Genomic DNA, 56,381 nt, shown 5'->3' on the forward strand with positions numbered 1-56,381 from the left:
TCGACGACCGGCCGCTGTCGGAGACCGACCCGATCCGGGACTACACCCCCGACCACAAGAACTACGTGCGCTGGCTGGCCGACCTGGCCGGCGGCGACCCGGCGAGCACCGACCTCGACGCGATCCGGCTGGAGCTCGGGTTCACCGACGACACACCACCGGCGGCGTTGCTCTACCTGATGCTGCGGCACGCGGTCCTGCTCGGCTGGGACGACGCGGCCCGGGCCCTCGCGACTGCCGCCGGCGTACCCGGACTGTCCACAGCGGACTCGCCGTTCGTGCACGTCCGGATCCCGGCGGCCGGGGAACAGACGCTCAGCGAGAGCCGGTTCCGGCTGCTGTACTCCCCCGCGCCCGCCGTCACCGGCCACCCGGAGCAGCTGCTCGTCGACTTCATCCCGGGCGTTCTGCACCAGCCGGGGCCGACCGCCGCGCTGGCCGAGCAGGTCACCGCGCTCGGGCTGCTGGCCGGCCTGCCGACGGCCAAGCTGGAGCGGGTGCTCGCCGAGCACCTCGACCTGGCCGCCTACCGGCTCGACGCCTGGCGGCTGGGGCTGGCCACCGAACGGCTGGCCGAGCTGCGGTTCGGGCCCGGCGGCACCGGCACCGCGAAGCCGGGGCTGCACCTCGGCGCGTACGGCTGGCTGGAAGACGTCCGCCCGAGCACGGAACCGCTCACCCCGGTGACCCTCACCGGCCCGCTCGCCGCGGTGTTCGCCGGCGGGAAACCGTTGCTGCACGACGAAAAGAACGAAGGCTTCGTGCACACGCCGTCGCCGGGGCACGCCCGGACCGCGGCCGTGCTGCGCGCCGGCTACGTCGCCAACCGCACCCCCGAAAACCCCGGCACCTTCGCGGTGAACCTCGGTTCCGGACGCGTCCGGATCGCCCTGGGCATCCTCGCCGGGCTGCGGCAGGGCCAGTCGCTCGGCGCGCTGCTCGGCTACCGGTTCGAGCGCGGGCTGCACGACCGCCACGCCGAAGCCGAGGTCGACCGGTTCATCGCCGGGCTGCGGCTGAAGTTCCCGCTGCGCGCGGGGAAGATCACCGAGACCGCGGCCGAACCGGACAAGATCACGCAGGTCGAGGCCGGGAACGTCGTCGACGGTCTCGCGCTGGTTCGCCACCTGAACGGTGACGGGGTGTCGCAGACCTACCCCTTCGGCCTCGCCGGGCTGCCCGACGCGGACCCCGACCAGAAGAAGGCGATCAGCGACGAGGCGGCCCTGCTGCGCGACGCCAACGACGCCGTCGCCGACCTCGCCGTCGCCGAGTCCGCCCACCAGGCGCTCGCCGGCAACGTCGAGCGGGCCTCGGCGACGCTCGACGCCTACGCCAAGGACGGCCTGCCGCCCGAGCCCACGGTGATCGAGACACCGCGCAGCGGCACGACGCTCACCCATCGGTTCGGCCTGCGGCTGCGGACCGGCTTGAACCCGGGCGGCGGCGACTCGCCCCGTGCCAAAGCCGAACCCGCGGTCGACGACTGGCTGCCCAGCCTGCTGCCGCCGTCGCGATCCGTCGCGGCCCGGGTCACCTGGACCGACGAGGAGGGACACCCGCAGCACCACGACGTCACCCAAGACGAGCTGGACCTGTCGCCGATCGACCTCCTCTGGGCCGTGCGGCCGACCGGCGACCCGGCCATGGCCGAGCTCGACGACCGGATCATCGGGGTCGTCGTCGAGCACGACCACCCGCGCCCGGACGTCGAGCTGACCATCCGCTACACCGAGCGGATCGACGACAAGATCACCTTCTTCGAGCTGTCGCCGCTGATCACCGCACTGCGGACGCTGCTGACGACCGGACGGCCGCTGCGTCCGACCGACCTCGTCCCCGCGGCCGGTTCCGCCGCGGTGGACCGGAGTCTCGACGACGCCGTCACGGTCACGAGGAAGCGGCCGGAAGTGGTGCGGGACGCCCTCGACGACCTCGCCGACGACGTGGCCGACTACCTCGACGACGTGGCGAAGCTGTACCCGCCGTCACCCGCGCCGCCGAAGCACGCCGACGTGCTCGACCGCATCGACACGCTGCTGACGCGGTACGCCGAGCTCGTCGGCACCGCGGCACGCTTCGGCGTGGTCCGCAGCGGCTGGGGCGAGCTGACCGCGTGGCGGCGCGGGGTCTTCTCGGCCGTGCTGGCCGCGGTGGCCGCCGTCGCCGACCGGATGGCCGGCGCGCTCGCCGCCGCCAACACCCTTCTCACCGCGTACGACGTCCTGCCGAAGTCCACTCCGGACGTTGAGCGCATCCGGTTGCTGCGGCAGGCGGAACGGCTGGTCGTCACGACGCCGGCCCTCGACCCGAAGACCCCGAACGAGTTTCGCTCGGCGGTCCGCCACAAGCGCGACGACTTCGCCGACCGGCTCCATGACCTCCAGGGCGTCGCCGAGACCGACACCACGACGCTCAGTGACCTGCTGGACGACGTCGGCCGCCTGCCGGTCACCGCCTTCGACCCCACGGGCCTCGACCTGACCGCCACCCAGGACCAGGTGGTGGAGTTCGGCCGCGAACTGCTGACCCGGGCCCGGGCGCTGCAGACCGAGCTCGCCGGCAGGCTGGCGGCGGCGACCACCGCGCTCACGGGCTTCGACCAGGCCGTGACCCCGTCGGACCGCACCAAGGCCGCCATCGAGGCGCTGCAGGCGATGCTCGGCACCGACGTCCTCGTGGTGCCCGAGTACGCGCTCCCGAACCAGCTGGCCGAGGACCTGCACGACGCCCTCGACGACAGCGACGACCTGGTGAAACACCTGACGCAGGCGCCGGTCAACCGGGACTTCCCGGTGGACGACTGGCTGCACGGCATCGCCCGGGTCCGCGACATGCCCCGGCTCTGGGAACGCGTCATCCTGCTCAGCGACGCGGTGCGCGGCGACGGCGGCCTGCTCGGCTCCGACGCCGAGGACGACGACGACACTCGCCTGCAACCGATCCAGCTACCGCTGCGGTCCGGCGACCACTGGCTCGGCATGGAGTTCGCGGCCGGCGCCGACCTCACCGAAGACCGGTTGCTGTTCACCGCGCACTACGCGACCGAGCCGTCGTCCAACGCCGACAGCGAATGCGGCCTGCTCTTCGACGAGTGGACCGAGGTGATCCCCGCCGAGCGGGAGACCACGAGCATCGCCGTCCACGCGGACAGCCCGGACTCCGAGCCACCGCAGGCGATGCTGCTGGTGACCCCGCCGGTGAAGACCGGGACGTGGGCCGCCGACGACCTCGTCGCCGCCGTCAACGAAACCTTCGACCTGGCCAAGACGCGGCTCGTCGAACCGGTGCACCTGGACGACACCGGGTACGCGCAGCTCCTGCCGGCCACCGTGCTGTCGGCCACCCGGCAGCCGATCACGATCAGCACCGACCTGGCGATCGCCAACACCCGCTGGAAGGCAGACCATGAGTGAGCCCCGCATCGCCGACCTCGCCGGCGCGCTGACGCGCCGCGAAAACCCGACGGTCGGGGTCTGGAACCGGCTGGAGGGCCGGCCGCGCACGACCGACTTCGCCCGCGCGCTGCGGGCCGAGGTCCGGGACCCGCTGTGGCTGCTGGCCCGGCAGTGGCAGCTCGGCGAGTTCCGCGGCAGCGACGCCGGTTCGCCGGTGACGGCCACCTACTCGGTCACGGCGAGCGCGCCGGGCCGGTTCCGCTCCGACGTCGAGCCGGACGGCACCCCGGTTCCGCTGCCGCCGGACGGTCCACTCGAGACGGTCGCCGAGCGGCGGCCGCTGCCGTTCGCGTTCGGCGCCGAGCCGATCTCGTTCGACCTGCGCCTGGCGCTGGGCCGCCGGTGGCTGCGGCTGCTCGCCCGGGCGTCGGGGATGCGGGACGCCGCCGAGCAGTTCCCCGGGCTGTACCCGATCGCGCTGCCCGGCCCGGACGACGCCGCGCAGCTCGCCCACCCCGAGGTCTGGGCGGCAACGCAGGCGGTGGCCGGCCGCCGGCTCGACGGCTACCTGCTCTACCAGCACCTCAAGGGGGGCGGGCACGCCTCCGACGGCGTCCGGGACCTCTCGCGCCAGCGCCGGACCCAGCTGGACGCGCTGGGCCCCCGGCTGACCGGCTGGTTCGACGACCTCATCGACCAGCCCGGCGGGATCACCCCGGACCGGCCCTCGGGCGATTCGGCGTGGGACCCCCGGCGGCTGGAGCACCGCTTCTCGATCGGTGCCGGCAACCAGGTGCTGTCCGCGCCGGAGTACCCCGGCGGGGAGCTGGACTGGCACGCGTTCTCCACGGTGCCGGGGTCGCTGGGCACCACTCCGGCACCGGTCACGCTGAACCGGACGGTGTTCCCTTCGCCGGTCCGCTACTCCGGCATGCCGCTTCCCCGCTGGTGGGCGGTCGAGGACGGCAAGACGAACTTCGCCGCGGTCACCCCGGACAGCACCGACCTGGCCCGGCTGATCTTCCTCGAGTTCGCGCTGGTGTTCAGCAACGACTGGTACCAGCTGCCGTGCGACCTGCCGGCCGGCACCCTCGCGTCGGTCCAGGGCCTGTGCGTGACCGACGTGTTCGGCGAGCGGCGCTGGATCACCCCGGCCGGCGCCGCCGAGCACTGGTCGATGTACACCCTCGGCGACGCCCCCGGGATGCTGCTGCCACCCGGCACGCCGAAGGTGGCGACGGGCCCGGCGCTCGAGGACGTGGCCCTGGTCCGCGACGAGAGCGCCAACCTGGTGTGGGGCATCGAGCAGACCGTCCGCACGACGACCGGCGAAGGCCGGGCGGGCGACGAGATGGCGGCCGAATCGCTCGCGTTCCGCCGCCGGCAGCACCCGGCACCGCAACCGGACGACCCGCGCGCGCCGATCGCGTACGACGTGATGAGCTCGGTGCCGGAGAACTGGATCCCGTTCATCCCGGTCCACGTGCCGGGCGACAGCCGGGCGGTCCAGCTGCAGCGGGCGGCGATGCCGAGCGAGGTGGACGCGAGCCTGATCCGCCCGAGAACGGCGTTGCTGCGGGAGGGTTTCGACCGCGGCGACTCGTACTTCGTCAACGAGGAGGAGGTCCCGCGGTCGGGCACCCGCTTGACGGTTTCGTACAACCGGACCCGCACGAAGACCGGCCGAGTGGCTCTCTGGCTGAGTGTCCGCCGCGACGTCGGCCGCGGTGAACGCTCGAGCGGCCTGTCGTTCGACCTGGCGAGGAGCGTGACCGGGTAGCACGCTGCCCGGTCACCACCGCGTACCAGCGGAACCGATCCGCACCCGCGGCCGTGGCGAGGTGGGCGGCCGAGAGTCCCGCTGTCCGGCAGCATCCCGCACAGCCCCGCGCCGAGGGCCGTGGCGGACAGACGTGGTGGGCCAACCAGGGCCGAGGTCTCCGGTGGGCTCCGACCGAGGCGATCGGGGCCCACCGCTCCGGTGTATCAAGCGCTCGCCCGCTCGCTCTGGACGATATGCCCGGGGAAATCGTGCCGATCATCGGCGAGCAGCGCCGCTATCGCCGGCATGCGGCGGACCCTGGCCAGGCACCGGGCCCTCGACGGGCCGATCGAGCCGACCGGGATCCCCAGCGTCGCGCTGATCTCCCGGTAGGACTTGGGCGGGTCGCAGAACAGCAGCGCGAGCAGTTCGCGGTCCCGGCCGGGCAGCTGGGCGCACGCGTAACGGGCGGCGTCCCGGCGTTCGGCTCCGATCAGCGCCGAGTCGAACTGGGGGTCGGTGAGCTCGACGAGCATCGCGCTGTCGGTCGGGACCTGCCGCTGCTGGTGCCGCAGCACCCTCAGGCACTCGTGCCGGGTGGTGGTCCGCAGCCAGCCGGGCAGCGCCGCGGGTTCGCGGATGAAAGCCAGGTTCGTCAGCAGCCGGAGCCACACCGCACTGCTGATGTCCTGGGCGTCGGCAGTGCCGATCCGGTAGTGCGCGCACACCGACGAGACCAGCGAAGAATATCGGTCGACGATATCCCGCCAGGCCCATTCGGCACCCCCTGCGGCGTTTTCCAGCAATCGCGCCGGCGAATCCTGCATGGCCCCTCCTCGGACTCGGCTCTTCCCGGGTTCACGATTTCGCCACGCCCTGCTCGCCGACCTTGCAGAGACCTTGCGGGGCGAGCAGCATCGACTGGGCCGGTCGTGACGTGTCGATCACGGGGAGCCCGCCGCATGGAGTTCCTGCTGTTCGGGGAGGTGCAGCTCCGTGTCGAGGGAAAGCCGCTGGACGTCGGGACGCCGCGGCAGCAGGCCGTGCTCGCGGCACTCGCGGTCGACGCCGGGCGCCCGGTTCCGATCGAAACTCTCGTCGACCGGATCTGGGGCGAAGATCCGCCGGTCGAAGCGCGCAATGTGGTGTATTCGCACCTGAGCCGAATACGGCTGTTGCTCAAACGGGTTACCGAACTGACCGGCGAACCGGCCGGGCTCCCCCGGCGAACCGCGGGTTACGTGCTGGAAATCGATCCCGGCACGGTCGATCTGCACCGATTCGCTCACCTGGTCGAACGGGGAAACGACACTCTGCGCACCGACGCGGAGCGGGCCGCGGCGCTGCACGAAGCGCTGCTCGCCTGGCGGGGCCCGCCGCTGGCCGGCATCCACGGCGACTGGGCCGAGCAGGTCCGCGCGACCTGGCACCGGCGGCGGCTCGAGGCGGCCGTGCGCTGGGGCGAGCTTGAACTGGGACTCGGCCACCCCGGCCCGGTGATCGCCACGATGGCGGATCTGGCCGGGGAGTACCCGCTCGCGGAACCCCTCGAAGCGCTGCTCATGCGCGCCCTGCACACCGCGGACCGCGACGCCGAGGCGCTCGGCCGCTACGCCGTCGTCCGGCAGCGGCTCGCCGACGCGCTCGGCACCGACCCGGGCCCCGAGCTGCGCGCCCTGCACACCGCGATCCTGCGGGGCGAGCTGCCGGCCTCGACGGCGCCCCCGCCGTCCACTCCGTCCGCGCCGGCCCAGCTGCCGCCCGACACCCCGGGGTTCGCGGGCCGCGAGAGCGCACTGCGCCGGCTCGACGACGTGACCGGCGGGCCGTCCCCCGCCGCGCGAATCGTGATCCTCTCGGGCACCGCCGGGGTCGGCAAGACCACCCTCGCCGTCCACTGGGCGCACTCGGTCGCCCCTCAGTTCGCCGGCGGCCAGCTGTACGTGAACCTGCGGGGGTTCGACCCGACCGGCTCACCGATGCCGCCGGCGGGCGCGGTCCGCGGGTTCCTCGAAGCGCTCGAAGTGCCGGGTGAACGGATCCCCACCACGCTGGAGGCACAGGTCGGGCTGTACCGGACGCTGCTGGCGAACCGGCGCGTCCTGGTCGTGCTCGACAACGCCCGCGACGCCGAGCAGGTGCGACCGCTGCTGCCCGGCGCGCCCGGCAGCGTGGTGGTGGTGACCAGCCGCGACCAGCTCGCCGGCCTGGTGACGGCGGGCGCGTACCCGCTCGTCGTCGACCTGCTCGACGACGCCGAGGCGCACGCTGTGCTGCGCCGGCGGATCGGGGCCGAGCGGATGACGGCGGACCCCGCCGCGGCGGCGGAGATCATCGGCCTGTGCGCGCGTCTCCCGCTGGCGCTGGCCGTGGTGGCGGCGCGCGCGGCGACCTATCCCGCCTTCAGCCTCGCCGCACTGGCCGGCCAGCTGCGGGACTCGCGCGGCGGCCTGGACGAGTTCGCCGGCACCGACCCCGTGACCGACGCGCGCGCCGTGTTCTCCTGGTCGTACCTGCGGCTGGACCCCGCGGCCGCCCGGCTGTTCCGGCTCTTCGGGCTCCACCACGGGCCCGACCTCGGCGCCCGCGCGGCGGCGAGCCTCGCCGGCCTGCCCGCCGGCCGGACGCGGCCGCTGCTGTCCGAGCTGGCGAACGCGCACTTGATCGCCGAGCACGCTCCCGGCCGCTACACGGTGCACGACCTGCTGCGCGCGTACGCCACCGAACTGGCCCACGAGGAGGAGTCCGGCGCCGAGCGCGACGCCGCGGTCCACCGGGTGCTAGGCCACTACTCCCACACCGCCTACCACGCCGACGGGTTCATCGATCCCCGCCTCGAGGTACCGCCCGCGTTGACCCCGCTCCCGGCGGGCGCCGAGGCCGAACGGATCGTCGACCAAGGGCAGGCCCTGTCCTGGTTCGAGGCCGAGCACGGGGTGCTGCTGCAGGCCGTCCGCGAGGACCCCGGGTTCGACGCGCGGGTGTGGGAGCTGGCGTGGTCGATGCAGCGGTTCCTGGCGATGCGGGGGCACTGGCACGACGAGAGCGCGGTGCTCACGGCGGCGCTGGAGGCGGCGAGTCGGCTCGGGGACGAGCGCAAGCAGGCCTTCGCGCACCTGCACCTGGGCGTGACGCGAGTCCGGTTCGGCAGGCACGCCGAAGCCGCCGACGACTTCGGAGCCGCGTTGACCTTGTACAGCGCGAGCGACGACGTCGTCGGGCAGGCCTACGCGCACCGGCAGTTCGCGTGGCTGCTCGATCGGCAGGGAGCCGTCGCCGACGCGCTCACCCACGCCGAGCAGGCCCTGGAGCTGTTCCGCGCGGCCGGGCACCAGGCCGGGCAGGCGACGGCGCTCAACGCGGTCGGCTGGTTCCACACCCTGCTCGGCAAGCACGCGTCGGCCGTCGAGTACTGCCGGCAGGCCCTGAACCTGCAGACGCTGCTCGGCGACCAGATGGGCGCGTCCCAGAGCTGGCACAGCATCGGCTACGCCCACCAGCAGCTCGGCGAGCACGACGAGGCGGTCGCCTGTTACGAGAAGGCACTGGAACTGGTGCACCGCAACGGGAACCTGGTGATCGAGGCGCGGATGCTCATCGACCTCGCGAACCTCCGCCGCGACCTCGGCGACGTCGAGTCCGCCCGGGCCGGGTGGCAGCGGGCCCACGACATCCTCGCGCGCCTCGCCCACCCGGACGCCGACGAGGTGCGCACGAGACTGGCCAAAGTACACAGTGGATAGTCACCGAACAGGAGGAAATCCCATGTCCGAAGAGGAATCGGTAGATTTTGTCAAGTTTTGGCAGAAGGTGAGGGCGGTGACCGACCCAGGTCTGACGGATTCGGAGCGGGACCTGGTGCACGCCGGCCTCTTCCTCGCCTGGATCTTGACCACCCGCGCCAGCGAACTCGAAAAGGGCTTTGAGGGGTCCTTCACACCGGACCAAGTGGCGGTGCTCAAGGAGTACGGACCCGGCACCGACGCGTCCGTCCACTTCGTTCCCGGCCTCGTGGCCCAATTCTCCTCCATCCAGTCGGCTGGGGACTCCATCCGATCCCACACCTCCATCCAGCCGGCTGGCGACTCCATCCGATCGCACACCACGCCATGACCACGCCGTCGGTGGTTCTCGTGTCCATGCCGTTGCGCGAAGCCCACCGGCCGTCCATCCAGCTCGGGCTGCTCAAGGCGATCGCACGGCAGCACGGACTCCCCGTTCGCACCCTGCACGCGAACCTCGACTTCGCGGTGCGGATCGGCCTCGACCACTACCGGCGGCTCGCCGAGCACCGCGGCCGCCAGATCGGTGACTGGCTCTTCTCCGTCGCGGCGTTCGGCGAGGCGGCGCCGGACCCCGACGGGAAGCTGCTCGCCGAACTCGGCGACGAACTGTCCTACCTGGACGGGCCGGAGCGCCTGCTCGCCACGCGCGAGCAGGACGTTCCCGCGTACCTCGACGCGATCGCCGAGGAGCTGGCGGGCGTCCGGGTGGTCTGCTTCAGCTCCACCTTCCAGCAGAACACCGCGTCGTTCGCGCTCGCGCGCCTGCTGAAGGCCCGCGATCCGGACGTCGTCACCGTGTTCGGCGGGGCCAACTTCGAGGGCGAGATGGGCCGGGAGCTCGTGCGGTCCGTCGACTGCGTCGACTTCGCCGTGCTCGGCGAGGGTGACGTCGCCTTTCCGCGCCTGCTGGGCGCACTGGCCGAGGGTGCCGACCCGGGTGGGATCCCCGGTGTCGCGCGGCGGGTCGGCGGCGAGGTCGCCGTCACCCCCGCCGAGCCACCCCACGAACGGCTCGACGACCTGCCGGTGCCGGACTACGGCGAGTACTTCGAACGGGCGGCGCGGCTCGGCCTGCCGACCGACCACGTCGCGATCCCGTTCGAGTCGGCCCGGGGGTGCTGGTGGGGCGAAAAGCACCATTGCACGTTCTGCGGGCTCAACGGCACCACCCTGCGCTTCCGCGCCAAGTCGGCTGCCCGGGTGCTCGCCGAGCTGGACCAGCAGGCGCGCCGCCACCGCACCTTCCGGTTCGACGCCGTCGACAACATCATGGAGGCGGGCTACCTCAAGCACCTGCTGCCGGCGCTGGCCGAGACCGGCCGCGAGTACGAGATCTTCTACGAGGTGAAGGCGAACCTGACGCGGGCCCAGCTCAAGCTCCTCGCCGAAGCGGGCGTCACGCAGCTGCAGCCGGGCCTGGAGTCGCTCAGCTCCGCGGTGCTCCGGCTGATGGACAAGGGGGTCCGCGCCGCGCAGAACGTCAACCTCCTGCGCTGGGCCCGCTACTACGGCATCACCGTCGGCTGGAACATCCTGTGGGGGTTCCCGGGCGAGCCGGCCGGGGAGTACGCCGCGCAGGCGGCGGTCGTCCCGCACCTGGTCCACCTCCAGCCACCGTCCGGTGCGGAACGGCTGTGGCTGGAGCGGTTCAGCCCGTTGTTCACCCAGCCCGGCCGGTTCCCGCTGCGGGCGCGGGAGCCGGAGGCCAGCTACCGCCACGTCTACCCGGCGGAGGTGGACATCGACCGGGTCGCCTACTTCTTCGACTACGCACCGGAGGACGAGCTGCCCGCGGAGGTCTACGCCCCGCTGCAGACAGCGGTCGCGGCGTGGAAGGCGGCCTGGGAGGCGGGCTCGCCGCCGGTGCTGGTCTACCGGTGCGCCCCCGGCTTCCTGCAGATCTACGACAACCGGCACGCCGAGAGCCGCGGCACCCACACCTTCCACGACACCCTCGCCGATCTCTACCTCGCCTGCGTCGACCGGCCGCGCACCGCCAAGGCCGTGCACCACGAGCTCGGTCTCGCCGTGCCGGTCTCCGCCGTCGAGGGCGCGTTCCGGCGGTTCGCCGAGCGCGGGCTCATGTTCCTCGACGGCACCCTCGCCCTGTCACTCGCGCTGCCCGCGACGCCGGGCCGCTGACCCGGATGCGGAAAGGTGCGTGAGCATGGACCCGACGGTCATCCTGGCGACGGCGAGCGCCGCGGCGGAGCCGCTCACCGGCTGGACGCCGTGGGCCTACACCTGGGGACGGATCACGCAGGGGATCTGCACGATGGCCGAGGGCGCCCGGTGGACCCTGTCCCCCGACGGCACCGCCACCTTCGACGCCACGGTGTCGGGCGGCGAAGACGGGGCGGTGTTCGTCATCTGGCACGTCGACCTGTGCGACGCCACCGGGGCGATCCTCGGTTCGCTGACCACCGAGCACCCCGTCGAGGGCGACTGGCGCAAGTTCGTGCGGGCCCTGCCGAGCAGCGCGGAACGCTACCGGTTCCGCGCGTGGGCGAGCTTCGACGTGGCGCTGTGGGACGACATCGCGTGCTTGAAGATGCACTCGAGCTGTTGAGGGCGCCCAGCCGAACCGCTCACCCGGCGGCCCGTCGGTAGGGGCGGAAGAACTCCCTCAGCTCCCGCGCGTAGAGCTCCGGTTCCTCGAACGCCGCGAAGTGCCCACCGCGCGCCGGTTCGGTCACGCGGACCGTGTTCGCGGTCCGCTCGAGCCAGGCCCGCGGCGGCCGGACGATGTCGCCCGCGAAGAGCGCGAAGCCGGAAGGCACCTCCACCCGGCGGGCCAGCTGGGCCGGCGGGATCGCCGCGTTCGCGCGGTACATCCGCATCGACGAGCCGATGGTCTCGGTCAGCCAGTAGAGCGTGACGTTCGTGAGGATCTCATCCTCGGTGAAGCGGAAGCCGTCGCTCCAGGACTGCATCTTCTCGACGATCCACGCGGCCAGCCCGGCCGGGGAGTCGTTGAGGGCGGCGGCCGCGGTCTGGGGCTTCGTGCGGTGCATCGCCGCGTAGGCGCCCTCGGCCGCGCCCCAGTCCGCCACGGTCGCCATCCAGTCGCGCTCCGGCGCCGTCAGCTCCGCCGGGTCGCCGGTGAAGATCGGCAGGCCCGCGTCCGTGCGGTGGACCGCCACCACCCGGTCGGGGTGATCGAGCGCGAGGTAGCGGCTCACGTGGCTGCCGATGTCCCCGCCCGCCGCGCCGAACCGCGGGTAGCCGAGCCCGTCCATCAGCTCGGCCCACAGCCGGGCGACGGCGATCGAGTCGAGCGGGACCCGGGGCCGTGAGGAGTACCCGAAGCCGGGCACGTCCGGGACGATCACGTCGAAGGCGTCGGCCGGGTCGGCGCCGTGCGCGCCGGGGTCGGTCAGCAGCGGGATCACCTTGGTGTAGCGCCAGAACGAGTCCGGCCAGCCGTGGGTGAGCACCAGCGGGAGCACCGGCCCGGCCGGGTTCGCGGCCCGGACGTGGGCGTAGTGGATGTCGTGGCCGCCCACCGCGACCCGGAACCGCGGGATGGCGTTCAGCTCGGCTTCCCGCGCCGGCCAGTCGAACCCGTCCGCCCAGTAGGCGGCGAGCTCGCGCAGGTAGGCGACGTCGGTGCCGGCCGACCACCCGGCGTCCTCGGGCGCGTCCGGCCAGCGGGTCGCCCGCAGCCGCGTGCGGAGGTCTTCGAGGACGGCCGGTTCGGTCTGCGGCGCGAAGGGACGTGACGTCATGATCCGACTCTACGAGCGGAGCAAGCCGATTATCGCGGCCGACTTCGGCTCGTCGAGGAACCGCAGGCCCATGAAGTTGTCGCCGGGCGTGAAGCCGGGCAGCGCCCAGATCTCTTCGTACGGGATCCCGGCGCGCCGGTGGCGTCGCAGGCTGTAGACGTTGCTGAACAGGCACTTGCCCGGGTCCGGGTTCCACAGGCGCCGGGCGAAGGCGGGGTTGCGGAAGCCGTGGCCCACCTCGGCGGTGGCCTGGACGTGCTTGCGGCCGGTGAACAGGACGATGTCGCCGGTGGTGACGGTGTCCATCCGGCGGTCGTACTTGTCCTTGGCGCCCCAGAACCGTGCCCGGCCACTCGCGTGCAGCGCGTTCAGGCGGGCGAGGTCGGCCGGGTCGAGCAGGTCGGCGTGCGCGCGGAAGTCCACGGTCTTCTCGAGCGACTCCGCGCCGTACCGGCGCGCATCGGGGGTGCCGTAGGCGGGCTGGATGAAGACCTGGACCACCGCGCCACGCTAGCTCAGCCGCCGTGGGTGGTGTCGCTCTGGTAGTCGGTGTAGGTGTAGGGGTTGTCGAGGATCTTCGCCTCGGGGACGTCCGGGTTCATGCCCTTCAGCCACGCCTCCTCCCCCAGCTGCCCGCGCAGGTGCTCGACGGTCGACTCCACCTGGCGCCGGACCGCCGGGAGGTCCACGTCCACCAGGCGGCCGTCGCGCTTCACGACCCGGCCGTTGACCAGGACCGTGTGGACGTCGCCGCGCTGGGCCTGGAACGCCACGTGGCCGTACGGGTTGAGCAGCGGGAACGACACCGGGGAGTGCTCGTTCTTCAGCAGCACCACGTCCGCCTTCTTGCCGGCCTCGAGGCTGCCGATGTCCGAGCGTCCCAGTGCGGCCGCGCCGCCGCGGGTGGCCCACTCGACCACCTGCTCCGCCCGCAGCGCCGCGTGCGTCACCGTTTCGCCCTTCGCGTGCGCCTCCAGGTGCTCGCGCGAGCGGTCCGCGCCCAGCGTCGTGCGCATCGCCGAGAACAGGTCGCCGCTCCACCAGACCGACGTGTCCATCGACAGCGACACCGGGATGCCGTACTGGCGCAGCGCCCAGGTGGACGGGTAGCCCTGGCCCGCGCTCTGCTCGCTTTCCGTCGAGACCGACGCCGACCCGCCGGTGGCCGCGATCCGGTGGTAGGAGTCCGCCGCCAGGGACGCGCTGTGGACGTAGATCGTCTCCGGGGTCATGAACCCGTGGTCGTGCATCAGCTTGATGCCGTCGTCGCCGGTCGCGCCCCAGACGCCGGCGTGGGTGGTCACCGGCACGCCGAGCTCGCGCGCCACCTCGAAGGCCGGCTTCTCCGGGAACGCCGGTTCGCCCGTGACGTCGAACGCGAGCTGGAAGCCCAGGTCGCCGCCGGTGCGGCGGGAGACGAAGTCGCGGAATTCGGGGGTGGCGGTCCACGTCGCCGGGGCGTCCTGGATGTTGCCGTAGGCCAGGACGAACCGGCCGGGCACGGCTTCGAGCGCGTCGGCCGCCGCGTCGGCGTGCTGGGTGGTCCGCAGGCCGTGGGACCAGTCCACGGTGGTCGTGACGCCCGCTTCGAGCGCTTCCCACGCGCCGAGGAGGTTGCCCGCGTAGATGTCCTCGGGGCGGAACACCTTGCCCCATTCGAGGTAGTACCAGACGAAGTACTGGGTCAGCGTCCAGTCGGCGCCGTAACCGCGCATCGCGGTCTGCCACAGGTGCCGGTGCGTGTCGATCATCCCCGGCATGACGATGCCGCCGGAGGCGTCGATCTCGGTCGTGGCCGCCGGGACCTCGAGCGCGGGCCCGATCGCGGCGATCCGGTCGCCGGTGACCAGGACGTCTTCGCCGGGCAGTACCCGGTGGGCGTCGTCGAGGGTCAGCACCGTACCGCCGCGCAGGACGATCGATTCGGACATCGCTGCCTCCGATTGCGTACACTCGTCCGCTGTACGGACACTCGTGGGGTGCAGTCACCTTTGCCCAGTGCCGCGCCGGTGTCAATCCCCGTCCATCCCCGCCGCTACGCTGCGGGCAGGACTGCAGAGGGAGGTCGCGCATGCCACGCGAGGGAACGGGTCCCGACTTCATCGAAGCGCTGGCGCGCGGGCTCGAGGTCATCACGGTGTTCGGGCCGCACCGGCCGGAGATGACGCTGGCCGAGGTGGCCACGGCCGCCGGACTGGCCCGCCCGACCGCGCGCCGGATCCTGCTGACCCTGGAAGAGCTCGGGTACGTCCGCGCCGGCGGCCGCGGCTACGCCCTGACCCCGCGCGTGCTCGACCTCGGCGTCGCCTACGTGCGGTCGATGGGGCTGTGGGACATCGCCCGGCCGCACCTGGAACGCCTGGTCGAGCGCACGAACGAATCGTGTTCGATCGCCCAGCTCGACGGCTCCGACATCGTCTACGTCGCCCGGGTCGCGGTGCCGAAGATCGTCGGGCTGAGCGTGCAGATCGGCACGCGGTTCCCGGCGCTGCCGACGTCGCTGGGCAAGGTCCAGCTCGCCGCGCTGGCCCCGGCGGAGCTGGACGCGGTGCTGGCTCAGCCGACCCGCTCCGGGCTGGTCCCGCGCTGGCAGCCGGAGCGGGCCGAGCGCGACGCCGAGCTGCGCGAGGTCCGCGCCCGCGGCTGGGCGCTCACCGACGAGCAGCTCGCGCTGGGGATCCGCTCGGTGGCCGCGCCGCTGCGGGACGGCTCGGGCCGGGTGATCGCCGGGGTGAACGTCAACTGCCACGCCGCCGAGACGCCGGTGGAGCGGCTGCTGGAGCACCACCTGCCGCTGCTGCTGCAGACCGCCGGGGAGATCAGCGCCGACTTCGCGCGGTCGCACGACGTCCCGCACGTGACCGTGCCCGCGGTGTCTTGACCGCCACGGCGCTGGCGGGGAGACTGCGGACAATAGTCCGTCAGACGGACAGGAAGCGAGGATCCGGGTGGACCACAGCGCAGCCGGCCCGCTGTCCGGGCTGCTGGTCGCGGACTTCTCCCGGGTGCTCGCCGGGCCCTACGCCACCATGCTGCTCGCGGACATGGGCGCCGAGGTCGTCAAGGTCGAAGGACCCCAGGGCGACGAGACGCGCACGTGGATGCCGCCGGTGCGCGGGGACGTCTCGACCTACTACCTCGGCGTGAACCGCGGGAAGCGCTCGATCGCGCTCGACCTGCGCGCCGATGCCGACGCCGCGCTCGCCCGCGAGCTGGCGGCCCGCGCGGACGTGGTGATCGAGAACTTCAAGCCGGGCGGCCTCGCCAAGTACGGCCTGGACTACGACTCCGTCAAAACGGCCAACCCCGGCAGCGTCTACGCCTCCATCAGCGGCTTCGGCTCGGGCGAGGGCGCGCACGTGCCCGGCTACGACCTGATGGTGCAGGCGATCTCGGGGCTGATGAGCCTGACCGGCGCCCCGGACGGCCCGCCGTACCGGGCCGGGATCTCGGTGTTCGACGTCATGGCGGGCAACCACGCGGTGATCGGCATCCTCGCCGCGCTGCGGCACCGCGACGCGACCGGCGCGGGCCAGCACGTCGAGGTCAACCTGCTGTCTTCGGCACTGACGGGGCTGGTCAACCACAGCTCGGCCTACGCCGCGGGCGGGGTGGTGCCCTACCGGATGGGCAACGCGCACCCCAGCGTCTTCCCCTATGAGCCGCTGCCCACCGCCGACGCCGACCTGATCGTCGCCGCGGCCAACGACGGGCAGTTCCGCCGGCTGTGCGAGGTCCTGAACCTGCCGGACGTGCCGGACGATCCGCGGTTCGCCCGCAACGCCGACCGCACGAAGAACCGCGAGGAGCTGCGGCCGGTCCTGGTGGAACGGCTCAAGACCAAAACCGCGGTCGAGTGGTTCGACGCGCTGACGAAGGTCGGTGTCCCGTGTGGACCGATCAACACCATCGACGGCGGGTTCGCCATGGCCGAACGCTTCGGGCTCGACCCGATCGTCGAGGTCGGCGACGGCGATCGCGCCGTCCCCACGACCCGCCACCCGATCCGGTTCTCCGCGACCCCGGCCGCCTACCGGCTGCCTCCGCCGGAGCTCGACGAACACGGCGCCGAGCTGCGCGCCTGGCTCACGGAGGCGACGGATGACTGACCCCGCTTACACTGATCCCGTCTACAAAACAGCGCTCGGATCGTCCACAAAGGACAAGATCACCCTCCTCGGCCAGGATCTCGCCGAGGACGTCATGGGCACCGTCGGGTTCGGCGAGCTGGCCTTCTGGCTGGCGACGCAACGACGTCCGTCCCCAGGGGAGACCCGGGTCTTCGAGGCGGTGCTGGCGGCGCTGGCCGACCACGGCTTCACCCCGACCGCGATCGTCACCCGGCTGACGTACCTGTCCGCGCCCGACTCGGTCCAGGGCGCGCTCGCCGCGGGCCTGCTCGGCGGCGGGTCGCGCTTCCTCGGCGTCACCGAGGACTGCGGCCGGTTCCTGCACGATGTCCTCGCGGCCACCGAAAGCACACCGGCGGACGAGGCCGGCTGGGACGCGCTCGCGCTCGAGACCGTCGAAAACCGCCGTGCCGAAAAGAAGTTCGTCCCCGGACTCGGGCACCACGTGCACAAGGACGGCGACCCGCGGACCCGGCGGCTGTTCGAGATCGCCGCCGAAGAAGGCCTGCGCGGCCCGCACCTGGAGCTGTTCGCCGCCATCGGCCGCGTGCACCCGCAGGTGCTCGGCAAGACACTGCCGCTCAACGGCGCCGGCGTCTGCGGCGCCGCGCTGGCCGACCTCGGGCTGCCGCTGGAGCTGCTGCGCGGGTTCGCGCTGCTGGCCCGGACCGCCGGGCTCATCGGCCAGCTCGCCGAGGAGCTGCGCCACCCGGTCGCGAACGACATCTTCCTGTCGGTCGACCTGAACAACCAGCCGGTCCCGCCGGACCCGCAACGCTGAGAGGAACGCCGATGCAGCTCGTCACCGAGGACAACATCACCGAGCTCGCCGCGCAGCGCTGGGCGAGCGCGCACGACCCGCGCACGGCGGAGGTCATGGCCGCCCTCGTCCGGCACCTGCACGCCTTCGCCCGCGAGGTGCGCCTCAGCGAGACCGAGTGGATGGCCGCCATGCGGTGGCTGACCGAGACCGGGCAGATCAGCGACGCCAAGCGCGAGGAGTTCATCCTCGCCTCCGACGTGCTCGGCCTGAGCATGCTGGTCGTGCAGATGAACCACGCCTTCGACGCCAAGGCGACACCGGCGACCGTGCTCGGCCCGTTCCACATCGACGGGTCGCCGGAGCAGGAGTTCGGCGGCGACATGTCCGATGGCCTGCCCGGCACGCCGCTCTACATCACGGGCACCGTCACCGGCCTCGACGGCTCTGCCGTGGGCGGGGCGATCCTCGACGTCTGGCAGGCCGACGAAGAAGGCGCGTACGAGTCGCAGATCGCGGACATCGACGAGGCCCGGCTGCGCGCGAAGTACGCCACCCGCGCCGACGGGACCTACTGCCTGCGCACCATCGCGCCGAAGGGCTATTCGATCCCGATGGACGGCCCGGTCGGCGAGCTCATCGGCGCCACCGACATCAGCCACTTCCGCCCGGCCCACGTGCACTTCCTGATCAACGCGGCCGGCTACGAGCCGCTGATCACCCACCTGTTCCAGGAGGGCGCCGAGTACCTCGACAGCGACGTCGTGTTCGGCACCAAGCAGGAGCTGGTCGTCACCTTCGAGCCCCGGGACCCCGGGCCGACGCCCGACGGTGGCGAGTCGGCCGAGCCGTGGCTCGAGGCGCGCTACGACTTCGTGCTGCAGCCCGTCTGACGCCGGTGCGCGCGGCGGAGATCCGGGCGGCGGGCGGTTCCCCGGTGGTGGCCGACCGGCCGGTGCCCGAGCCCGGGGCGGATGAGGTCGCGGTGCGGGTGACGGCGGCGCCGATCACCCCGCTCGACCTGCTCTGCGCGTCCGGCACGTCCTACTTCGGCCGGCCCGAGACGCCGTACGTGCCGGGAGTCCAGGGGGTCGGGGTACTGACGCGGCCGACGCCGGCCGAGCCGGCCGGGACCGCGGTCTGGTTCGCCACGACCGCGGGTATGCGGCCCGGGGACGGCAGCATGGCCGAGTACGCCGTCGTCGCTCCCAATGATCTCGTGGTCCTGCCGTCCGGGGCGGACCACGCGCTGGTCGCGGCGCTCGGACTGTCGGCGGTGGCGGCGTGGATGTGCTTGACCTGGAAGGGAAGTCTCGTCCCGGGCGAGACCGTGCTGGTGCTCGGTGCCGGTGGTGTGGTCGGCCAGTCGGCGGTGCAGCTGGCCCGCGTGGCCGGGGCCGGGCACGTCGTCGCGTGCGCGCGGTCGGCGGCCGCGGTGGAGCGCGCCGGGCGGCTCGGCGCGGACACCGTCGTGCGGTTGGCGGAGGACGACGACGTCGACTCGCTGGCGCGGCGGCTGGGTGACGTCCCGGTGGACCTGGTGATCGACCCGGTGTCGGGGATCCCGGCCGCGGCGGCGCTGCGCACCCTGCGCCCGGGCGGGCGGCTGGTCAACCTCGGCAGCGCCGCCGGTGACGAGTGCCCGGTGTCCTCGGCCGTGCTGCGCAGCAGGTCACTGCACATCCACGGCTACACGAACAACGAACTCGACACCGGCCGCCGCCGCGAAGCGCTCCTCACGGTGGTGGAGCACGCGATCGCCGGGGCGCTCACCGTCGACCACGAGCGCGTCCCGCTGGCCGAAGCCGGCGCCGCGTGGCGCCGCCCCGGCCGGATCGTGCTGGTGCCCTAGCGGGCGTAGCCGTTCGCGGCCAGCTGCTTGCCGATCTGGTCGAAGACGGCCTGGTCGTCCGGCACGACGGTGGCCAGGCCGTCGACGTACCGGTTGAACAGGCAGAAGGACGCCGCGATCAGCACCGTGTCGTGCAGCTCGGTGTCGGTCGCGCCCTCGGCGCGGGCGGCGGCGACCAGCTCGTCGGTGACCGCGCGGCCCGTCTCGCGCACGGCGAGGGCGATCCGCAGCAGCGCCTTGAGCTTCGCCGACACAGGGGCGTCGTCGATTCCGCCGCACGCGGCGTCGACGACCGCGCGGCCGCCTTCGATGGTCTCGGCCGCCGCGGCGGCGTGGCTGCCGGTGCAGAACCGGCATTCGTTGCCGTTGGAGACGACGGTCGCGATCAGCTCGCGCTCGCCGACGGTCAGGGTGCTGGGGCCGCGCAGCAGGACCTGGGCCAGCTGCCCGAGCGGCGCCGCGGTTTCCGGCCGGTAGGCGAAGAGCGCGGAAATGCCCGGCAGCTGCGGGTCGAGCGGGATGTGCGGCATCGAAGTCCTCCTCGTGAGGGCGAAAGATCGTCCCTCGCGAGTGTTTCGGCTCGCGGCGGCCCGGCCAACCTCCGCACTGCGCAACCGGGCCACCGCCGAAAGGCTCAGCCGATGGTGACGTCGTCGGCGTAGAGGGCACTTTGGCCGTACCAGCCGTGGACGTACACCGTCACCGCGCCGGACGCGCCGGTCGTGAACGGCACCGACAGCTGCGTCCAGCCGCTGCTCGAGGTCCACGTGCTGGCGTTGGCGCCGCCCCGGACCCCCACGTAGGCGTAGCTGCCCTGCACCCACGCCTTGAGCGTGTAGGCGTGGTTCGGCGCGAGCGTGACGTTCTGCGCGGCCTCACCGGTGGCCGAGGAGGTCGGCACCACCTGCAGCGCGTGGGTCCCGGAATGGGCCGGGGTGGCCACGATCGCGTCACCCGCGGCGCTCCACGGGCTCAGCGCGCCGGACTCGAAGCCGCCGTTGACGACGCCACCCGCGGGTGGGGTGCCCTTCACGGTCAGCGTGAACGTGGCGCTGTGGCTCGCGGACGCCGCGGTGCCGGTGACGGTCAGCGCGTAGACGCCGGGGACCGCCGCCGACGTGGTGCTCACCGACAGCGTCGCGCTGCCGCCGGCGGTCACCGAGCCCGGGCTGACCGACGCCGTGACGCCGGCGGGCGCCCCGGTGACCGCCAGCGTCACCTGCTGGGCGGATCCGGACGTCACGGCGGTGCCGACGGTCGCGGTGGCCGAGCCGCCCGGGTCGAGGGCGGCCGAGGACGGGTTCGCGGCGAGGGAGAAGTCGTTGCCGGGCACGGTCGTGCCGCCGGTGAACGGCTCGAAGGCGTGGCTGAAGAACCACGTGTCCTGGGCGATGCCGGAGCAGCTGTCCGAGGCGCCGCTGCCGGGGCAGCTGCCGTTGTCGCGCTGCAGGGCCCAGAACGACAGCTCGTTGATGCCCTTGGAGACCGCCCAGTTGTAGACGGTGGCCGCGTCGGCGGTCGTGAACGTCTCGGCCGGACCGAAGTCGTCGACGCCGATCATCTCGGTGATCCCGACCATCCCCCACAGCTGCGCCTGCGTGGCGATGTCGGCGCCGAACGTGGAGTTCGCGATCGGCATCCCGGTGTCACCGTTCCAGTAGACGGTGCAGGAACCCTTGGTGGCGGCCTGGATGAAGGCCATCGTGAGGTGCTTGGCGCCCGACTGCTGGGCCAGCGCGGCGGGGCTCTCGCCGGTCCAGGCTTCGAAGTACGGCGCGAAGACGTGCGCGGGCAGCGGCGTCGCGGCTTGGGCGGTCCCCGCGGCGGCGACCAGGGATCCGGTCGAGATCGCTGTCAGGGCCAGTAAAACGGACATTCGGGAAAAAGGTCTGCGTCGACGCATCTGCGCTCCAGTGCCGGCGGGAGCCGTGCCGCGGCGTAACACGGCGAGAACGTCTTCAGGATTGGATCAGACCAATATCGACGTCAAGGTCTAGACCATTAAACCGGCCGGATGGCCGCACGCGTTGCTCGTTCCCGATTCGTGCGTCGATGACCGCGTGTGAGCAACAATCGGATACAAAAACGTGCCACCTCCTGCGATCTGCCGGTAGCGTGCGCGTCCATGCGGGTGAAATGGGGGAAGAATGGACAGCGCAGAGTGACCAAGCCGTGGCGCGCGGCCCCGAAGGCCGCCCTCTCCAGCCCGCTCACCCTGATCGTCGCGGCGGTGACCTCGCTGCTCGCCTGCTTCCTCGGTACCGCCGCGGTCCTGCAGGCCTCCGCGGCCGGCGGCGCGACGATCGCCTACCAGACCGGGATCACCTGCCCCGACAGCTACGGCCCGGTCTTCGGCAAGGGCAACATCCCCGTCCAGAACATCCCGGCACTGACCAGCGCGGTACAGCGCCACGCCGGCGCGCACGGCTTCGGCGCACCCGTCGTCGGCCAGTACACCACCGTCCTGTTCGGCACCCAGTTCAACGGCGACCCGAACTACAAGGTCCGCCTCGCCTACCGCGACCAAGCCGGTCTGGACAACCTGGCGCTGCAGCAGGGCAGCCGCGCGCCCGGGCTGTGGCTGGGCAACGTCGTCGCCGGCGCCGAGCACATCGGGGTCGGCACCAAGCCCAGCATCCAGGGCATCCCGCTGCCGCCGGTCACCGGCATCTACCGCGACCTGCTCGACCCGCCGCCGCGCTGGTGGTGCTCACAGCAGTCCGGCGCCGTCGTCGACCGGCTCGCCAACGACCCCATCGACTCGATCGTCTTCGCCACCGACCGCAAGACGTTCGACAACACGATCAAGGCGATCGGCCTGCCGAAGATGCAGTACTTCCACATCTCGTTCTACGAGCCCGCTCCGACCACCCTCAGCGCGGCCGAAGACCTGCTGCAACGCTCCCACGACCTGGTCGCCGACGTCCGCGCGGACCTCACCGCCCAAGGGCTCGGGAACCTGGTCGCCGCCGACGTCCCGACGTTCGACCGCTCGGTGCAGATCGGCCGCCAGGCCCAGGACAACGTGTTCGTCTCGATCCTGCCCCTCGCGCTGATCAGCGTCCTGGTCGGCTGCGCGGGCCTCGGCACGGTCGCCCTGCAGTGGTACCAGCGCCGCCACGCGCAGCTGCGGCTGCTCTCCGCGCGCGGCAGCGGCCCGGGCGCCCTCGGTGGTCTCGCCGTCGCCGAACTCGGCCTGCCGATCCTGCTCGGCGGCGCGCTCGGCGCGATCGCGGCCCGGCTGCTGCTCGGCGTGTACGGCCCACCCGGCGCGCCCGACCCCGACGCCGAGCTGCGCGCCGGCATCGTCGCGGCCGGCGTGCTGGTCGTGTCGCTCGCGCTGCTGGCCCTGGTCGTCGCCGTCCGGGCGCACCGGGAGTTCGAACTCGGCCGCCTCCGCCGGGAAGGCAACCGGATGCGGCTATTGGGGTACTTCCCGTGGGAGCTCGCGACGGCCGGCATGGCGTGGCTCGGCTGGACCCGCCTGGCCCACTACAGCACCGGCTCCCGCCTCGGAAATCCATTACCCCAAGTCGACCCGTTGGCCCTGACCTACCCGGTGTTCGTCGTGCTGACCGTCGGCCTGCTGACCGCGCGCCTGGCGTGGCTGGCCCTGCACGCCTCCCACCGGGCCCGGTTCTGGTCGCGCCCCGCGCTGCAGCTGGCGATCCGGCGGCTGGCCAGCGCCCGCGCCCCGGTCACCGGCGTCCTGGTCATCGGCACCCTCGCCATCGGCACGCTGGCCACCGGCATCGGTATCGCCGACGGCCAAGAGGCCGCGCTCGACACGAAGTCGGCGATCTTCGTCGGCGGCAACGCCCGCCTCGACACCGACAGCCCGATCGGCATGGGCACCGTCGCGATGCCCGCCGCGCTGGCGGGCACCAGCACCGTCGTCGGCGAGCTCACCGGCACCGGCAGCGTCGTGCTGGTCGTGGACCCCGCGACGTTCACCAAGGGCGCCGCCGTCGGCGACGTTCCCGCCGGCGACCTCGACGGACTGCTGAGGCAGATCTCCCAGCCGAACCCCCAGGGCACGCCCGTCATCCGCGTCGGCCACACCGCCAAGCAGAAGCCCCAGCTGCCCGACGGGCTGCGCGACGCCGTCACCGTCGCCGACCTGCCGGTGTTCCCGATGATCGGCACCTCACCCGGCTACGTCGTCTCCCGCACTGCCCTCGACCACGGTCAGCTGGACCGGATCCCGAAGTGGAGCGTCCTGACCGGCGCGCCGCTGGCCGACGCGACCGCCGCGTTGCGCGCCGCCGGCGTGTTCATCCCGAACCGGATCAGCCGCGAGACCGCACTGGACAGCCTGCCGTTCTTCGTCGTGTCGTGGACGTTCTCCTTCGTGGCGCTGCTCGGCGCGGTCCTCGGGGTCGTCGCGATCCTCGCGCTGCTGGTGGCGGTCGAGGTCCGGCGACGGCAGAACGCCCTCTCCGGGGCACTGGTGCTGCGGATGGGCATGCGGCCGCGGACGCTGCTGGCGAGCCACCTGATGGAACTGGGCGCGCTGAGCGGCGTGGCGATCGTCGTCGGGGTGGTGTGCGGGATCTCGGTCGCCGGCCTCTCGGTGCCGCGGTTCGACCCGGCGACCTTCCTCGCACCCCGCTCGGAACTGCCCGACCCGCTGCCGTTCGTGCTGACCGTCCTGGTCATCGGCGTGCTCGTGGTGGGCCTGGCCGGCTGGATCGCGGTGCGCTCGGTGCGCACCGCCCGGACCGCGGAGCTGATCCGTGCCTGACAAACCGATCTTCTCCCTGCGCGGCATCGGCGTCGACTACCCGACCCCGGCCGGGGTCGTCACCGGCGTCGACGACGTCAGCTTCGACGTCCCCGCGCGCGGCATGACCGTGTTCGCCGGGCCGTCGGGTTCCGGGAAGTCGACGCTGCTGCGCGTGCTGGGCCTGTTCGAACAGCCCGCGCGCGGCACGCTGACCTTCCAAGGCGCCGACGTCCGCAAGCTCAAGCACCGCGAACGGCGCGCCCTGCGGCGCCACCACCTGGGGCTGGTGTTCCAGAACCCGTCCGACAACCTGCTCGGCTACCTGTCGGTGGCAGAAAACCTGCGCGCCGCGGCCGAAGCCGCCGGAACCGACTGCAACGCCGAAGACATCCTGGCCCAGCTCGGCCTGCACGGCACCGGCGACTGGAAAATCTCCGCGCTCTCCGGCGGACAGCAGCAACGGCTCGCCTTCGGGTGCGTGCTCGCCGCCCGCTCGACGGTCATCCTCGCCGACGAACCGACCTCCCAGCTCGACGAAGCCTCGGCCGACCTCGTGCTGGAAACCCTGCAGTACCTCGTGGACCAGGACTTCGCCGTGCTGGTCGCCTCGCACGACGAACGCCTCATCGACCTCGGCGCACGCGTGGCCCGGCTGCACAAGGGCACCCTCGACGGCGTCGAAGAACGGAAGCCCCGCCCATGACCGCGGAAGCCGTGCCGTCCATGCTGGAAGCCGTCGGGCTGCGCCGCAGCTTCGCCCACCCCAGCGGCGACATCGAGGTGCTGCGCGGCCTCGAACTGCGCGTCGCCGCCGGCGAACTCGTCACGGTCTCGGGCCGCTCCGGCTCCGGCAAAAGCGCCCTGCTGGCCCTGCTGTGCGGGTTCGACTCCCCCGACTCCGGCTGCGTGCTGCTCGACGGCGTCCCCATCAGCGGCGCCCCGCCGTGGCACACCTGCGCCGTCCTGCCGCAGGCACTCGGGCTCGCCAACGAGCTGACGATCGCCGAAAACGTCGCTCTCCCGCTGCGGCTGCGCTCGGACATCCCCCGCCCGTCCCCCGCGGCGATCCGGCACCGGGTCACCGACCTGCTCGACGAGCTGGGCATCGGCGAGCTCGGCGACCGCTACCCCCTCGAAGTGTCCTTCGGGCAGCAGCAGCGCGTCGCCCTGGCCCGCGCGGTCGCCGGCCGCCCCCGGGTCCTGCTCACCGACGAGCCGACCGCCCACCTGGACGCGGGCAGCACACCCCGGGTCCTGCGGCTGCTGCGCCGCTGCGCCATCGAAGGCGCGGCGGTGATCGTCGCGACCCACGACGACGACGTGCACCGCATCGCCGACCGCCGCGTCCGCCTCCTCGACGGAGTGCTCACCGCACTGCTCGACTAGCGAACAGCAACCGATCAGGAATCGAGAAGCGCTGGTCAGCGGACCACGAATACCGTCGTCGTCGTACCGCACCACCGACTTCAGGAGCACCGATGAGCACCCAGGGGATCAAGACCGTCCTGCACCCCGTCGCCGACCTGGCCGCCGCCAAGGCCGTCTACACCGCCCTGCTCGGCATCGAACCCCAGGCCGACTCGCCCTACTACGTCGGCTACGACGCCGGCGGCCAGCACATCGGCCTGGTGCCGAACTCGGGCATGACCTCGCCGATCACCTACTGGGAGGTCGCCGACATCCAGGCCAAGCTGGCCGAGGTGACCGCGGCGGGAGCGAAGGTGAACGACGAGCCGAAGGACGTCGGCAACGGCCGCCTCGTGGCCACCTTCACCGACGCCGACGGCAACGTCCTCGGCCTCCTGCAGGACCCCGCCTAATCCAGCGCCGTCGACCGGCTGACGTCCTCCCACGCCGCCAGATCAGCGGCGAGGGACTCGTGCTGGGCCCGGATCGCCTCCACCGCGTCCGCGCCCAGCGCGAGGTGCAGTGGCGCGTCGTCGCTGCCGACCGCCCGCACGATCGCCGCGGCCGCCTTCACCGGGTCGCCCGGCTGGGTGCCGTCCATGGTCTCGACCGCGTCCCGCGTGCCCGAGGTCGACACGGCGTAGGCATCGATCGTGCGGGACCGGTGCATCCGGCCGCCACCGAACTCCGTCCGGAACGCGCCCGGCTCCACGATCAGCACCTTCACCCCGAACGGCTTCACCTCTTCGGCGAGGGCTTCGGACAGGCCCTCCAGCGCGTACTTCGTCGCGCAGTAGGCGCCGTAGCCGGGCATCGACAGCTGCCCGCCCATCGAACTGATCTGCACGACCGTGCCGCTGCCCTGCGCACGCAGGTGCGGCAACACCGCCTTCGTCACCGCCACCGCACCGAAGAACATCACGTCCATCAGCGCGCGCAGCTCCTCCAGCGTCAGCTCCTCGACCGCGCCGACCGAACCGTTGCCGGCGTTGTTGACCACGACGTCGATCCGGCCGAACTCCTCGAGCGCCGTCTTCACCGCGGCATCGACCTGCCCGGTGTCGGTGACGTCCAAGGCCGCGGTCCGGACCCGGTCACCGCCACGTTCCCGCAGCTCGGAGAGCGTCTCCGGCCGCCGTGCCGTCGCCAGCACCCGGTCGCCCGCGGCCAGCGCGGCCACCGCGATCTCCCGGCCGAACCCGGCCGAGCAGCCGGTGATCAACCAGACGCGGCCGTCGGTGTTCGTCATCTTCGTCTTCCTCCCAGTGGTGTCCTCCCCGCCATCCTGCGGACGATCACCACCGCGCCGCCAACACCGATCTCCTGCCGGGGCTACAGTCCGAGCCTGTGACCCCCGAGCTGCGACAGCTTCGCTACTTCGTCGCCGTCGCCGACGAAACCAGCTTTACCCGCGCCGCCACCGGCCTGCACATCGCGCAACAGTCGCTCTCGCAACAGATCACCGTCCTCGAGCGAAGCCTCGGCGCCCGGCTGTTCGACCGCGACGCCCGCGGCACCCGCCTCACCGCCGTCGGACAGCTCTTCCTCCCGGAAGCGCGTGCCGTCCTGGCCCGCGCCGACGAAGCCGTCGCGACGCTCGGCCGGGCCGTGCGCGGCGAGATCGGCACCGTACGGCTCGCGTTCCTCACCACGACGGCGAACTACCTGCTGCCCCCGATCGTCCGCGCCGTCCGCGAACGGTTCCCCGACCTCGAGGTGACGACGGCCGAAGCGGCCATCGCCGAACTCGTCGACGGCCTGCGCCAACGCCGGTTCGACCTCGCGTTCACCCGGCCCCCGCTGGTCACCGGCCTCGCCTCACGCACGTTGCTGACCGAGGAGGTGTGCGCCGTCCTCCCCACCGGCCACCCGCTCGCCGGGCGCGCGTCGCTGAAGCTGGCGGACCTGGCGGGGGAACCGTGGGTCCTGACGCCGCGCACCAGCTGGGAACCCTGGCACCACAGCTACGACGCCGACTTCGCCGCCGCCGGCTTCACCCCGCGAGTCGTCCAGCGGGCCGCCACCGTGCAAGGACTGCTGGGCCTCGTCGCCGCCGGGGTCGGCGTCACGCGGCTGACCCGCTCGTCACACAGCCTCCGACGCAGCGGGGTCGCCTTCGTGCCACTGCAAGACGACGTGGCCCGGACCGAACTGGTGTGGCTGCCCGGCCACGACAACCCGGCGATCCCGGTCATCGCGGACGTCGCCGCCGAACTGGCGGCCACCACCGACCTCACCGAAGCGGGATAGCGCGTCCGGAATCAGGCGGGTTGCCCGCTCTCGCCGGATTGACATCCAAAGTTGATCGACAAGCCCATTTCGTTGACGAATATCGTCACCTTTTCTTGTTGACGTCCAACCGGTAACGCCAATAGCCTGTTCAATGCCAACAAGTAATTCTCTTCTTTCCGACGAAATCGATTTCAGCAAAGGAGTCGCGGGATGAGCTCGCCCGAAGTCCGCCCACCGTCCCTGGAAGACGGCGGAGCCGCGCTGTTCGCGTGGGTCGACGAGATGCGCGAGAACCACCCGGTCATCGCCGATGACGACGACACCTGGCACGTATTCCGCCACGCCGACGTCCGCCGTATTTTCACCGACCACCAGACATTCTCCTCCGACCCCGGATTACTGCTCCCGGACACCGCCGAAGCCGTCCGCGGCAATATGGCGGCCGTCGACCCACCGGTTCACCACCGGCTGCGGAAACTCGTCAGCAAAGCCTTCACCCCCAAAGTCGTGGCCGACCTCGAACCACGGATCGTGACCGCCACCGGCACCCTCATCACCGAAATGGCCGAACGCGACGACCCCGACCTCATCCGCGACCTCGCCTACGCCCTACCCGTCGCCGTCATCGGCGACCTCATCGGCATCCCACCCGAAGACCGCACCCTCTACCGCGGCTGGGCCGACGCCCTGCTCGCCGGCGGCGGCCCCCAGGAAGACGGCACCTCCCTCACCGACGTCATGGACGCCTACCTGTCCGCCCTGCTCGCCCAGCGACGACGCAATCCCGAAGACGACCTCTTCAGCGCCCTCGCCCACGCCGAAGTCGACGGCGAACGCCTCGCCGACCACGAAGTCCTCAACTTCGCCTCGCTGCTGCTGGCCGCCGGGCACATCACCACCACCATGATGCTCGGCAACACCGTGCTGTCCCTGCACGAGTACCCCGACGCCGCCGCCGCGGTCCGCCGCGACCACGGCCTCATACCCAGCCTCCTCGACGAAGTCACCCGCCACCGGCCCCCGATCATGCGCCTGCTGCGGATCAGCACCACCGACGTCGAACTCGGCGGCGTCACCATCCCCGCCAAGTCGATGGTCACCCCCTGGGTCCTCGGCGCCAACCGCGACCCACGCCACCACACCCGCGCAGCCGAGTTCGACCCCCGCCCCCGCAAGGAAACCAACCTCGCCTTCGGCGGCGGCGTCCACTTCTGCCTCGGCGCACCCCTCGCGAGGCTCGAAGGCCGGGTCGTGTTCGAACAACTGCTGGACCGCTTCGCCGACATCCGCGTCCGCGACGGCGTCCAGATCGGCTACCCCTCACCGATGATCTTCGGCGTCCGGGAACTGCCCGTCGAACTGGTCCCCCGCCGGGCCATCGCCCGCTCGGCGTGACCGGTGACGCACCCCCACCCGATCACCGATCCGTAGACTCGACGACGATGCGACGTCTCAAGTGGTACTGGGGGGCCCTGGTCCTCGCCTGCGTGGCCCTGCTGGCCGGCTTCTTCGTCTTCTTCGGCTCCGAAAGCAAAAACGGGCAACCCCAGCCGCGACAGGGCCCACCCGGCACCGGACCGCTCACCGTCGTCGCGATGGGCGACAGCACCGTCTCCGGCGAAGGCGCCGGCCAGTACACCGCCACCACCAACGGCCAAGGCGGCAACTGGTGCCACCGCTCCCCCAACGCCTTCGTCGACAAGATCACCGCCCCCGGCATCACCGCCCACGTCAACCTCGGCTGCTCCGGCGCGCCCGCCGAACAGGTCGCACTCGGCGACGTCAAGCAGTGGACCGAACCTTCCCAGGCGCAGCAGCTGGCCGCGCTGGTCAAGGACCACCGCGTCGCCGCCGTCGTGATCGCGGTCGGCGCGAACGACGAGCCGAAGTTCTCCAACCAGGTCACCGACTGCTTCAAGGCGTGGTTCAACGTCGGCGGCCCGCCGTGCAGCACCGCGCTCAAGCAGACCTGGCAGTCCAAAGTGGACGCCATGGTGCCGAAGGTCACCACCGCCGTCTCGGACGTGAAGAAGGTGCTGGCTTCCGCCGGGTACGTCCCGGCCGACTACCAGCTGATCCTGCAGTCCTACGCCGCCCCGATCGGACCCGACCTCCCCGAAGACCTGCGCAGCCTCAACGGCTGCCCCTTCCGCGTCGAAGACCTGCAGTGGATCTCCCAGACCGGGATTGGGATGCTGTCGGCGGGTCTGAAGACGGCCGCCCAGCAGACCGGCGCGCGGTTCCTGGACCTGGCGAAGGCCGGCGCGAAACACGAAGCGTGCAGCGGCGGCGCCAACCCGGCGACGGAGTGGTTCACCCGCCTGACCCTGCAGCTGGCGGACCTCGGTCAAGCCGAGCGCGCGGGCCACGCGCTGCAGGAGTCGTTCCACCCCAACGCGGCCGGCCACGCGGCGATCGCGAACTGCCTCACGGAGTTCCTCACGGCCCGCGACGGCAACGCGTCCTGCCTGGCGGGCGCGGACGGAAAGCTGCACGCGGCCCCGGAGGTCGTGGCCCGCTGACCTCTCGTTTCCGAGCAGGTTTGAGTGGTCACGGGTGTACTTGCCGGATCATTGGTTCTTCAAATCTGCCGAGTGGTATAGGCCGTTATACACTCAAAGGTCGAGGGCGGCTCGCAGGGCGATGTCGATGCGTTCTTGGACGTCCAGGTCGATCTCGGCGATGCGCTCGTCGAACCACGGGCGGTAGAGCCGGGTCAGGTTGAGCGTCGACACCCAGTATCGGGCGTCGATCGCCACGCCGAGGATGTCCTGTGGGTCGCGTTCGAGCAGTTCGGTGCCGAGCAGCCAGGGGCGCTCGGACTCGTTCACCCCGTCCGAGGACAGCAGCACCACGGTGCGTTGCCGGGCCGGTTCGGTCGGGGGGTGGTACGTCCAGACTTCACCCCTGCGCACGCAGATCCTTCTCCGCCGCGGTGCGCTCGGCCTCGTCCGATTCCGCGAAGACCGGCTCCGGCTTCCGCGGGATGTAGCCCGTGCGAACCGCCTCGCGCCGGGCTGCCTTCGACAGCCAGGACGAGACCGAAATCCCGTGTGCTTTCGCGGCGCGTTCGGCGAATTCCAGGGCGCCGCTGTCCAGCGAAAGAGTGACCTTACGTGTTGCCATACCTTTTACCGTACCAGTGCCCCGGTCGCCGGGCGGGGCACTGGCGTCAGAACGTCGGCGAACGTCCCTCGAACGGCGTAGAGAGCACCACCGTGGTCCTCGTCGACACCTTCGCGGCCTCGCGGATCCGCCGCAGCAGGTCCTCCAGGGCCAGCGGCGACTGGACGCGCACCAGCAGGATGTAGGACTCGTCGCCGGCCACGGAGTAGCACGACTCGATCTCCTTGATGTGCTGGATCCGCTGCGGGTAGTCGTCCGGCGCCCCCGGGTCGTTGGGCGTCAGCGAGATCAGCGCCGTCAGGGGCAGGCCGATCTGCTCGCCGTCGAGCCGCGCGGTGTAGCCGAGGATGACCCCGCGCTGCTCGAGGCGGCGCACCCGCTGGTGCACCGCCGACACCGACAGCCCGACCCGCTCGGCGAGGTCGGTGAAGCTGCGCCGCCCGTCGGCCGCGAGCTCCTGGACGATCGACTGGTCCAGCGGCTCCAGGCCGCCGACGGTCATGCGTTCAGCACGACGAGCTCGTGCGGCTGGTTGTTGACCGATTCGACGCCATCTTCCGTGACGATCACGATGTCTTCGATGCGGGCGCCCCAGCGTCCCGGCTGGTAGATGCCCGGCTCGACGCTGAAGGCCATGCCCGGCTCCAGCGGCAGCGCGTTGCCGGCGATGATGTACGGCTCCTCGTGCACGTCCAGGCCGATGCCGTGGCCGGTGCGGTGGATGAAGTACTCGCCGAAACCGGCTTCGGCGATGACGTCGCGCGCGGCCGCGTCGACCGCCTCCGCCGTGACACCCGGCTTGACCGCGGCCACCGCGGCGGCCTGGGCGCGCTGCAGCACCGCGTACGTCTCGGCGACGTCGGCGTCGCGCGGCTCCCCCACCGCGTAGGTGCGGGTGGAGTCGGAGTTGTAGCCGGCCGGCAGCGGGCCGCCGATGTCGACGACCACGACGTCACCCCGCTCGATGACGCGGTCGGAGACGTCGTGGTGCGGGCTCGCGCCGTTCGGGCCGGACCCGACGATCACGAAGTCGGCCTGGACGTGGCCCTCCTCGACGATGGCCGCGGCGATGTCGGCGCCGACCTCCGCCTCGGTACGGCCGGGGCGCAGCCACTCGTGGACCCGGGCGTGCACGCGGTCGATGGCCGCGCCGGCGTCCCGCAGCGACGCGATTTCCGCGGCGTCCTTGCGCATCCGCAGCTCCCGCACCACCGGGCCGGCCAGCGTCTGCTCGGCCTCGCGCAGCGCGGCCCGCAGCGCCAGGACGTGCAGGGCCGGGGTGAAGTCGCTGACCGCGACGCGGCCGGGCTTGCCGAGCCGGTCCGCGACCAGCTTGTACGGGTCGTCGCCGTCCACCCAGGTGAGCAGCTCGACGCCGAGTTCGCCGGTCGGCACGTCGGCGTAGCCGGGCGCCTCCAGCTTCGGCACGACCAGCGCGGGCGTGCCGTCGGCCGGGACGACCAGCGTGGTGAGGCGCTCGAACGAGCCGCCGGCCTGGCCGATGAGGTAGCGCAGGTCGGAGCCGGGCGCGATCAGCAGGGCGTCGGTGTCCGCGGCGGCCGCGGCGGAACGGGCGCGGTCCAGGCGGGCGCGCAGCGCGGCGGCGTCGGGGGCGGGCGTGTGGAGGGAACGGCGCGACATGAGAGCGAGCCTAGTAGGGCGGGCGGGGTGGTCCGCCCGCCCGGGCCCACGACATGCCGGGCCGGGTGACCCGGCTCCCCCCGCGTCCACCGCCCGTCCGGGAAGCGCGTGGCTTGCCCCCGGGGACCCGCCGGGCGTGGCAGGCTGTGCGGGTGACCGGACCCCTTGCCCTGCTCGACTCCGCGAGCCTGTACTTCCGTTCGTTCTTCGCCCTGCCCGACTCGATGCGCGCCGCCGACGGGACGCAGGTCAACGCCGTGCGCGGGTTCGCCGACACGATCGCGCGGATCCTCACCGACCGGCACCCGGCCCGGCTGGTGTGCTGCCTCGACGCGGACTGGCGGCCGAAGTTCCGCACCGACCTGCTGCCGAGCTACAAGGCGCACCGGGTGGCCGAGGAGACCGGCGCCGCGAGCCCCGACGTCGAAGAGGTGCCCGACACGCTCACCCCGCAGGTCCCGATCATCCTGGACCTGCTGGAAGCGTTCGGGTTCGCCACGGCGGAGGCGGCCGGCTACGAAGCCGACGACGTCATCGGCGCACTGGCCACCCGCGAGAAGAAGGACCCGGTCGAGGTCATCACCGGCGACCGGGACCTGTTCCAGCTCGTGCGCACCGAACCGACCCCGGCGTCGGTGATCTACGTCGGCAAGGGCTGGGCCAAGGCCGAGGTGCTCGGCCCGGCCGAGATCGCCGAGCGCTACAGCCTCCCCCGCGAGACCGCCGGCCCGGCCTACGCGGACATGTCCATGATGCGCGGCGACCCGTCCGACGGGCTCCCCGGCGTCGCCGGCATCGGCGAGAAGACCGCGGCCAAGCTCATCACGCAGTTCGGCTCGCTCGACGCGCTCCTGAAGGCCTCGGCCGCGAGCGACCCCCGCGTCCCGCTCAAGACGCGCCTGCGGCTCGCCGACGCCGCCGGCTACCTGGCCGTCGCGCCGACCGTGGTCCGGGTCGCCGTCGACGCGCCGGTGGAGCAGTCCCGCCCCGACACCGTGCCGGCGACGCCCGCCGACCCGGACCGCGTCGCCGAGCTGGCCGAGCGGTGGAACCTCGGCAACTCGGTCGAGCGGCTGCTCAAGGCCCTGCCCGGCGCTTAGAAGTACGTGCCGCACCACGGTGCGGCGATCGTGGTGAACAGCTCGTCGGCGCTCGCGACGGCACCCGGGTTCCGGACCTCGATGCGACCGGCCTGCGCCAGCGCCGTCGCGCTCCACTGGCCGAGGTAGAGCATGCCGAGGGTGTCGGCGTCGAGGGCCAGGTCCGCGGCCGCGTCCGTCCGGCGGGCTCCGTCCGCGGTGACCTCGTAGTGCCCGGTGTTGGCCGGGAGCCGGCCGTCGGTCACCGCGAGCACGACCGGGTCGGCCGCCCGGTACGTGCGGGCGGCCAGCGCCGTGGCGACGTCGACGAGCCGCAGCCACAGGTCGTCCTCGACGTCGGTGGTGCGGGCGTCGCGGTGGTCGGCCAGCATCGCGGCCAGCGGCTCGTCGACCGGGCGGTAGCGGGAGCGCACCCCGGAGACGAGGTCGATCGACAGCAGGAACCGCCACAGCGCGGCGTGGGCCACCGGGTCCGCGGTCTGCAGCTCCCGGACCTTCAGCACGGCCCCTTCGTCGGGCGAGTCCAGCGTGCGGCGGTCCACGGTGTCGTACACGACGTACCCGTCGTCGCCGCCGGGTCCACTGTGGACGGCGACGACGTGGCTGCCGGCCGGTCCGGTGAGGCGGTCGTGCGCGATCGGCCACCACTCGGCGGGCCGGCCGATCATCCCGGCCCGGTGCAGCCCGATCCGGTGGTACAACCCCGGAATCTCCTTCACGGCCTCCTCGGGCGTGAGCATCCGGACGTCCCCGCCCACCGGCACGCGCTCGTGGAGCCGGGCCGCGGGCCTCGGCAGCCACACCGTCTTGCCCAGCGTCGCCGAGCCGTAGCCGAACCGGCCGTAGATGGTGGGTTCGCTGGCGTGCAGCGCGGCCAAGGGGATTCCGCGCGCGGCGAAGTCCGCCAGCTGGGTCGCCATCATCGCGGTGAGGACCCCGCGGCGGGTGCGGTCGGCGCGGACACCGACGCCGTCGACCGCCCCGAGCGGCAGGACAGCGCCGCCGGGTACCGCGATCTCGGTGTCGTAGGAGCTGGCGATCCCGATCGGGGTGTCGCCGTCGAACGCGCCGAACTTGTGCGCCGCGGGCCAGGAATCGCCGTACTGGGCCCAGGACTCGTCACTGATCCGGTTGGTGTGCAGCGAACGGCCCAGCAGGTCCATCGTGGCGCGGCGCTCGGCCTCGGCCACCGGGCGGACGTCGAAGTCGGTCATGCCGCCGATCCTGCCGTCCGGCCCCGGCCGCGGCATCTCCATTTCCCCGCCGGGTCACCCGGCGGCTCAGAAGTGCGTGCCGCTCCACGACGCCACCCGCGTCCCGAAGAGCACGTCGGCGTTCGCCGGGGCGGCCGGGTCACGGACCTCGATCCGGCCCGCACCGGCCAGCGCGGACGCCCGCCACGTCCCGAAGTAGAGCATCGCGAGAGTCGTGACGTCGAGCCGCAGCGCCGCCGGCTCACCGGTGCGCTCGGCACCGTCGGGGGTGATCCGGTACGCGCCCGAGTTTGCGGGCAGCAACGGGTCGGTGACCTCGACGACGACCGACGCGGCGGTCCCGTACTCGCGGGCGGCCAACGCCGCCGGGACATCGACGAGCCGGACCCAGTGCTCGTCGCCCACCCGCTCGACGGCGCTGAGGCGGTGGTCGTCGAGGATCAGCTCGATCGGCTCGTCGAGCGGACGGGCCTCCGCGACGATCCGGTCGACCAGGTCGATCCCCAGCAGGAACCGCCACAGCCCGGCGAACGCCGCCGGCGTGCCGGTGAACATGTCCACCAGCTCCAGGCTCTTCGTCCACGGGTGCACCTGCAGGCCACTGACGAAGTAGGTCGCGAAACCGTCCGGCCCGTCCGGGCCGTGGTGCACGGCGGCCTTGACCGGCTGGGGGTTGCGGCGCGCCTGGTTCTCGTAGAGCCGCCACAGCACCTCCGGGCGGGACATCATCCCGGACCGCCCCGCCAGGCGCTCGTAGACACCGGGACAGACCCGGATGGCCTCGTCCAGCTCGAGCAGCCGGATCTCCCCCGTCGCCGGCACGTCCGGACGCAGCCGCGCGCGGTGCCGCTCGACGCTGTACGTGCGGTACCGCAGGGCCAGCCCGTAGCCGAACCGGCCGTAGATCGGCGCCTCCGAGGCGAGCAGGCTCGCCAGCACGACCCCGCGCGCGGCGAAGTCCGCCAGCTGCGTGGTCATCAACGCCCGCAGCACGCCCCGCCGGGTCCGGTCCGCCCGGACCCCGACGCCGGTCACGCCGGCCATCGGCAGCCGCGCACCACCCGGGACCGTCATCTCCGCGTCGAACGAGCGCGCGGTGCCGATGAGCTCCGGCTCGAACGCCCCGATCGTCCCGCCGGGCTGGAACGCGCGGACCGCGCGCTCCCAGTCGGCGTCGTCGCTCGGCGGCACGTGCAGGCTCGCGCGGAACAGGTTGCTCGCCCCGCGGAGCTCGTCGTCGGTCAGCGTCCGGATCTCGAAGTCGCTCATCCCCGGATCATCTCCGGAAACGACGAAGTCCGGCCACCGCAATTCCGCGGCGGCCGGACCTCGTGCCCACAGCTACTTCGTGGCGGGCGGCGAAACCTCGTAGTTGCCGCCGTCACCCTTCACCGTGATCGGGATCTGCTGCGGCTTGCCCGCGATGGTCGCGGTGCACTCGAACTTCGCCCCGTCCTCGACCTTCTGCTCGGCCGGGCAGGTGACACCGGTGACGCCGTCGATCTTGTAGGTCTCGGTCAGCAGCTTCTGCACGTCGGTCTGCATCTGGGTGTTGTTGAAGACCTGCGTCTTGAAGAACCCGGGCGCCACGAACCCGAGGACGCCGACCACGGCCACCACCACGACCAGCACGATGATGCCGATCAGCAGGCCCTTCTTCGACTTCGCGGGCTGCTCCCCCTCCGGCGCGCCTTGGCCGGGGAACTGCTGCTGCCCGTAGTCGTACTGGCCGCCCTGCGGCGGCTGCTGCTGGCCGTACTGCGGCTGCTGCTGAGGCCCGCTCGGCGGGTAACCCCCGCCGGGCTGCTGCCCGTACCCCGGCTGGGCCTGCGGGCCGCTCTGCGGGTAACCCCCGCCCGGCTGCTGGCCGTAAGGCGGCGGCTGCTGCCCCCACTGCGGCTGCTGCGGCGGCGTGTACCCGCCGGGCTGCTGGCCGTAGGGCGGCTGCTGCTGGGGCGGTTGCTGCTGACCCCACTGCTGCTGGTTCGGGTCGTACGAAGGCGGCTGCTGGCCCCACTGCGGCTGCTCCTGCGGGCCGCTCGGCGGGTACGCGCCGCCCGGCTGCTGCCCGTACTGGGGCTGCTGTGGGTCGTTGCCGCCATACGGCGTGCTCATCTTCTGCCTCCGCCTGCTTCGCTCATCTAGCTGTCCACCCCGAAACCGCCGTAGTGTCGCGTACACACGGTCTTGCAGGCGATCCAACCACAGGTCGGAGCCGAGCACACGTGTCCACGCCTACCGGCGAGCAGGCCTAACACGGAGTTCACGCGGCACCCGCGGCGACGACGCCCCGCCGCAGCGCCTTCACCGCCTCGGCCGCCGCCGCGCCCACCGGATCGCCCTTGCCGAGCACATCGCGGATCTGGTCGAGCAGGTCGATGACCTGACGCGACCAGCGCACGAAGTCACCCGCCGACAGCTCCTGCCCGTTGGCCTCGGCCGCCGTGAGCACCTTCTCCAGCGACTCGCCACGCGCCCAGCGGTAGACCGGCCACGCGAACCCCGCGTCGGGCTCCCGGGTGCGGTCGAGCCGGTGCCGCCGCTCGTCCTCGGTGAGGTCCACCCACAGCTTCACCGTCTCTTCCCACGCCTCGGGCACCGCCCCACCGGGCAGCCGCGGCTCCCCCGCGGTGTCCCGGCGCGCCTCGAAGACCAGCGTCGAAACGACCGCGGCCAGCTCGGCCGGCCCGAGCTTGCGCCACACGCCGTGCCGGATGCACTCGGCGGCCAGCAGGTCGGACTCGCTGTAGAGCCGGGTCAGCCGCCGGCCGTGCTCGGTGACGCGGTCCTCGCCGTCACCCGCCGAAGCCGGCCCCAAATAGCCGCGCTCACCCAGGAGCGCCAGGATCCGGTCGAACGCCCGCGCCAGAGAGTGCGTCGTCGCGGCGACCTTCCGCTCCAGCTGCTGGGTTTCCGACGTCAGCCGCTCGTACCGCTCGACCCAGCGCAGGTTCGCCTCCCGCTCGGCCAGCCCGTGGCACGGATGCGCGCGCAGGGCCCGCTGCAGCGCCGCCAGCTCGCCGTCTTCGTTCGCGCCGGACCGCCGCCGTTGCCTGCCAGGCAACGAAATCCCGGCGTCGCGCAACGCCGAGGCGATGTCCCGGCGGCTCTTGGGCGAGCGCAGCTCGATGTGCTTGGGCAGCTTGATGTGCCCCAGCGCCTCCACCGGAGCCGGGAAGTCGGCCACCGACAACGGCCCCGACCACCGATCCTCGGTCACCACGACCGGGCGCGGCTCGCGGATCGGGTCCAGTCCCGGGTCGACGACCACGGCCAGCCCCGCCCGCCGGCCCGCCGGCACCGCGATCACGTCACCCTTCCGCAGCTTCTCCAGCGACTCGGCCGTCCCGGCGCGGCGCACCGCCGTGTTCTGCCGCGACAACGCCTTCTCCCGCGCCGAAAGCTTCGCGCGCAGCTCGACGTACTCGAGCATCTCGGCGAAGTCCCCGGTCACCGCGGCCGTGTAGCCCTTGAGCGCTTCCTTGTTCCGCTCGATCCGCCGCGCCGTGCCGACCACCGACCGGTCGGCCTGGAACTGGGCGAACGACTGCTCCAGCAGCTCACGGGCCTCGGCCGCGCCGACGCGGGCGACCAGGTTCACGGCCATGTTGTAGCCGGGCCGGAACGACGACCGCAGCGGGTAGGTCCGCGTCGAGGCGAGCCCCGCGACCTGCTTCGGATCGACTCCCGGCTGCCACGCCACGACGGCGTGGCCTTCGACGTCGATGCCCCGCCGCCCGGCCCGCCCGGTGAGCTGGGTGTACTCCCCCGGCGTCAGCTCGACGTGCGCCTCGCCGTTGTACTTGACCAGCCGTTCCAGCACCACGGTCCGGGCCGGCATGTTGATGCCCAGGGCCAGGGTCTCCGTGGCGAACACGGCCTTCACCAGGCCCCGGACGAACAGCTCCTCGACCGTTTCCTTGAACGCCGGCAGCAGCCCGGCGTGGTGACCGGCGATCCCGCGTTCGAGGGCCTCCCGCCACTCCCAGTACCCGAGCACCCCCAGGTCGCCCTCGGGCAGGCCCGACGTCCGCTCCTCGATGATCCGGCGGATCTCGTCCACCTCGTCCGGCCCGTTGAGCCGCAGCCCCGACCGGACGCACTGCGCGACCGCGGCGTCACAACCGGCGCGCGAGAAGATGAACACGATCGCCGGCAGCAGCCCGGCCCGATCCAGCTGCTCGACGACCTCGACCCGCGACGGCGGCCGGAACCGCGGCATCCGCGACTGGGGACCCCGGCGCCCGCGCGGCCCGCCGCGGAAGCCGGCGGGCGCGTACTGGCGGCCGATTTCCTCGGTGCGGCGCAGCAGGGTCGGGTTGATCCGCAGCTCCGCCCCCGGGGCGTGGACGTCCTCACCGGCGAACAGGTCGAGCAGCCGGTTCCCGACGAGCATGTGCTGCCAGAGCGGCACCGGCCGGTGCTCGTCGACGACGACGGTCGTGTCCCCGCGGACCTCGACCAGCCACTCGCCGAACTCCTCGGCGTTGCTGACCGTGGCCGACAGCCCGACCACGCGGACGTGCTCCGGCAGGTGCAGGATCACCTCTTCCCACACCGCCCCGCGGAAGCGGTCGGCCAGGTAGTGGACCTCGTCCATCACCACGTACCCGAGATCGGTGATCGTCGACGAACCGGCGTAGAGCATGTTGCGCAGCACCTCGGTGGTCATCACGACCACCTGCGCGTTGCCGTTGATCGAGGTGTCGCCGGTGAGCAGGCCGACCGCGTCCGCGCCGTACCGGGCGACGAGATCGCCGTACTTCTGGTTCGACAGCGCTTTGATGGGCGTCGTGTAGAAGCACTTGCGGCCCTCGGCCAGCGCGAGGTGCACGGCGAACTCGCCGACGACGGTCTTCCCCGCCCCGGTCGGCGCGCACACGAGCACGCCGTGACCGCCCTCGAGGGCCTCGCACCCGCGGATCTGGAACTGGTCGAACTCGAAGGACGCTTCCGCGGCGAAGCGCGTCAGCTGGGGGTACTTCCCTCGGCGCGAAGCGGCCGCATAGGCCTCGGCCGGGGACTGAGAAGGGCTACTGGCCACCTCGTCAGGGTTCCACATGCCTCCGACAGTTCGCACGCGGCGTGACGGTCCACGGTCGTTGCTTCTTTTTTGATAGGGCACCGCTGCGAGTAATCACCACGATCGGCCGCCGTATAGGTCGTTATACATTTGAGAGGCGGGGTGGAACCGGGGTGCGGGTGGCGGCGTCGGAGGCTGCATGAGTGAACCGTGTCCGAGCTGCGGACAGCTGGACCAGGTGCAGCATGTGCCGGCCGTCTACCACGGCGGGCACTCGTTCTTCCGTGGTCAGGGTTCGGTGGTCGCGGTGCCGGCCGGGGACGGTCTGCTTTATACGAACAGCCAGGTCAGCGGGGTTTCGGTGACCGCGGTGGCGCGGTCGCTGGATCCCTTCCCTCCCCCGCGCCGCGGTGGCGGCCTGGTGGCGGCGGTGGTCGCGCTGGCGTTGGTCGGGAGTTGTTTTCTGCTGTTGCCGTTGTCGGCGGTGGACGACCCGCCGCCGGGTGGCCCGGCTTCCCGGGTGCTGGGGGTCGCGCTGATCTCGTTGCCGTCGTTGTGCGTGTTCGTCGCGGCCGGTGTGCTGGGGTGGCTCTACGTCCGGCGGGTCCGGGTGCACCGGCGGCAGCGGCGCGGGGTGCCGGCGGCGACGCAGCTGTGGGAGCAGGGCTGGTTCTGCCACCGCTGCGGCGGGGTTTACTTCTCCGACGCCGGGCGGCTGCTGACGCCGGCGCACTTCCGGCAGCTGGTGGCGCGCGCGGGCGGCTACGAGCGTTAAGCCAGGACCGTCAGCGCGCCCGGGACGCAGGTGACCGTCACCGGCACGTTTCCCTGGGGCTCGCCGTCGGCGTAGGCCGGCCAGCTGTTGCCCGTCAGCGAGACCGACCGGGCGCGCAGGGTGCGGACCGCCGGGTGGGTGAGGTGCTTGCCGGTGCGCAGGCCCGGCAGCATGCGGATCAGGCCGCGGCGGGTCAAGTCCCCCACCACCGTCACGTCGAAGACGCCGTCCTCCGGGTCCGCGGTCGGGCAGATCGGGACGCCGCCGCCGTAGAAGCGGGTGTTTCCGACCGCCACGAGGGTCGCGTCGAGTTCCAGGCGTTCGGTGCCCGTGTCGACCACCACCGGGCGGGAGCGGAACGCCGCCAGCTCGGCGAGGATCGCGAGGTCGTAGCGGCGCGGCCCGGACGGCCAGCGCATCCGGTTGGCGCGTTCGTTCACGCTCGCGTCGAAACCCGCGCACAGGACCGTCGCGAACCACGTGTCGCCGGCGCGGCCGAGGTCGATGCGCCGCCGGGCCCCCGAGCGCAGGGCCGCCACCAGCGCGTCGACGGCGGGCAGCGGCTCGCCGGGCATGCCGAGGGCGCGGGCGAAGTCGTTGCCGGTGCCCGCCGGGACCAGGCCGAGCGCGACGTCGTGGTTCGCGCAGAACTGGACGCCTTGGTGGGCGGCGCCGTCGCCGCCGAGGACGATCAGGACGTCGAGGCCGGCGGCGTGGGAGGTCCGCGTCAGCTCGCGGGACTCTTCGACGGTGTTGGCGACCAGCACGTCGAGGCGGTCGACGGCCACGCGCAGCCGCTCGGCGACGGTGTCCGCGATGCGCGCGGCCGCGCCGTGCCCCGAGGCCGGGTGTACGGCGAGCGCGGCGTGGATCCCCACTAGGTGATGTCGTCGGTCGTCGAGCGGCCGCCGGACGCGGTCGGCGCGGACGGCTCGTCATCCACCTTGCTCGGCGTGTACTCGAACGGCGCGGCTTCGTCGTCGTCGAGCTGGTCCCAGCCCTCGTCGTGGCGTTCCCGGTCCTTCTTGCGGTCGTGGACGCGGGCGATCTGGATGGACAGCTCGAACAGCACGGTCAGCGCACCGGCCAGACCGAGCATCGAGAACGGGTCCGACCCGGGAGTGACGAAGGCGGCGAAGACGAACAGCCCGAACACGATGCCCCGGCGCCACTTCTTCAGCTGCCGGTACTTGACCACACCGACGCGGTTGAGCATCACCACGAGCAACGGAAGCTCGAAGCTGATCCCGAAGATGATCAGCAGCGACAGCATGAACGAGATGTACTTGTCCGCGGTCAGCGCGGTGATGAACTCTTCCTGCCCGAAGCCCATGAGCAGCTGCAGGGCGTGCGGGAACAGCAGGTACGCGAGCACCGCGCCGCCGGCGAACAGCACCGACGCGAACCCGACGAAGGTCAGCGCGTACTTGCGCTCCTTCGAGTAGAGGCCGGGTGCGATGAACGCCCACACCTGGTAGAGCCAGAGGGGCGAGAACAGCACGGCGCCGGCGGCGAGGCCGACCTTGAGCTGGATCATGAACGCTTCGAACGGCACGGTCTGCAGCAGTTGGCAGCCCTGGTAGCCGTTGAGACGGCGATCCGGCGGGATGGCGCAGTAGGGGTCCTTGACGATCTCGCCGAGCGACGGGATCGGGCCCACCTTGGTGCTGAACCAGAAGAAGCCGACGATCCCGCCGATGACGACCGCGAGCAGCGCGAAGCCCAGGCGGCGGCGGAACTCGTAGATGTGCTCGATGAGCGTCATCGTGCCGTCGGGGTTCTTGCGACGGCTGCGCTTGCGCCGCTTCGTCCGGCGGCTGGTGCCGTTTCCGGAGGCGGGTTCCGCCACGGGATGTTCCGTTCTCGTCGGAGTCCGCCGGAGCGCGCCGGACCGGCGCGCTCCGTGGACCAGGGACCGGGTGTGGCTTCAGGCGCTCAGCTGGCGTTCTTCTGCGGCTGGTCGGCCTGCTGCTTCTTCAGCTCGTCGAGCTGCCGCTGCAGGTCGGCGACCTGCTGGTCGGTCGCGGCGGGCGGCGTCACGGGGACGGGCGTGGCCGGGATCTGCTTCGTCTCGACCGGCTCGGCGTCCTCGTGCGAGGCGCTCTTGTCGCCCGCGAGGTCCTTGGTCTCGGCCTTGAAGATCTTCATGGACTTGCCGATCGACCGGGCCGCATCGGGAAGCCGCTTGGCCCCGAACAGCAGCACGACGAGCAGCACCAAGATGATCAAATGCCATCCTTGCAATCCGTTGGCGAACAAGATGGCCTCCTATCTGCGTCTGGTAGGGATGTTACTGGTTTTCCGGTTTCCGGCGGCGCTCCGCGAAGGCGACGCGCAGCGCGGCCGACCGGGCACGGATCAACCCCGCCCGGTCCTGGGTGTTCGTAGCCACCATGCTTGCGGTCCGCCGGAAACCACGCAAGACCTTGACGGTCCGCACCAGCAGGACGACGAGCAGCAGGCCGATCGCGGCGAGCACGACGGTGGGCAGGTACGGCACGTCGATCACCTTAGTGGTCGCAGGTTGACGGAAGGTGACGGGCTCGGGCCACCGCGTCGGCCGCGCGGCGTCCGACGTCGGACGCGAGGTCGGCCGGGCTCTCCACCAGCGCTTCTCCGCCCAACCCCAGCACGAGGCGCACCATCCAGGACTGGTCGGCGTAGCGCATCCGGATCCGCAGCCGGCCGCCGTCGAGCTCGTCGAGCTCCTCGCACGGGTAGTACTCGGCTACCCAGCGTGCGTCCGGGTCGAGGACCAGCACGGCCTCCCGCTGGTCGGGACGCTCCCGGAAGACGCCCTCGGAAATATCGGTCGGATGGGCGTGCGCGGGCGGCCGGGAGGGCTCGTCGAGGACCGTCAGCTCGTCGATCCGGTCGAGCCGGAACAGCCGGACGCCCTCGGCGCGGCGGCACCAGGCCTCCAGGTAGCCGACCGCCTGCACGATCAGCAGCCGCATCGGGTCGACCGTGCGCTCGGTGATCTGGTCCTTGGACGCGGTGTAGTAGCGGATCCGCAGGGCCCGCCCGTCCCGCAGCGCCCGGGCGACCTCCTCGCGGGTCCGCGCGGTCTTCTTGCCCTCGCGCACCCCGCCGCCGACGACCACGCCGGCGGGCTGGGCCTGCCCGGCCGCCGACTCGATCTTGGCGATGGCGCGGCGGACGGCGTCACCGTCGAGCACGCCGGGCGTCTCGGCCAGCGCCCGCAGCGCGACCAGCAGCGCCGTGGCCTCGCCGCCGGTCAGCCGCAGCGGGCGGTTCATCCCGGCGTCGTGGGTGACGACGATCGTGTCGCCCTCGAAGGACAGGTCGATGAGGTCGCCGGGGCCGTAGCCGGGCAGCCCGCACATCCACAGCAGCTCGAGGTCCTTGCGCAGCTGCTTCGGCGTGACGTCGAAGTCGTGCGCCGCCTCGTCGACGCGGATGCCCGGGCGCGCGAGCAGGTAGGGCACGAGCGCGAGCAGTCTCGGCATCCGGTCGGTCGACCCGCTCACCGGCCGCTCCCCTGCCGGGCCACGACGGCTTCGAGCCGGTCCTGGACGGTCTTGGCCAGCACGTCGGGTTCGAGCACGACGACGTCGGGGCCCTGCGCGGTGATCCAGTCGGCGGCCGACTCCGGGAAGTAGAGCCCGATCTCGACGAGGTCGCCCTCTTCGCCGTCGATCGCGCACCGGCCCAGGACGGTGCCGCGGCGGCGGACCCCGGCGGCGCGGCCGTCGGCGACCCAGAGCCGGGCGGTGGTGACCGGGGCGGGTTCGGACTCCCCCGTCACCGACACGAGTTTGAGCAGGTTGACACCCTCCGGACGCTGCACCGCGCCCGGCTTGCCGACCGGCTGGACCTGGCCGGTGACGCGGGAGAGGCGGAAGCAGCGGGTGGCGCCGCGGTCGCGGTCGTGCCCGACGACGTACCAGCGGGCCCGCCACGACACCACGCCCCAGGGCTCGAGGGTGCGCATGATGCGTTCCGGCGAGCCGCTGCGGCGGTACTCGAAGCGGACGGCCTGGCCGTTCTGCACCGCGGCCAGCAGCGGCCCGAACGCCGGTTCGGCGCGCACGCGCGGCTCGACGATCGTGGGGGCCTGGTCGTCGACCTCCAGGCCGGCGGCACGCAGCTTCACCAGCGCGCCCTGCGCCTGTCCGGTGAGCTCCGGGGAGTCCCACAGCCGGGACGCGAGCGCGACGGCGGCGGCTTCGTCGGGAGCGAGGTCGATCTCGCCGAGCTCGTAGTCGCGGCGGGCGATGCGGTAGCCCTCGATGGCGTCGAAGGCGGAGTTGCGGCCGGTCTCCAAGGGGATGCCGAGTTCGCGCAGCTCGGTCTTGTCCCGCTCGAACATCCGGAAGTAGGCGTCGTCGCTGGCCGCGTCGCCGTAGCCGGGCACGATGCCGCGGATCCGCTCGGCAGTGAGGTACTGCCGGGTGGACAGGAGGGCCAGTACCAGATTGACCAGCCGTTCGGCGCGTGCGGTGGACACCCGGTAGAGCCTAGCCCGCGCCGCCCGGCCCGATCGTGAGGTCCGGGGTGCGCGCGTCGTAATCGGTCCGGGCGGCGTCCACGGCTTCGAAGTTCGTCTCGGCCCAGTCCTTGAACCCGGCCATCAGCGCGCGGAGGCTTCCCCCCAGCGGCGTAAGGGAATAGTCGACGCGGACGGGCACCGCCGGGGTCACCTCGCGGCGCACCAGCCCGTCCCGCTCGAGCACCCGCAGGGTCTGGGTGAGCATCTTCTGGCTGACCCCGGCGATGCGCCGCGAAAGGTCGCTGTAGCGCCGCGGGCCGTCACCGAGCGCGACGAGGACCAGGCTGACCCACTTGCCGGCGATCTCGTCGAGCAGCTTCCGGGTCGGGCAGGCCGCGAGGTAGGCGTCGTAGGCGGCCTTTTCGGCCTGCCGCCGCTGTTCCGCCGTGCGCGTGGGCACCGGGCGAACCTCCTGGTACGTGGGGAACCTGCGGGTGCGTACTTCCCGATGGAGAGTAGCTCCCTTTACGTTCGCGGGGAAGGTTCGCTCGGGGTCAGGAGACGAAGATGCGTGCGGTGGTGGTCCGGAAGTTCGGTGGCCCGGAGGTCCTGGAGTCCGTGGCGGTCCCGGTGCCGGAGCCCGGCCCGGGTCAGGTGCGGATCCGGGTGACGGCGGCCGCGGTGAACCCGGTCGACGTCGCGACCCGCGCCGGGTGGCTCACCGAGGCCGGCGTGATCCCGCCGCGGGAGGTGCTCGGCCTGGGGTGGGACGTCGCCGGCGTGGTCGAAATCGGCTCCGGCTCCGGCTTCCGCGTCGGCGACGCAGTGATCGGCCTGCGCGACCGGATCGCGACCCCGCTGGGCGCGTACGCCGAGCAGATCGTGCTGGACGTCTCGGCCGTCGCCCCGGCTCCGGAAGGCTTTTCCCCCGCCGAAGCCGCGACCCTGCCGCTCAACGCGCTGACCGCCGCGCAGGCCCTCGACCTCGTCGAAACGGACGGAACCGTGCTGGTCACCGGGGCGGCGGGCGCGGTCGGCGGGTACGCGGTTGCGCTGGCGCACGCACGCGGGCTCCGGGTGGTGGCCGTGGCGTCCGGCGGCGACGAAGCGCTGGTGCGGGGGTTCGGGGCGGAGTTCGTCGCGCGCGGCCCGGCGCTCGGCGACCGGGTGCGCGCGCTGGTGCCCGGCGGGGTGGACGCCGTCCTCGACACCGCCCTGCTCGGCCTGGACGCGCTGGAGGCGGTCCGCGGCGGCGGCGAGTTCGTCGCCTTCGCCGCGGGCGCCGCACCGATCCCGCTGCGCGGGGTCCGCGTGCGCCACGTCTGGATCCGCGCCGACGGCGCACGCCTGGCCGAGCTGGCGAAGCTCACGGAGACGGGAGTGCTGCCGTTGCGCGTGGCCGGCGTGCTGCCGCTGTCGAAGGCCGCGGAGGCGCACGAACGGCTGGCGGCGGGCGGCCTGCGCGGGCGGATCGTGCTGACGCCGTGAATCTTCCCTAGCGTGGGGGCCATGGATGATCGCGTTCTTCTCATCACCGGTGCCTCGCGCGGCCTCGGCGCCGCGACCGCGCGGCTCGCCGCCGCCTCCGGGTTCAAGGTCGCCCTCGTGGCCCGCAAGGCCGGGTCCGTCACCGCGCTGGCCGCCGAGCTCGGCGAAGACCGGGCGATCGCGCTCGGCGCCGACGTCGGGGACTGGACGAGCGTCTCCGGCGCCGTCACGGCCGCCGTCGAACGCTTCGGACGGCTCGACGCCGCCTTCGCCAACGCCGGGATCGGCGTCGGGACGTCGTTCTTCGGCACCGACGACCCCGACCCGCGGGCCTGGGAGGAGATGGTCCGCACCAACATCCTCGGCGCGGCCTACACCGCCCGCGCGGCCCTGCCCGCGCTGCGGGAGTCGTCCGGGCACCTGCTGATCACCGGCTCGGTCGCCGGCCGCTACATCCGGAACGCGAGCCTGTACTCGGTGACGAAGTGGGCGGTGACCGGAATGGCCGGGGCGATCCGCGAGGAGGCCGTCGGCACCGGCGTGCGGGTCACGCTGATCAACCCCGGCATGACCGACACCGACATCCTCAGCGACGAGCAGCGGAAGAAGCCGAAGCTGGAGCCGGACGACATCGCCCGCGCCGTGCTCTACGCGCTGTCCCAGCCGCCGTCGGTCGACGTCAACGAGATCATGGTCCGCCCGACCGGTCAGGTCCTCTAGCGGCTCAGGCGGGCCACGCGACCCTGGACGCCACTGGCCCAGCAAGCCGCGCCGGCGCAGTCCACGCTGTCGAAGCTGCCGGTGTCGAACGACGTCCAGTGCCGGCCGCCGTCCGGGCTGTGGTCGCTGCCGCCCGGGCCGACGGCGAGCACGGCGCCGCCGCGCCAGGCCAGCCCGGAGCGGTACCCGGTGGGGTACTGCTCCGGGGTGCGCCAGGTGCGGCCGCGGTCCCTGGTCAGCGCGACGGCCGGGCCGGGCGCGGCAGGGTTCGCGTAGTCGCCGCCGATCGCCACGCCCTGGCCGGGGTTCCGGAAGGCGACGGCGAACACGCCGGCCGACGGGCTGCTCGGCAGCGGCGTGGCCGAGGCCGTCCAGTGGCGGCCGCCGTCGCCGGAGTGCAGGACGCGGGCGGTCGCGCCGCCGCCGGTCGCAAGCCACGCGTCGAACGGCCCGGCCGTGGTGATGCACTGGCCGCTGGCCGCGAACCCGGCCTCGCCGGGCAGTGCGGGCGGGAAGCCGCTGTCGGGGACCTGCCGCCAGCTGCGGCCGCCGTCGAAGGTGGCTTGCACGCGGAACCGGCCGTCGACCGGGTCGCTCATCGCGAGCCCGCGCCACGGGTCGAAGAACGCGAGGCAGTCGTAGAACGCCGCCGCGTCGGTGTTCCGGAAGGTCTGGCGCCAGTGCGCGCCGCCGTCGTCGGTCCGGTAGACGCGCGAGTCGGTGCCGGGGCCGATCGAGAGGGTCACGGCGTGGTCGGCGTCGAAGGCCTCGATGTCCCGGAGTTCGAGCGTCTCGGCGCCGGGCGGGCCGACGGACTTCCAGCTCGTCCCGCCGTCGGTGGTGCGCAGGACGGTGCCCTGCGTGCCGCTGACCCACGCGACGCGGGCGCTGACGGCGGACAGGCCGCGGAACTGGGCGGTGACGCCGGTGGGCTGCAGCTCCCACTTCGGCGGGCGCTCCCCCGCCGAAGCCGGTGCCGCGACGGAGACCAGCAGGGCGAGCACGAGCAGCACGACACGCATGCGCCGATCCTGTCGCAGTCCCGCCCCGACTTTCGTCGCGTCCCCGAAACGCCGTGAAGGCCACCTTGAGGAACTTGTAGTTCCTCAAGGTGGCCTTCACGGACCTGGCTAGAGGGAGCTGATCAGGCGTTCCACGCGCTCGTCGACCGAGCGGAACGGGTCCTTGCACAGGACCGTGCGCTGGGCCTGGTCGTTCAGCTTCAGGTGCACCCAGTCGACCGTGAAGTCGCGCCCGGCGGCCTGGGCGGCGGCGATGAAGTCGCCGCGCAGCTTCGCCCGGGTCGTCTGCGGCGGGGTGTCCTTGGCGGCCTCGATCTCGCCGTCGTCGGTGACCCGGCGGACCAGGCCCTTGCGCTGGAGCAGGTCGAAGATGCCCCGGCCGCGGCGGATGTCGTGGTAGGCCAGGTCGAGCTGCGCGATGCGCGGGCTGGAGAGGTCCAGGTCGTGCTTGTGCCGGTAGCGCTCGACCAGCCGGTGCTTGATCGCCCAGTCGATCTCGGTGTCGATCTTGCCGAAGTCCTGCTGCTCGACCGCGTCCAGGGACCGGCCCCACAGCTCGATGACGCGCTCGTTCGCCGGGGTCGTGCCGTTGTCCTTGAGGTGCTGCACGGCGCGGGCGTGGTACTCGCGCTGGATGTCCAGCGCCGACGCCTCGCGCCCGCCGGCCAGCCGCACCTGGCGGCGGCCGGTGAGGTCGTGGCTGATCTCGCGGATCGCCCGGATCGGGTTGTCGAGGGTGAAGTCGCGGAACTGGACACCGGCCTCGATCATCTCGAGCACCAGGTTCGCCGAGCCGACCTTGAGCATGGTCGTCGGCTCGGCCATGTTCGAGTCGCCCACGATGACGTGCAGCCGCCGGTAGCGCTCGGCGTCGGCGTGCGGCTCGTCGCGGGTGTTGATGATCGGCCGCGAGCGGGTGGTCGCGCTCGAGACGCCCTCCCAGATGTGTTCCGCACGCTGGGAGAGGCAGTAGACCGCGCCGCGCGGGGTCTGCAGCACCTTGCCGGCGCCGCAGATGAGCTGCCGGGTCACCAGGAACGGCAGCAGCACGTCGGCGATCCGGGAGAACTCACCCGCGCGGGTCACCAGGTAGTTCTCGTGGCAGCCGTAGGAGTTGCCCGCCGAGTCGGTGTTGTTCTTGAACAGGAAGATGTCGCCGCCGATGCCCTCGTCGGCGAGCCGTCGCTCGGCGTCGACCAGCAGGTCCTCGAGGATCCGCTCCCCGGCCTTGTCGTGCGTGACCAGCTGGACGAGGTCGTCGCACTCGGCCGTCGCGTACTCGGGGTGCGAGCCGACGTCGAGGTAGAGCCGGGAGCCGTTGGACAGGAAAACGTTCGAAGAACGGCCCCACGAGACGACCCGCCGGAAGAGGTAGCGCGCCACCTCGTCCGGGGAGAGCCTGCGCTGGCCGTGGAAGGTGCACGTGACCCCGAACTCGGTCTCGATGCCAAAGATCCGCCGCTGCATGCCACCAGAGTAGGCGCTGGACCCCCTTCGACGGTGCGCCGTTCGGGCGTCGACACGCCCTCGGTGTGCCACAGACGGTGAAAACTCCCCGATTCAGGCACGATTGGAGCACTGCTCTTGACTACTTGGGGAAGGCGACTCCTTGACGCACCAGCTCATCCAGGCCTTCCGGCGGGTCGGGCGCACCGATCGCGCCCTCATGCGGCGCAGCGCCGCCCTCCCGGCCACGAAAGCCGACGACGCGCTGATGGCGCTGTCCAGATCGGCGAACAAGTCCCGGCTCTGGTGGGTCGTCGCCGCGCTCCTGGCCGCGCAGAAGGGCTCCACGCGGCGGGGCGCGCTGCGCGGGGTCGTCGCGATCGCCGGCGCCAGCGCCGCGGCCAACCTGATCGGCAAGCCGCTGTTCCCCCGCCGCCGCCCGGCCGAGGAGGAGGTGCCCAGGCACCGCCGCCTGCGGAAACGCCCGACGTCGTCGTCGTTCCCCTCCGGCCACTCGGCGTCCGCGGCGGCCTTCGCGACGGCCGTGGCGATGGAGTCGCCGCGCGCCGGTCTCGCCGTGGCGCCCCTCGCGCTGGCCGTCGCCTACTCGCGCGTCCACACCGGCGTCCACTGGCCCTCCGACGTCGGCGTCGGCCTGAGCATCGGGGTCGGCGTGGGCCTGGCGACCCGGCACTGGTGGCCGCTGCACGACGACGTCCCGGGCCGCACCGCCCACCACGCGGACGCGCCCGAGATGGTCGACGGCGACGACATGCTCGTGCTGGTCAACCCCAAGTCCGGGATCGACGGCCAGGACCCGACCGAGGACGCCCGGCACGCCTGGCCCAAGGCCGAGATCCTCCACCCGGACCCCGACCAGGACCTGATCGCCCAGCTCGAAAGCGAGATCGACGCCCGGGGGACGGTCCGCGCGCTCGGCGTCGCGGGCGGTGACGGCACCGTGGCCGCGGTCGCCGCGGTCGCCGCCGAACGCGACCTCCCGCTCGCGCTGATCCCGGCGGGCACGCTCAACCACTTCGCCCGCGACGTCGGCGTCAGCTCCATGCCCGACGCGGACGCGGCGACCGAGCTCGGCAACGCCGTCGGCATCGACCTGGGCGAGGTCGAGATCGAGGAGGGCGGTGGGGACACCGCGCACCGCTGGTTCGTCAACACCGCGAGCCTCGGCGGCTACCCGGAGATGGTCCGGCTGCGCGAGAAGCTGCAGGAAAAGCACCCCAAGTGGCCCTCGGCCGTGATCGCGCTGACCCGGACGCTGCGGCACGCCAAACCGCTGACCGTGCGGCTCAACGGCAAGCTCACCCAGGTCTGGCTGCTGTTCGTCGGCAACGGCACGTACGCGCCGAAGGGTTTCGCGCCCAGCCGGCGCCCGGCGCTCGACACCGGCCTGCTCGACGTCCGCTACCTGCGCGCCGACCTGCCGTACTCCCGCGCCCGGTTCCTGCTGGCGATGGTCACCCGCACCCTCGCGGCCAGCCACGTCTACCAGGAGCTCGACGTCGCCGAGCTGGACGTGGAGCTCCTGGACGGCCACCGCCGCGTCGCCACCGACGGCGAGGTCGGCCCGCTCGGCAACCGGTTCCGCTTCCGGTCCTGCCCCAGCGCACTGACCATCTACCGCCTTTAAGGACGCATTACTTTCTCTCAACGAACCCACAGCGGCCCCTGGCTAGCGTCGTGCCCGAGATGCGGGCGATCCTGCCCGCGACCAGGGGACGAGCGGGGATCGAATGGGCGGGCACGGCCTGGCGGGCGGTATCCACCGGGCCGCCACCGACCCGGTGCTGCCCGGTGACATCACCGCGCGCGCCCGCGACCTCGGCCCGTTCGAGTCCCCGCTCATCTGGCTCGCCCTCGCCTCGGCCGCCGTCGCGGTCCTCGCCGCCGTCATCGCGTTGTGGCACCGGCGCCGGGCGCGTCGCTGGGGCTTCACCGCCTTCGGCGTCCTGCTGCTGCTCGCGGGGGTAACTGCCCTGAACAGCTACGTCGGGTACGTCCGCACCTCCGACGACCTCGCGCGCCTGCTGCAACGCGGCCCCGGCGTCGTCAACCTCGCCGGCCGCCTGCTCGACGACGGCGACGAGGCACCGTCCGCGCCGCACGCGGGCGCGGGCACCGCGGCCGCCGGCCAGCGGATCGACGTCGTGAGCCTGCCCGACCCCGCCCACGGCGTCCCGTCGGGCAGCAACTACGTCGTGCTGCCCCCGGGGTACGACGCGAACGCGGCCCGCCGCTACCCCGTCGTCTACCTGATCCACGGCTACCCGTTCGGCGGCCCGCGCGACTGGCTGACCTCCGGCGACGCCCCCGGAACGCTGCTCGCCCTGCAGCGCGCCGGCGTGATCGAGCCGATGATCGTGGTCAGCGTCGACCTGACCGCCGGCAACCCCGCCACGGACTGGGAATGCCTCGACGTCCCCGGCGGCCCGCAGCTGGAGACGTACCTGGCGCACACGGTGGTTCCGGCGATCGACCGGCGCTACCGCACCGCCGCCGACCGCGCCCACCGCGCGCTGGGCGGCATGTCCGGCGGCGGCTTCGGGGCGCTCAACATCGGCCTGCACCACGTCGACGAGTTCGCCACCCTGCTGATCGCCCTCCCCTACGACGACCTCAACGACTCCGTCGGCGTCCTCGACGGCAACCGGGCGGCCATCGCCGCCAACACCCCGCGCCGCTACCTGCCGGCGATGAACTTCCCCGCACCGGTCTCGGTGATGCTCGCGGTCGGCACCGGCGCACCCACCGACGTCACGACGGCCCACCGGATCGCCGACGCCCTGCACGCCCGCGGCCAGGAGGCGGTCGTCCACGCCGAACGCGGCTTCAACCACACCTGGCACACCGCCCGCGCGACGCTGCCGTATCTGCTGGCGTTCGCCGACCAGAACTTCCGGGTCTCCCCCGCGACCTCCTGAAATCCGGTTGCTCGCCGTCGCCCACCGGCCGGACTGACGAAATCGGGGGCGTGGCCCACCGGCCACGCCCCCGTTTCGCTCAGGAAGTCACTCGCCTTCCGGCTTGCCCTCCGGCTCCTCGCCCTGCGGGTCCGGGACCGGGAGCAGCGAGTCCAGCGCCGTGCCCGTCAGGCGGCGGAACGAGCGGCGCGGGCGGTCGCGGTCCAGCACCGCCACCTCCAGCTTGATCGGGTCGGCCTCGCCGTTGCCGTTCGGCGACGAGCTCGCCGCCGAAGACGAGGACGTGCCCGCCGACGAGGACGCCGTCGTCGTGGGCGCCGGCTGGGTCGGCGTGCGCAGGGCCGCCACCGCCACGCCCAAGGCCGCCTGCAGGTCCAAGCCCTCCTCGAACGTCTCCTTCAGCTTCGCCGCGATCTTTTCGTTCTGGCCGCCCATCACGGTGAACTGCGGCTCGTCGAAGATCGACCCGTCGTAGGTCAGCCGGTACAACTGGTCCTCCGCCGAGCTCGCCCCGACCTCCGCCACGCAGACCTCGACCTCGAACGGCTTCAGCTGCTCGGTGAAGATGCTGCCCAGCGTCGCCGCGTAGGCGTTCGCCAGCGCTCGCGCGCTCACGTCACGCCGGTCGTACTGGTAGCCCTTGAGGTCCGCGTGCCGGATCCCCGCCACGCGCAGGTTTTCGAACTCGCTGTAGCGCCCGACCGCGGCGAACCCGATCCGGTCGTAGATCTCGGACACCTTGTGCAGCGTGGCCGACGGGTTCTCCGCGACGAACAGCACGCCGCCCGCGTACTTCAGCACCACCACGCTCCGGCCGCGCGCGATGCCCTTGCGCGCCAGCTCGGAACGCTCCCGCATCAGCTGCTCGGGAGAGGCATACAACGGCATCGTCACGGTGTGCGCTCCAGGTTCTTCGGTGTTCCAACGTTCACTGGTTCAGCCCCGCGTCAGGAGAGCCGGCTCTGGTGGCGCTCGATCCGCCCCGCGACCACGGCTTCCGCGACCGCCGCCGTCGCCGACTCCGGCAGCTGGACGGCACCGCGCTCCGCGGTGATCGTCACGACACTCGGGAAGATCCGCCGGACCAGGTCCGGCCCGCCCGACGCCGTGTCGTCGTCCGCCGCGTCGTACAGCGCCTCGACCGCGACGCGCGTCGCGGCCTCGACGTCGGCGTCCGGATCGTGCAGCTTCTTCAGCGCGGATTTCGCGAACAGCGAACCCGAACCGATGCCCGCGTACCCGCCGTTTTCCTCGTAGCGGCCACCCGCGGCGTCGTACGACACGATCCGCCCGGCGTGCTTCGCATCCGCGGCCTCCAGGTCGTACCCGACGAACAACGGGATCGCCGCCAGCCCGGCCATCGCCATCTCGAGGTTGGCCTTGACCATCCCCGCCAGCTTGTTCGTCTTGCCGTCCAGCGACAGCCGAACGCCCTCGATCTTCTCGTAGTGCGCCAGCTCGACGGCGTACAACCGCACCATCTCCACGGCCAGCCCCGCCGTGCCCGCGATGCCGACCGCCGAATACTCGTCGGTGACGTGCACCTTCTCGATGTCCCGGCTCGCGATCATGTTCCCCGACGTCGCCCGCCGGTCACCCGCGATCAGCACACCGCTCGCGAAAGTCAGCGCGACGATCGTCGTCCCGTGCGGCACGCCCAGCTCGGCCACGCCACCGCTCACCCGCCGCTCCGGAAGCAACTCCGGTGCCTGCACCCGCAGGAAGTCCGAAAACGACGACGTCGCCGACGAGAAGTACGCGGCCGGCAGCGCGGGACCCGAGATGCCCCTGGTGTTGTCCATACGTGCTCAAAAATCCCATCTGTGCGGGCCACGCGGACCAGAGCCCCGCGCCCGGCACCCCCGGCCCGCACGGACCACGGTCACCACCACGCGGAACCCCGGCCGCCGGCTGAACGGTCGGCAAGGGCGCAACGCCCCCGGCGGCTACTCGCCGCCCTTCTGCACGTAGGCCCGGACGAAGTCCTCGGCGTTCTCCTCGAGCACGTCGTCGATCTCGTCCAGGATCGTGTCCACGTCCTCGCCGAGCTTCTCGCGCCGCTCCTGACCCGCCGCGCCGGTGTCGTCGAACTCCTCGTCGGAGTCACCACCGCCGTGCTTTTCGATCTTTTCCTGGGCCATCTCGCCTCCCGGTGTGGCTGATGTTTCCTAGCCTACCCAGCGGCCCCGACATTCGGGGTCACGCCGCGATCGCTGGTGCGTCCCGCCTAGTCCGAACCGGTGAGCGCCTCCACCAGGTCCTCCGCCGTCGCCGACTCGTCCAGCAACTTGCCGACGTGCGCCTTCGTGCCGCGCAGGGGCTCCAGGGTCGGGATCCGCACCAGCGACTCCTTGCCCACGTCGAAGATGACCGAATCCCAGGACGCCGCCGCGATCGACGTCGCGTACTTCTCCAGCGCCCGGCCCCGGAAGTAGGCCCGAGTGTCCGACGGCGGCGTCGTCACCGCGGTCAGCACCTCTTCCTCGGTCACCAGCCGCTTCATCGACCCGCGCGTCACCAGCCGGTTGTACAGGCCCTTCGCCAGCCGCACGTCCGAGTACTGCAGGTCGACCAGCCGCAGCCGCGGCGCGCCCCAGGCCAGGTTGTCCCGCTGCCGGTAACCCTCCAGCAGGCGCAGCTTCGCCGGCCAGTCCAGCCGGTCCGCGCACTCCTGCGGGTCGCGCGCCAGCGCGTCCAGGACCTCGCCCCAGACCCGCAGGACCTCCTTCGACGCCTGGTCCGCGCCCGTGCGCTCCAGGTTCTGCGAGGCGATCTCGTGGTAGGCGAACTGCAGGTCCAGCCCGGTGTACTTCTTCCCGTTCGCCAGCGCCACCTGCGCCTTCAGCGTCGGGTCGTGGCTGATCTGGTGCACCGCGCGCACCGGCTCGTCCAGCTTCAGGTCGTCGAACCGGATCCCCGACTCGATCAGGTCGAGGATCAGCGCCGTCGTCCCGACCTTCAGGTACGTCGAGTACTCGGACATGTTCGCGTCGCCGATGATGACGTGCAGCCGCCGGTACTTGTCCGCGTCCGCGTGCGGCTCGTCCCGGGTGTTGATGATCCCGCGCTTCAGCGTGGTCTCCAGGCCGACCTCGACCTCGATGTAGTCCGCACGCTGGGAGAGCTGGAACCCGGCCTCCTCGCTCTGCTGGCCGATGCCGACCCGGCCCGAGCCGGTCACCACCTGCCGCGACACGAAGAACGGCGTCAGCCCGGCGATGATCGCGGTGAACGGCGTCGACCGCGCGCACAGGTAGTTCTCGTGCGTGCCGTAGCTCGCGCCCTTGCCGTCGACGTTGTTCTTGTACAGCTGCAGCTGTGGCTGTCCGGGCACGGACGCCGCCTTCAGCGCGGCCTCCTCCATCACCCGCTCGCCGGCCTTGTCCCAGATGACGGCGTCGCGCGCGTTCGTCACCTCGGGTGCCGAGTACTCCGGGTGCGCGTGGTCGACGTACAGCCGCGCCCCGTTGGTCAGGATGACGTTCGCCGCGCCGAGGTCCTCGACGTCCGGGTCGTGCCCCGGCCCGCCGGGCCCGGTCAGGTCGAACCCGCGCGCGTCCCGCAGCGGGCTCTCCACCTCGTAGTCCCACCGCGCCCGCCGGGCGCGCGGGATCTCGGCCGCCGCCGCGTAGGCCAGCACGACCTGGGTCGAGG

General features: G+C 72.3%; 52 protein-coding genes (2 of these 52 only partly in view). 24 read left to right on the forward strand and 28 right to left on the reverse strand.

Going from position 1 to position 56,381, the window contains the following annotated elements:
* Both AB0N03_RS06085 and AB0N03_RS06090 read left to right on the forward strand, forming a co-directional pair.
* Nucleotides 1-3,416, forward strand: the 3' portion of a protein-coding gene (locus AB0N03_RS06085; RefSeq protein ID WP_364366135.1) for a hypothetical protein. Its footprint begins 1,813 nt before the window's first position; 3,416 of the gene's 5,229 nt are visible here — the last part of the coding sequence; the start codon falls outside the window, past its left edge; its stop codon occupies nt 3,414-3,416.
* Entirely contained in the window at nt 3,409-5,178 is a 1,770-nt protein-coding gene (locus AB0N03_RS06090; RefSeq protein ID WP_364366138.1) for a hypothetical protein, read from the forward strand. The genes AB0N03_RS06085 and AB0N03_RS06090 overlap by 8 nt, the downstream gene beginning before the upstream one ends.
* 206 nt (nt 5,179-5,384) lie before the next feature.
* Here the strand turns inward: AB0N03_RS06090 and AB0N03_RS06095 are convergent, their stop codons facing one another.
* Nucleotides 5,385-5,987, reverse strand: a complete 603-nt coding sequence (locus AB0N03_RS06095) for a sigma-70 family RNA polymerase sigma factor (protein ID WP_364366141.1) — start codon at nt 5,985-5,987, stop codon at nt 5,385-5,387.
* Nucleotides 5,988-6,122: 135 nt separating this feature from the next.
* Here AB0N03_RS06095 and AB0N03_RS06100 point away from each other — a divergent pair, with 135 nt between their 5' ends.
* Genes AB0N03_RS06100 through AB0N03_RS06115 form a run of 4 tightly spaced genes read left to right on the forward strand, consistent with a single transcriptional unit; the run spans nt 6,123 to nt 11,514 of the window.
* The gene (locus tag AB0N03_RS06100; RefSeq protein WP_364366143.1) at nt 6,123-8,903 is read left to right on the forward strand and encodes a BTAD domain-containing putative transcriptional regulator; all 2,781 of its coding nucleotides are present in this window, start codon (nt 6,123-6,125) and stop codon (nt 8,901-8,903) included.
* A gap of 22 nt (nt 8,904-8,925) precedes the next feature.
* Nucleotides 8,926-9,273, forward strand: a complete 348-nt coding sequence (locus AB0N03_RS06105; protein ID WP_364366146.1) for a hypothetical protein — start codon at nt 8,926-8,928, stop codon at nt 9,271-9,273.
* Nucleotides 9,270-11,087: a RiPP maturation radical SAM C-methyltransferase gene (locus AB0N03_RS06110; RefSeq protein ID WP_364366149.1), complete on the forward strand. Its 1,818-nt coding sequence runs from the start codon at nt 9,270-9,272 to the stop codon at nt 11,085-11,087. Before AB0N03_RS06105 ends, AB0N03_RS06110 begins: the two co-directional genes overlap by 4 nt.
* 25 nt (nt 11,088-11,112) lie before the next feature.
* On the forward strand, nt 11,113-11,514 hold the full coding sequence (locus tag AB0N03_RS06115; RefSeq protein WP_364366152.1) for a DUF6294 family protein: 402 nt from the start codon (nt 11,113-11,115) through the stop codon (nt 11,512-11,514).
* A 19-nt stretch (nt 11,515-11,533) separates the two neighbouring features.
* Here AB0N03_RS06115 and AB0N03_RS06120 read toward each other — a convergent pair whose 3' ends face one another.
* Genes AB0N03_RS06120 through AB0N03_RS06130 form a run of 3 tightly spaced genes read right to left on the reverse strand, consistent with a single transcriptional unit; the run spans nt 11,534 to nt 14,604 of the window.
* Entirely contained in the window at nt 11,534-12,673 is a 1,140-nt protein-coding gene (locus tag AB0N03_RS06120) for an epoxide hydrolase (protein ID WP_364366155.1), read from the reverse strand.
* Between the two features lie 9 nt (nt 12,674-12,682).
* Entirely contained in the window at nt 12,683-13,174 is a 492-nt protein-coding gene (locus AB0N03_RS06125; RefSeq protein WP_364366158.1) for a hypothetical protein, read from the reverse strand.
* Nucleotides 13,175-13,188: 14 nt separating this feature from the next.
* Nucleotides 13,189-14,604, reverse strand: a complete 1,416-nt coding sequence (locus tag AB0N03_RS06130) for an amidohydrolase family protein (RefSeq protein ID WP_364366161.1) — start codon at nt 14,602-14,604, stop codon at nt 13,189-13,191.
* Nucleotides 14,605-14,744: 140 nt separating this feature from the next.
* On the opposite strand from AB0N03_RS06130, the gene AB0N03_RS06135 reads away from it, so the two are divergent.
* From AB0N03_RS06135 to AB0N03_RS06155, 5 genes are all read left to right on the forward strand, one after another.
* Entirely contained in the window at nt 14,745-15,554 is an 810-nt protein-coding gene (locus AB0N03_RS06135) for an IclR family transcriptional regulator C-terminal domain-containing protein (protein WP_364366163.1), read from the forward strand.
* A 67-nt stretch (nt 15,555-15,621) separates the two neighbouring features.
* Nucleotides 15,622-16,782: a CaiB/BaiF CoA-transferase family protein gene (locus tag AB0N03_RS06140; RefSeq protein WP_364366165.1), complete on the forward strand. Its 1,161-nt coding sequence runs from the start codon at nt 15,622-15,624 to the stop codon at nt 16,780-16,782.
* The gene (locus tag AB0N03_RS06145) at nt 16,775-17,584 is read left to right on the forward strand and encodes a citryl-CoA lyase (protein ID WP_364366168.1); all 810 of its coding nucleotides are present in this window, start codon (nt 16,775-16,777) and stop codon (nt 17,582-17,584) included. The genes AB0N03_RS06140 and AB0N03_RS06145 overlap by 8 nt, the downstream gene beginning before the upstream one ends.
* Nucleotides 17,585-17,595: 11 nt before the next feature.
* Nucleotides 17,596-18,456 (forward strand): dioxygenase, encoded by an 861-nt coding sequence (locus tag AB0N03_RS06150; protein WP_364366171.1) that lies wholly within the window; start codon nt 17,596-17,598, stop codon nt 18,454-18,456.
* Between the two features lie 5 nt (nt 18,457-18,461).
* Nucleotides 18,462-19,415 carry a zinc-binding alcohol dehydrogenase family protein gene (locus AB0N03_RS06155; protein WP_364366174.1) on the forward strand — a complete coding sequence of 318 codons (954 nt, stop codon included), beginning with the start codon at nt 18,462-18,464 and terminating at the stop codon, nt 19,413-19,415.
* Here the strand turns inward: AB0N03_RS06155 and AB0N03_RS06160 are convergent.
* Nucleotides 19,412-19,945 (reverse strand): carboxymuconolactone decarboxylase family protein, encoded by a 534-nt coding sequence (locus AB0N03_RS06160; protein ID WP_364366177.1) that lies wholly within the window; start codon nt 19,943-19,945, stop codon nt 19,412-19,414. The genes AB0N03_RS06155 and AB0N03_RS06160 overlap by 4 nt on opposite strands.
* Nucleotides 19,946-20,049: 104 nt before the next feature.
* Nucleotides 20,050-21,291 (reverse strand): carbohydrate binding domain-containing protein, encoded by a 1,242-nt coding sequence (locus tag AB0N03_RS06165; RefSeq protein WP_364366180.1) that lies wholly within the window; start codon nt 21,289-21,291, stop codon nt 20,050-20,052.
* A gap of 285 nt (nt 21,292-21,576) precedes the next feature.
* Between AB0N03_RS06165 and AB0N03_RS06170 the strand changes: the two genes are divergently transcribed.
* From AB0N03_RS06170 to AB0N03_RS06185, 4 genes are all read left to right on the forward strand, one after another.
* Nucleotides 21,577-24,159, forward strand: coding sequence for an FtsX-like permease family protein (locus AB0N03_RS06170; RefSeq protein WP_364366183.1), 2,583 nt, complete (start codon nt 21,577-21,579; stop codon nt 24,157-24,159).
* Nucleotides 24,152-24,844: an ATP-binding cassette domain-containing protein gene (locus AB0N03_RS06175; protein WP_364366186.1), complete on the forward strand. Its 693-nt coding sequence runs from the start codon at nt 24,152-24,154 to the stop codon at nt 24,842-24,844. The genes AB0N03_RS06170 and AB0N03_RS06175 overlap by 8 nt, the downstream gene beginning before the upstream one ends.
* On the forward strand, nt 24,841-25,527 hold the full coding sequence (locus AB0N03_RS06180; protein ID WP_364366188.1) for an ATP-binding cassette domain-containing protein: 687 nt from the start codon (nt 24,841-24,843) through the stop codon (nt 25,525-25,527). The genes AB0N03_RS06175 and AB0N03_RS06180 overlap by 4 nt, the downstream gene beginning before the upstream one ends.
* 92 nt (nt 25,528-25,619) lie before the next feature.
* Nucleotides 25,620-25,961, forward strand: a complete 342-nt coding sequence (locus tag AB0N03_RS06185) for a VOC family protein (RefSeq protein WP_364366191.1) — start codon at nt 25,620-25,622, stop codon at nt 25,959-25,961.
* On the opposite strand, the gene AB0N03_RS06190 is transcribed toward AB0N03_RS06185, so the two are convergent.
* Nucleotides 25,958-26,797, reverse strand: a complete 840-nt coding sequence (locus tag AB0N03_RS06190) for an oxidoreductase (protein WP_364366193.1) — start codon at nt 26,795-26,797, stop codon at nt 25,958-25,960. The genes AB0N03_RS06185 and AB0N03_RS06190 overlap by 4 nt on opposite strands.
* A gap of 98 nt (nt 26,798-26,895) precedes the next feature.
* Between AB0N03_RS06190 and AB0N03_RS06195 the strand changes: the two genes are divergently transcribed.
* The 3 genes from AB0N03_RS06195 (at nt 26,896) to AB0N03_RS06205 (ending at nt 30,302) form a co-directional block, all read left to right on the forward strand.
* Nucleotides 26,896-27,798, forward strand: coding sequence for a LysR family transcriptional regulator (locus AB0N03_RS06195; protein ID WP_364366195.1), 903 nt, complete (start codon nt 26,896-26,898; stop codon nt 27,796-27,798).
* A gap of 192 nt (nt 27,799-27,990) precedes the next feature.
* Nucleotides 27,991-29,175 carry a cytochrome P450 gene (locus AB0N03_RS06200; RefSeq protein WP_364366197.1) on the forward strand — a complete coding sequence of 395 codons (1,185 nt, stop codon included), beginning with the start codon at nt 27,991-27,993 and terminating at the stop codon, nt 29,173-29,175.
* A 47-nt stretch (nt 29,176-29,222) separates the two neighbouring features.
* Nucleotides 29,223-30,302 carry a GDSL-type esterase/lipase family protein gene (locus AB0N03_RS06205; protein ID WP_364366199.1) on the forward strand — a complete coding sequence of 360 codons (1,080 nt, stop codon included), beginning with the start codon at nt 29,223-29,225 and terminating at the stop codon, nt 30,300-30,302.
* A 93-nt stretch (nt 30,303-30,395) separates the two neighbouring features.
* Here AB0N03_RS06205 and AB0N03_RS06210 read toward each other — a convergent pair whose 3' ends face one another.
* Genes AB0N03_RS06210 through AB0N03_RS06225 form a run of 4 tightly spaced genes read right to left on the reverse strand, consistent with a single transcriptional unit; the run spans nt 30,396 to nt 32,547 of the window.
* Nucleotides 30,396-30,695: a hypothetical protein gene (locus tag AB0N03_RS06210; protein ID WP_247023286.1), complete on the reverse strand. Its 300-nt coding sequence runs from the start codon at nt 30,693-30,695 to the stop codon at nt 30,396-30,398.
* Nucleotides 30,682-30,906, reverse strand: a complete 225-nt coding sequence (locus tag AB0N03_RS06215; protein ID WP_364366201.1) for a hypothetical protein — start codon at nt 30,904-30,906, stop codon at nt 30,682-30,684. Before AB0N03_RS06215 ends, AB0N03_RS06210 begins: the two co-directional genes overlap by 14 nt.
* A gap of 46 nt (nt 30,907-30,952) precedes the next feature.
* Nucleotides 30,953-31,408: an Lrp/AsnC family transcriptional regulator gene (locus AB0N03_RS06220; RefSeq protein ID WP_247023285.1), complete on the reverse strand. Its 456-nt coding sequence runs from the start codon at nt 31,406-31,408 to the stop codon at nt 30,953-30,955.
* Nucleotides 31,405-32,547, reverse strand: a complete 1,143-nt coding sequence (locus AB0N03_RS06225) for a Xaa-Pro peptidase family protein (RefSeq protein ID WP_364366203.1) — start codon at nt 32,545-32,547, stop codon at nt 31,405-31,407. Before AB0N03_RS06225 ends, AB0N03_RS06220 begins: the two co-directional genes overlap by 4 nt.
* Nucleotides 32,548-32,699: 152 nt before the next feature.
* Here AB0N03_RS06225 and AB0N03_RS06230 point away from each other — a divergent pair, with 152 nt between their 5' ends.
* Entirely contained in the window at nt 32,700-33,647 is a 948-nt protein-coding gene (locus AB0N03_RS06230; protein WP_364366204.1) for a 5'-3' exonuclease, read from the forward strand.
* On the opposite strand, the gene AB0N03_RS06235 is transcribed toward AB0N03_RS06230, so the two are convergent.
* From AB0N03_RS06235 to AB0N03_RS06250, 4 genes are all read right to left on the reverse strand, one after another.
* On the reverse strand, nt 33,644-34,861 hold the full coding sequence (locus AB0N03_RS06235; protein ID WP_364366206.1) for a GNAT family N-acetyltransferase: 1,218 nt from the start codon (nt 34,859-34,861) through the stop codon (nt 33,644-33,646). The two genes, AB0N03_RS06230 and AB0N03_RS06235, sit on opposite strands and share 4 nt — an antisense overlap.
* A gap of 66 nt (nt 34,862-34,927) precedes the next feature.
* Nucleotides 34,928-36,130, reverse strand: coding sequence for a GNAT family N-acetyltransferase (locus AB0N03_RS06240; protein ID WP_364366207.1), 1,203 nt, complete (start codon nt 36,128-36,130; stop codon nt 34,928-34,930).
* 72 nt (nt 36,131-36,202) lie between these two features.
* A complete protein-coding gene (locus AB0N03_RS06245) occupies nt 36,203-36,976 on the reverse strand; it encodes a DUF4333 domain-containing protein (RefSeq protein WP_364366208.1) in 774 nt (257 codons plus the stop codon).
* 148 nt (nt 36,977-37,124) lie between these two features.
* Entirely contained in the window at nt 37,125-39,905 is a 2,781-nt protein-coding gene (locus AB0N03_RS06250; RefSeq protein ID WP_364366295.1) for a DEAD/DEAH box helicase, read from the reverse strand.
* Nucleotides 39,906-40,083: 178 nt separating this feature from the next.
* On the opposite strand from AB0N03_RS06250, the gene AB0N03_RS06255 reads away from it, so the two are divergent.
* Nucleotides 40,084-40,659 carry a hypothetical protein gene (locus AB0N03_RS06255; protein ID WP_364366210.1) on the forward strand — a complete coding sequence of 192 codons (576 nt, stop codon included), beginning with the start codon at nt 40,084-40,086 and terminating at the stop codon, nt 40,657-40,659.
* On the opposite strand, the gene AB0N03_RS06260 is transcribed toward AB0N03_RS06255, so the two are convergent.
* The 7 genes from AB0N03_RS06260 to AB0N03_RS06290 form a co-directional block, all read right to left on the reverse strand.
* Nucleotides 40,656-41,537 (reverse strand): diacylglycerol kinase family protein, encoded by an 882-nt coding sequence (locus tag AB0N03_RS06260; RefSeq protein WP_364366212.1) that lies wholly within the window; start codon nt 41,535-41,537, stop codon nt 40,656-40,658. The two genes, AB0N03_RS06255 and AB0N03_RS06260, sit on opposite strands and share 4 nt — an antisense overlap.
* Nucleotides 41,537-42,508 (reverse strand): twin-arginine translocase subunit TatC, encoded by a 972-nt coding sequence (gene tatC, locus AB0N03_RS06265; RefSeq protein WP_364366214.1) that lies wholly within the window; start codon nt 42,506-42,508, stop codon nt 41,537-41,539. The genes AB0N03_RS06260 and tatC overlap by 1 nt, the downstream gene beginning before the upstream one ends.
* A gap of 86 nt (nt 42,509-42,594) precedes the next feature.
* The gene (tatA, locus tag AB0N03_RS06270; RefSeq protein ID WP_364366216.1) at nt 42,595-42,918 is read right to left on the reverse strand and encodes a Sec-independent protein translocase subunit TatA; all 324 of its coding nucleotides are present in this window, start codon (nt 42,916-42,918) and stop codon (nt 42,595-42,597) included.
* Nucleotides 42,919-42,949: 31 nt separating this feature from the next.
* Nucleotides 42,950-43,159: a bacteriophage holin gene (locus tag AB0N03_RS06275; RefSeq protein ID WP_364366217.1), complete on the reverse strand. Its 210-nt coding sequence runs from the start codon at nt 43,157-43,159 to the stop codon at nt 42,950-42,952.
* A gap of 10 nt (nt 43,160-43,169) precedes the next feature.
* Entirely contained in the window at nt 43,170-44,150 is a 981-nt protein-coding gene (locus tag AB0N03_RS06280; protein WP_364366219.1) for a WYL domain-containing protein, read from the reverse strand.
* Complete coding sequence (locus tag AB0N03_RS06285) at nt 44,147-45,130, reverse strand: WYL domain-containing protein (protein WP_364366221.1); 984 nt, start codon at nt 45,128-45,130, stop codon at nt 44,147-44,149. The genes AB0N03_RS06280 and AB0N03_RS06285 overlap by 4 nt, the downstream gene beginning before the upstream one ends.
* A gap of 10 nt (nt 45,131-45,140) precedes the next feature.
* Complete coding sequence (locus AB0N03_RS06290; RefSeq protein ID WP_364366223.1) at nt 45,141-45,572, reverse strand: helix-turn-helix domain-containing protein; 432 nt, start codon at nt 45,570-45,572, stop codon at nt 45,141-45,143.
* 107 nt (nt 45,573-45,679) lie between these two features.
* On the opposite strand from AB0N03_RS06290, the gene AB0N03_RS06295 reads away from it, so the two are divergent.
* On the forward strand, nt 45,680-46,600 hold the full coding sequence (locus tag AB0N03_RS06295) for an NADP-dependent oxidoreductase (protein WP_364366225.1): 921 nt from the start codon (nt 45,680-45,682) through the stop codon (nt 46,598-46,600).
* A 21-nt stretch (nt 46,601-46,621) separates the two neighbouring features.
* The gene (locus tag AB0N03_RS06300; RefSeq protein WP_364366227.1) at nt 46,622-47,320 is read left to right on the forward strand and encodes an SDR family oxidoreductase; all 699 of its coding nucleotides are present in this window, start codon (nt 46,622-46,624) and stop codon (nt 47,318-47,320) included.
* Here the strand turns inward: AB0N03_RS06300 and AB0N03_RS06305 are convergent.
* Together AB0N03_RS06305 and pafA are read right to left on the reverse strand one after the other, a co-directional pair.
* Nucleotides 47,317-48,342, reverse strand: a complete 1,026-nt coding sequence (locus AB0N03_RS06305) for an oxidoreductase (protein WP_364366229.1) — start codon at nt 48,340-48,342, stop codon at nt 47,317-47,319. The two genes, AB0N03_RS06300 and AB0N03_RS06305, sit on opposite strands and share 4 nt — an antisense overlap.
* A 108-nt stretch (nt 48,343-48,450) precedes the next feature.
* On the reverse strand, nt 48,451-49,809 hold the full coding sequence (gene pafA / locus AB0N03_RS06310; RefSeq protein WP_364366231.1) for a Pup--protein ligase: 1,359 nt from the start codon (nt 49,807-49,809) through the stop codon (nt 48,451-48,453).
* 142 nt (nt 49,810-49,951) lie between these two features.
* On the opposite strand from pafA, the gene AB0N03_RS06315 reads away from it, so the two are divergent.
* Both AB0N03_RS06315 and AB0N03_RS06320 read left to right on the forward strand, forming a co-directional pair.
* On the forward strand, nt 49,952-51,436 hold the full coding sequence (locus AB0N03_RS06315) for a phosphatase PAP2 family protein (RefSeq protein WP_364366233.1): 1,485 nt from the start codon (nt 49,952-49,954) through the stop codon (nt 51,434-51,436).
* A gap of 103 nt (nt 51,437-51,539) precedes the next feature.
* Entirely contained in the window at nt 51,540-52,727 is a 1,188-nt protein-coding gene (locus AB0N03_RS06320; protein WP_364366235.1) for an alpha/beta hydrolase-fold protein, read from the forward strand.
* An 87-nt stretch (nt 52,728-52,814) separates the two neighbouring features.
* Here the strand turns inward: AB0N03_RS06320 and prcA are convergent, their stop codons facing one another.
* From prcA to dop, 4 genes are all read right to left on the reverse strand, one after another.
* Entirely contained in the window at nt 52,815-53,621 is an 807-nt protein-coding gene (prcA, locus tag AB0N03_RS06325) for a proteasome subunit alpha (RefSeq protein ID WP_364366237.1), read from the reverse strand.
* A gap of 53 nt (nt 53,622-53,674) precedes the next feature.
* On the reverse strand, nt 53,675-54,529 hold the full coding sequence (gene prcB, locus AB0N03_RS06330) for a proteasome subunit beta (protein WP_364366239.1): 855 nt from the start codon (nt 54,527-54,529) through the stop codon (nt 53,675-53,677).
* A 144-nt stretch (nt 54,530-54,673) separates the two neighbouring features.
* The gene (locus tag AB0N03_RS06335; RefSeq protein ID WP_013226725.1) at nt 54,674-54,868 is read right to left on the reverse strand and encodes a ubiquitin-like protein Pup; all 195 of its coding nucleotides are present in this window, start codon (nt 54,866-54,868) and stop codon (nt 54,674-54,676) included.
* 86 nt (nt 54,869-54,954) lie between these two features.
* A protein-coding gene (dop, locus tag AB0N03_RS06340) for a depupylase/deamidase Dop (protein WP_364366241.1) crosses the window boundary here: on the reverse strand, nt 54,955-56,381 show its 3' portion. Its footprint extends 76 nt past the window's final position; the window shows 1,427 of its 1,503 coding nt (coding positions 77-1,503); the start codon falls outside the window, past its right edge — the gene reads right to left on this strand; the stop codon is at nt 54,955-54,957.

This window comes from Amycolatopsis sp. NPDC051061, from assembly GCF_040682935.1.
Taxonomy (GTDB): domain Bacteria; phylum Actinomycetota; class Actinomycetes; order Mycobacteriales; family Pseudonocardiaceae; genus Amycolatopsis.

Excerpts from the sequence above, each read along its gene's own strand:
- AB0N03_RS06090 (WP_364366138.1), top strand. The coding sequence starts at position 3,409 with ATGAGTGAGCCCCGCATCGCCGACCTCGCCGGCGCGCTGACGCGCCGC.
- AB0N03_RS06095 (WP_364366141.1), bottom strand. The coding sequence starts at position 5,987 with ATGCAGGATTCGCCGGCGCGATTGCTGGAAAACGCCGCAGGGGGTGCC.
- AB0N03_RS06100 (WP_364366143.1), top strand. The coding sequence starts at position 6,123 with ATGGAGTTCCTGCTGTTCGGGGAGGTGCAGCTCCGTGTCGAGGGAAAG.
- AB0N03_RS06105 (WP_364366146.1), top strand. The coding sequence starts at position 8,926 with ATGTCCGAAGAGGAATCGGTAGATTTTGTCAAGTTTTGGCAGAAGGTG.
- AB0N03_RS06110 (WP_364366149.1), top strand. The coding sequence starts at position 9,270 with ATGACCACGCCGTCGGTGGTTCTCGTGTCCATGCCGTTGCGCGAAGCC.
- AB0N03_RS06115 (WP_364366152.1), top strand. The coding sequence starts at position 11,113 with ATGGACCCGACGGTCATCCTGGCGACGGCGAGCGCCGCGGCGGAGCCG.
- AB0N03_RS06120 (WP_364366155.1), bottom strand. The coding sequence starts at position 12,673 with ATGACGTCACGTCCCTTCGCGCCGCAGACCGAACCGGCCGTCCTCGAA.
- AB0N03_RS06130 (WP_364366161.1), bottom strand. The coding sequence starts at position 14,604 with ATGTCCGAATCGATCGTCCTGCGCGGCGGTACGGTGCTGACCCTCGAC.
- AB0N03_RS06135 (WP_364366163.1), top strand. The coding sequence starts at position 14,745 with ATGCCACGCGAGGGAACGGGTCCCGACTTCATCGAAGCGCTGGCGCGC.
- AB0N03_RS06145 (WP_364366168.1), top strand. The coding sequence starts at position 16,775 with ATGACTGACCCCGCTTACACTGATCCCGTCTACAAAACAGCGCTCGGA.
- AB0N03_RS06150 (WP_364366171.1), top strand. The coding sequence starts at position 17,596 with ATGCAGCTCGTCACCGAGGACAACATCACCGAGCTCGCCGCGCAGCGC.
- AB0N03_RS06160 (WP_364366177.1), bottom strand. The coding sequence starts at position 19,945 with ATGCCGCACATCCCGCTCGACCCGCAGCTGCCGGGCATTTCCGCGCTC.
- AB0N03_RS06165 (WP_364366180.1), bottom strand. The coding sequence starts at position 21,291 with ATGTCCGTTTTACTGGCCCTGACAGCGATCTCGACCGGATCCCTGGTC.
- AB0N03_RS06180 (WP_364366188.1), top strand. The coding sequence starts at position 24,841 with ATGACCGCGGAAGCCGTGCCGTCCATGCTGGAAGCCGTCGGGCTGCGC.
- AB0N03_RS06185 (WP_364366191.1), top strand. The coding sequence starts at position 25,620 with ATGAGCACCCAGGGGATCAAGACCGTCCTGCACCCCGTCGCCGACCTG.
- AB0N03_RS06190 (WP_364366193.1), bottom strand. The coding sequence starts at position 26,797 with ATGACGAACACCGACGGCCGCGTCTGGTTGATCACCGGCTGCTCGGCC.
- AB0N03_RS06200 (WP_364366197.1), top strand. The coding sequence starts at position 27,991 with ATGAGCTCGCCCGAAGTCCGCCCACCGTCCCTGGAAGACGGCGGAGCC.
- AB0N03_RS06205 (WP_364366199.1), top strand. The coding sequence starts at position 29,223 with ATGCGACGTCTCAAGTGGTACTGGGGGGCCCTGGTCCTCGCCTGCGTG.
- AB0N03_RS06215 (WP_364366201.1), bottom strand. The coding sequence starts at position 30,906 with ATGGCAACACGTAAGGTCACTCTTTCGCTGGACAGCGGCGCCCTGGAA.
- AB0N03_RS06220 (WP_247023285.1), bottom strand. The coding sequence starts at position 31,408 with ATGACCGTCGGCGGCCTGGAGCCGCTGGACCAGTCGATCGTCCAGGAG.
- AB0N03_RS06225 (WP_364366203.1), bottom strand. The coding sequence starts at position 32,547 with ATGTCGCGCCGTTCCCTCCACACGCCCGCCCCCGACGCCGCCGCGCTG.
- AB0N03_RS06235 (WP_364366206.1), bottom strand. The coding sequence starts at position 34,861 with ATGACCGACTTCGACGTCCGCCCGGTGGCCGAGGCCGAGCGCCGCGCC.
- AB0N03_RS06240 (WP_364366207.1), bottom strand. The coding sequence starts at position 36,130 with ATGAGCGACTTCGAGATCCGGACGCTGACCGACGACGAGCTCCGCGGG.
- AB0N03_RS06245 (WP_364366208.1), bottom strand. The coding sequence starts at position 36,976 with ATGAGCACGCCGTATGGCGGCAACGACCCACAGCAGCCCCAGTACGGG.
- AB0N03_RS06255 (WP_364366210.1), top strand. The coding sequence starts at position 40,084 with ATGAGTGAACCGTGTCCGAGCTGCGGACAGCTGGACCAGGTGCAGCAT.
- AB0N03_RS06295 (WP_364366225.1), top strand. The coding sequence starts at position 45,680 with ATGCGTGCGGTGGTGGTCCGGAAGTTCGGTGGCCCGGAGGTCCTGGAG.
- AB0N03_RS06300 (WP_364366227.1), top strand. The coding sequence starts at position 46,622 with ATGGATGATCGCGTTCTTCTCATCACCGGTGCCTCGCGCGGCCTCGGC.
- AB0N03_RS06305 (WP_364366229.1), bottom strand. The coding sequence starts at position 48,342 with ATGCGTGTCGTGCTGCTCGTGCTCGCCCTGCTGGTCTCCGTCGCGGCA.
- pafA (WP_364366231.1), bottom strand. The coding sequence starts at position 49,809 with ATGCAGCGGCGGATCTTTGGCATCGAGACCGAGTTCGGGGTCACGTGC.
- AB0N03_RS06320 (WP_364366235.1), top strand. The coding sequence starts at position 51,540 with ATGGGCGGGCACGGCCTGGCGGGCGGTATCCACCGGGCCGCCACCGAC.
- prcB (WP_364366239.1), bottom strand. The coding sequence starts at position 54,529 with ATGGACAACACCAGGGGCATCTCGGGTCCCGCGCTGCCGGCCGCGTAC.
- AB0N03_RS06335 (WP_013226725.1), bottom strand. The coding sequence starts at position 54,868 with ATGGCCCAGGAAAAGATCGAAAAGCACGGCGGTGGTGACTCCGACGAG.